We start from the raw sequence: 57,671 nt of genomic DNA on the forward strand, positions 1-57,671 counted from the left end.
AGCATCATGGCGACCTTTTGCTAGTGATTGTAAGGCTACAACATCACTGTCATATGTTTTGATGTTCTCTGTCACTTCTTCCGCATACGTGCTATAAGTAGAACCCTTAGAAATGGCGATTTCCATTCCTTCCAAGTCTTCTAATGTTTCTACATCACTGTCCGGACGTGTGAAAATTTGTGCCCCGGAATAATAGTAAGGAGTAGAAAAATCTACTTCCTGCTGTCTTTCTTCCGTAATGGTATGACTTGCAACCGCCGCATCAAAACGACCGGTCTTCACACCTTCTACGATACTCGCGAACTTCTGTTTTTGAGGATTCGGCTCCAAGCCCAACTCCTCAGCAATGGCATTCGCAACATCGATATCAAAACCTGTCATTTCCCCACTTGCGTCAGTCATACTAAATGGTCGGAATTCACCAGAAGCAGCAAACGTAAACTGACCATCTTCAACAAGGTCATAAGCTGTTTCTTCTGAGGAATCACCAGTATCCGTTTCATTCGAATCCCCTGAATTTCCTCCTTCATCCTCGCTTCCGCCACAGGCAGCAAGAGCAAAGATCATGAAGATGCTGAGGGTAATCATCAGTAAATATTTTCTCATAACCAAAATTCTCCCCTTCATCAATTTGTCATTTTTCTGTAATAATAGCAACACTTTAAATTATATCTATTTATCAAATAATTCCCAAAATTGTACATCGTCCAAAAAATACGAAATATTGCTGATGATGAGCCTGACCTTCGTAATACAATCCTTTCCTTATAAATGCATGAATTTGCTTTAATATAATAAATATTTGCATGAATATACATAGGACATAAAAAACGACTTCCCCAATTGGGGAAGTCGTTTTTTCTTATAAATTCAAGTGCGAAAGCATGGTTTTCCACGCAACATCCTTACCTTCGCCCGTTTCGGATGAGAAAGGAATTAACGCATCCTCCTCTTCCATTTCCAACACATCATAAATCATTTTAAGCTGTTTCTGTCGTTGGCCTTTTTTGATTTTATCAAGCTTTGTCGCGATGACCATAACAGGGTGCTCGAAGTGTTTCAAATAATTGTACATCAATTGATCATCTTCTGTTGGTTTATGACGGATGTCGATAATTAAAGCTGTCGCTTTCAATTGCTCACGCTCAGCAAAATATTCTTCCATCATTTCTCCCCACTTCGCGCGTTCCTTTTTAGAAACCTTTGCATACCCATATCCAGGTACATCGACGAAGTGAAATTTATCATTAATGATGTAGAAATTCAACGTTTGAGTTTTACCAGGCTTCGATGAAGTTCTAGCTAAGTTCTTTCGTTGAATCATACGATTGATAAATGATGATTTACCAACATTCGATCTTCCTGCCAGTGCAATCTCAGGAATCGGTGCTTTTGGGTACTGCTTTTTGCTCGCCGCACTGATGACGATGTCTGCCGTGTTAACTTTCATGTACTGCCTCCGTTAATGCTTGTTCTAATACTTCATCCAAATGCTTCACAGGGACAAAAGTTAAACCTTCCTTAATGCTGTCAGGAATATCTTCCAAGTCTTTTTCGTTCTGATCCGGGATGATAATTTTCGTTAATCCTGCACGGTGGGCACTCAAGGATTTTTCCTTTAATCCGCCAATAGGCAACACGCGTCCTCTTAATGTAATTTCACCTGTCATACCTACTTCTTTACGGACAGGGCGACCTGTCAGGGCCGATACGAGGGCAGTCGCCATCGTTATACCTGCTGATGGGCCGTCTTTAGGGGTCGCGCCCTCAGGTACGTGAATATGGATGTCGTTCTTTTCCACAAACTCAGGGTCGATGTTCAGTTCGTTCGCTCTTGAGCGGATATAGCTGAAAGCCGCTTGTGCGGATTCTTTCATCACATCTCCGAGTTTCCCTGTTAATGTAAGGTTACCTTTTCCAGGATATATGGAAACTTCAATGGATAAAGTATCTCCACCTGCAGTTGTGTATGCAAGACCGGTAGCAGCTCCAATTTGATCTTCCAGTTCAGCACGTCCATAACGGAATTTCGGACGGCCAAGAAGCTCCTCCAACTGCTTTTCAGTCACTACTACCCGTTGTTTATCACCAGAAACGATGATTTTAGCAGCTTTTCTGCATAAACTCGCCAATTCACGCTCCAAACCACGAACACCCGCTTCTCTTGTATACCGACGGATCAATTTCAAAAGCGCATCATCTCGTAATTGAAGCTGACCTTTCTTCAAACCATTTTCCTTGACTTGTTTAGGAAGCAGATGCTCTTTAGCAATATGAACTTTCTCAACTTCCGTATAACCGGCAATGGTTATAATCTCCATTCTGTCACGCAATGGGCCAGGGATGTTTGATATATTATTGGCTGTAGCGACAAACATAACCTTAGATAAATCGTAGTTCTCTTCAATGAAGTGGTCACTGAACGTACCGTTTTGTTCCGGGTCAAGGACTTCCAACATGGCTGAAGATGGATCCCCTCTGAAATCACTTGCCATTTTATCAATTTCATCAAGTAAAAATACAGGGTTCACGGTTTCTGCACGTTTCATCCCCTGAATAATACGTCCGGGCATAGCCCCGATATAAGTTCTACGATGACCACGGATTTCGGCTTCATCACGGATGCCACCTAAAGAGATTCTAACAAATTTTCGATTGATGGAACGAGCGATGGACTTGGCAAGAGACGTTTTTCCGACCCCTGGAGGTCCAGCCAGACACAAGATCGGTCCTTTGATCGTTTGAGTCAGCCTTTGAACGGCTAAGTATTCAAGTACGCGCTCCTTAACCTTCTCCAAACCATAATGATCTTCGTCCAAAATCTTCTCCGCACGATTCACATCCAGGTTATCTTCCGTCTCATTCGACCATGGCAGAGCCACAAGCCATTCAATATAATTACGGATTACAGAACTTTCTGCGGAGCTTTGTGGGACTTTTTCATATCTTCCAAGTTCTTTATAAGCGATTTCTTCTACTCGCTCAGGCATATCGGCCTGCTCTATTTTTTCTTTAAGTTGTGCGACCTCTCCTGATTTTCCATCCTTATCACCGAGTTCATTTTGGATCGCTTTCATTTGTTCACGCAAGTAATATTCCTTTTGCGTTTTTTCCATGGATTTCTTCACTCTTTTACCGATCTTTTGTTCAATTTGCAGGACTTCACGTTCATTGCCAATCATGTCGACAAGCTTTTGAAGCCGTTCTTTCACATTCGCTGTTTCAAGAATAGACTGCTTCTCTTTTAGTTTCACAGGCAAATGGGAAGCGATCATGTCTGCCATGTGACTCGGGTCATCAATATCGGATACGGTATTAAAGGTTTCCTGACTTACTTTTTTAGATACTTTTACGAATTTCTCAAATTGATCCATCAACGTTCGCATGAGGGCTTCTTCTTCATTTTCTCCTACATGCTCATCCTCAATTTTAGTGATATTCGCATAATAAAAGTCCTCATCATCGACCAATTGATCGACATGGGCTCTATATAAACCTTCTACAAGGACCCGATTGGTGCCATTAGGTAATTTAACCATCTGTTTTACCCGGGCTATCGTTCCAATCTCATAGAGGTCATCTTTTGAGGGTTCATCAATATTCACTTCTTTTTGTGACACAAGTAAAATTTCATTATCATCCATCATGGACTGTTCCAACGCTTGTACCGACTTTTCACGCCCCACATCCAGGTGAAGGACCATAGAAGGGTACACAAGCAGCCCTCTGAGAGGAAGTAGAGGTATCTTTTTTCTCTGTTTGTCCGTCATTTCTTGCACCTCCGATTATTGCAGCTACGTATTTTTATCATATAGAAATGTACTTGGAAAGTAAACGAAACGGCCCCAGTTGATTCCAACACCGAAATCCCCTAACCAACTACTGTCAAGGGGCTCACTCCTCTAATACTTTATTATGAACAGAAACCAGCCTTTCATGCTTATGTAGCTCTTTGTCGATTTCATAATACAGAAGCCGTGCTACATCATTTTCGTAGCACGGCTTCTTGGATTTTATTCCTTAAGGTTTACGCACTCTCTTTAGGAGATTGCTTATTCTCATCTTCAACAGTGCCATCTGTCAAGACCAGCTTAGGACGTCCATTTTTAGCAGTGACTGTCTCTTTGGTAATGATGCATTTCTCAATGTCATCACGGGAAGGAAGTTCGTACATGACGTCCAGCATGATTCCTTCAATGATCGAGCGCAATCCACGAGCACCTGTCTTACGTTCTATAGCTAGACGCGCGATTTCACGAAGCGCATCTTCTTCCATCTCCAACTCCACATGGTCGATTTGGAAGAGTTTTTGATACTGCTTCACAAGCGCATTTTTCGGTTTTGTAAGAATTTCAACAAGCGCATCTTCATCAAGCTGCTCTAGGCTGCCGATGACCGGTAGACGACCGATGAATTCCGGAATTAGACCATAGCTCAACAAATCCTCTGGAAGCACTTTTGTAAGCAATTCTTTCTTCTCTGCTTCATCAGCTGCTTGTTCAGAACCGAAGCCAATCACTTTACGTCCCAGACGACGTTTTATGATCTGATCAATACCGTCAAAAGCTCCTCCTACGATAAACAATACATTGGTTGTATCGATTTGGATGAACTCTTGATGAGGATGTTTACGTCCACCTTGTGGCGGTACACTCGCTTGAGTTCCCTCAAGTATTTTCAGTAACGCTTGCTGTACACCTTCACCAGAGACATCTCTCGTGATGGAAGGGTTTTCTGATTTACGGGCCACTTTATCGATTTCATCGATATAAATGATTCCTTTTTCCGCTTTCTCCACATCATAATCTGCTGCTTGAATCAACTTCAACAGAATGTTCTCAACATCTTCACCAACGTAACCTGCTTCTGTTAAGGAAGTAGCATCAGCAATGGCAAATGGAACGTTCAGAATACGTGCCAACGTTTGAGCGAGTAAGGTTTTACCGCTACCTGTAGGCCCAAGCATGAGGATGTTACTTTTCGCAAGTTCTACATCATCATTTTTCACACCTGCATTGATACGCTTATAATGGTTATAAACGGCTACAGACAGGTTCTTTTTAGCTTGATCCTGGCCAATGACGTAGTCGCTTAGAATTTCACGAATTTCTTGAGGTTTCGGTACCTCTTTGAATTCTACTTCTTCTTCATTACCTAGCTCTTCTTCAACGATTTCTGTACAAAGTTCAATACATTCATCACATATATATACGCCAGGTCCTGCTACGAGCTTACGGACTTGTTCCTGACTTTTACCGCAGAAAGAACATTTCAACTGTCCTTTTTCATCGTTAAATTTAAACATTCGTTTCACCCCTTATTATAATGACGCAATCGTTGCGACTGAAGTTTCATGATACGACGCTTACGTTCCCACTTCACTTCTTTTGCTCATCATATCAGATTAACTTCAAACAAAAAAGCAATACCTTTTCAGAGGTGTGCGCAACTTTTTCTGCACCATCCTCATTATGTAATTCAACTGCAGATAAGTCAAACGATGGAGCACCAGTACTATTGTATGTAAACAGCTGGAGAAGTATCAACTATCTTCCCCATTATTCTCTACCTCTATACTCTTTAATATAGAAATATATGAGAAGACAAGGTGCGATCATGCACCTTGTCTTCTTAGTTTATTATTCAGCTTTAGAATTTGCAACTAGAACGTCAATGGCTTTGCGGACTTTAAGATCTTCTTTGATCATGTCCGTATTACCACCAAGCATTTGCGTCAATTGAGCAACATCTGTCTGGTACATGGAAGCCATGTTCTCAAGTTCAGCGTTCACATCTTCTTCAGAAGCTGCGACATTTTCCGCCTCTGCGATCGCTTCAAGAGTTAGGTTCGTTTTCACGCGCTTCGCTGCATCTTCTTTCATCTGCTCACGAAGGGCATCTTCGTCTTGACCAGTGAATTGGAAGTACATGTCTTTTGTCATGCCTTGCATTTGCAGACGCTGTTCGAATTCCTGTACCATGCGGTCAAGCTCTGTATCCACCATAGCATCCGGAATTTCAACTTCAGCATTTTCAGAAGCTTGTGTTACAAGCGTGTCACGCTTGCTGTTTTCAGCGTCTGTTTTCTTCTGCTCTTCGAGACGCTCACGAGTTTTCTTCTTCAGTTCATCAAGAGACTCGACCTCTTCGTCGACATCTTTCGCAAACTCATCATCAAGCTCAGGAAGTTCTTTTCCTTTTACTTCATGAAGTTTAACTTTGAATGTCGCAGATTTACCAGCTAGATCTTCTGCGTGGTATTCTTCAGGGAAAGTTACTTCGACGTCTGTTTCTTCTCCTGCTTTCTTACCAACCAGCTGTTCTTCGAAACCTGGGATAAAGGAACCGGAGCCAACTTCTAGAGAGTAGTTGTCTGCCTGTCCACCTTCGAACGCTTCGCCATCAACGAAACCTTCGAAATCCATAACGACTGTGTCGCCATTTTCAACCGCAGCATCCTCTTTAACGACTAGCTCTGCTTGACGCTCCTGCATCTGCTTCAGTTCGTTTTCAACATCTTCATCTGATACTTCAGTATCCTGCTCTTCTACGACAAGTCCTTTGTAATCGCCCAGTTTCACTTCAGGCTTCACTGTAACCTCAGCAGTGAATACAAGATCCTGGCCTTTTTCAATTTGTTTAACGTCTACTTCCGGACGATCGACTGGCTCAATTCCAGTTTCTTCAACAGCTTCTGTGTAAGCTTGTGGAAGAACAATATCAAGGGCATCCTGATAAAGTGACTCCACTCCGAAACGCTGTTCGAAAAGTTTACGAGGTACTTTACCTTTACGGAATCCAGGTACTTGAACCTGTTGAACTACTTTTTTGAAGGCTTGATCAAGTGCTTTGTCGAACTCACTTGCAGGTACTTCTACTGTCAAAGTCCCCTGATTGCCTTCTTGCTTTTCCCATTTTGCTGACATAAAAAATTCCCTCCAACATCTATTCATTCATTTTCGTCCGAAGACGATGATCTGACGATTCTATGACTCTTTTTACATACGAATCTCGTTTGCAACCACTACATTATAACATAATCCTACAGCCTTTCAAGCCGTGAGCTGTTCATTTATTCACCTACGATCAACACGTAATGCTGTTCACATAGTTCGATTTCAGATTTGTATTTCTCCACGTTTTCCAATTCCTCATTCACAGACATTGGGAGCTGTAAATAATCATGTCCTAATTGTTTAAGGGCTTCGACTAGAATCGGGACTTCCTTTTCATTAGGAAATATTGGATAACGCACATAGCAATAATGATATAATAGACGATTGATCATTTCATACATGGTCGGGTTGTTTTGTTCAATTTGACCGAGTCTCATTTGTATCTGTTTAATGATGTAATCGGAATGAAGCTGTGTTAATTCCGAAGGGACGACGGTTGATGTCTGCCCGAATTTCTTAATGGTCAACTCCTCCGTCCAACCAGCATCCCGGAACCATTCTAAAATGGAGGATTTAATAATCGGGTGGACTGTCTCATTTATTAAAACCCGTTGAAACTCATCCGCAAAAAGTTCAGGAGACTGTTTTTTTAATTGGTCAACCGCTTGCCATTGCTTATGTATATCATCAGAATCCAGGGCGTATTTAAATTCATCAAAATACTTCGTACCTTCCTCTTTATGACGATCTTCGAGAAGTTTCCTGCTCACTTCAAACATCTGCCAAAGTTGCGTACGACTCTGATGGGGTATGTCTTCTGATTCGAACACTTCTTCCAAGAGATTTATGATTTCTTCATACTGGTTACTCTGAAATAAGATGGTGATATAGATATGTAAATAATGGTAGTACTGTTCATAGTCTTCCTTCATTTGTTTTTGACACAATTCTCCCGCTTCATCATACAACCCGAGTTCAATCCAACTCATCAGAAGTCCTGTAATCACATCCCCATTTGCAACACCATACTCCACAAGGGGCTCCAAAGCTTCTGAAGCATCTTTATATCTTTTTTCCTTTAACGCGTCCAGCCCTGTACGTTCCAGAGCGGTTTTCCATTTTGGGAACATCACTAAGTTCCCGTTTTTATTTTCCATAAGACACCCTTCCCTAAGAGTTTATACTTCCACATTCTATCCTTATCCTATGTTTTTCAAACCTCTATTCATTTAGCTTATTAGGATATACTAAAGTATATTCATAAGAAACACAAAGAATACACATCTCCATCTGAAATCCGTTTCCGATCCGTCACTATTCGTTAAGTAAATACAAAGAAAGACAAACGATTTCACTATTCAAAAACCTCAATTTAGTAAATTATCTGAAAATGTTTGATATTAGCAGAAAACAGGACTTTATACTCATGAAGATTCCGCTTTTTTTGCTAAAATAAGTGAATGTGAATAAAATTTCACCGAATTATAAAATTTAAGGGGATGTATCGTTTTGTCATTGCTAGATGATCAAACATTGCTGGAAACGTACATAGAATCCGTGAAACTTCAATTAGATGATGAATTCGTCCACTTATTGACGAAAGAAATTGATAAGCGATCTATGGAATTGCCTAAAGGAAATCTCCAACTTACATGAATCGACATCGAACGCTCTCCTTATCGAGAACGTTTCTATAGAGGAAATGAGAAAGGGTGTGCTAAGTAGCACACCCTTTCTTTTATTGATTAGAGGTTGGGTTGCTCTGACGTTGCCCTGACATTTTAGCAATGCTCGGGATAACGTTCTGCAACTGCCCTGCCTGACCAGTCATCATGCTGTAGGTGGCAGCACCGATTCCGATAGAAGCGACAATCGGCAACCACTGAACATTCTTCTTCTCCATCCTGATCACTCCTCAAATCGCTTGGCTTTTATAGCCATTCCTATTGTTACCGGGAGAAGGATCATGTATGTGAGTTAAAACCATCATCTGTACCCTTTATTTACCTTTAAGTAATACACCGATTAAGAATAGCGGCCAAAGAATGACCCACCCTAATAACACGAACATGTATATGGACTTCTCTTCTCTACTCTGGTTTTTTGGTTCTTGTTGCTGGAAGCAAAAAAACATACCAATCAGCACGTAAGTGAAGGCTATCAAACGAATCACTCCTCTACACCATAGCGTATGAAAAATACGTGATATGTGCCCCACCTTATGCAAACCTTTTTAAGAACGCCCTGATGTAAAACATGGTAAAATGATCGTAGAGGTGATGAAATATGGAACGAATTATTCTTTTTGACGGGGAATGCCATTTCTGCAATCAAAGTGTGCAATTCATTATAAAAAGAGATCCCGAAGGACATTTTAAATTCGCTTCTCAACAAAGCCAGGCTGGACAATCATTGATGAGACAGCATGAAATTCCTAAGGAAGTGGATAGTATTGTCCTTATTGATGGTTCAAAGTCTTACCTTCGTTCTTCAGCTGCGTTGAGAGTATGTAAGCATTTGAAGGGTGTTTGGAAGGTTGGTTTTGCCATGATTATTGTTCCTAAACGGATAAGGGATGGGGTGTACAACCTCTTGTCTAACAATCGATACAAATGGTTCGGTAGAGAGGAAGCCTGCCCACTTCCTTCACCAGAAATCAGGAGACGCTTTTTGTAAACTCCTTTACACAAAAAAGAAGCGTCTAATGATAGGACGCTTCTTTCGTTGCCTAAAAGACGATCACTTACGGATTTACAAAGGAAATACTTTTCAGTTGAACCTTTAATGCTTGTTTGCCAATGGAAAATATATCTTTTTTGAGCCTGCTTTTTGAAGTAGCATTATTAGTATAGTCTTCCCCACAGATTCTTACCGCCACCTTCTATTTTTTATTTCCTCACACCTAACACATGATAGTCATTACTTTCACGAAAAACTTGTTCATAGATTCAGTAGATACACATGAGTTTCTAAGATTGAATGAAGGCTTTCCTACTATGTTTACTTTATAGGTATAACTAAAGCATTTGTAGTGAGTGTAAGAAATATTTCTGATCGCCTTTTTTCCATCTAGTCCTTCCAAAATAAAAAATAATTTGATAATTATGACATTTTTTCAAAATAGTTTCAAATTTTCACTCTAAGTCAATTACATAAGGTAAAATATTGTAAAAAGGGGATTTATTATGGATTGCGAAAAATTAAAAAATGAAATTGAAGATAAAAGAAGGGAAATGTACCAAGCCTTTCTGATCGACCAAAATTACAACAACGCTCTTACTAAATCTCAGGAACTTGATGCTATGCTAAATAAATTCAGACGCTTGTGCCAAAAACCATTTATAATCGCTATGTCCATTTTAATGCTTTGAATGTGGAATGGGATGTACCCTTTCTCTTGAAAAATTGAGCTTGTTAAGCACAAAAAAACTGTTTCTTTTGTTTTTACAAAAGAAACAGTTTTTTATTTAGCGTCCCAGGAGAGATTCGAACTCCCGACCCACAGCTTAGAAGGCTGTTGCTCTATCCAGCTGAGCTACTGGGACATGTAAAAGTATGTAGTTGAAAGCGCAAACTTTTGTCGGCTGTCGTCCCGATTTCTTAGGTTAATTCGAGATGTTTTGAAATCGGTACGTTGTAGCATCACTTCGAAGCATATTCGATCATGCTCTATCCAGCTGAGCTACTAGGCCATACTCATTAAGTTTGAAATATGTAATGGAGCGGGTGAAGGGAATCGAACCCTCGTCATCAGCTTGGAAGGCTGAGGTTTTACCATTAAACTACACCCGCATCGTTAAGAGTTCATTGCTCTATATTCTAGTTGTCTCATAAATTAACTTGTTGTGAAAACATTTTTTGTTGCTGTCTTGTGAAGCGGACAAGAACTATTATATTAAGGATACGGAAAAATGTCAACAGGGTTGCAGCAAAGAATTTAATTCTTCGCTGCAATTGCTGTTGTCATTTGTAAATCAGGCATTGGAACCCCGTTCACATGGTAAAATTGCAAGTGGGCGTCACTTACATCAGTCCATTCTAAAATTGCATAAGTAGGCTCTTCTCGATCTCTCGGGAGCCTTGCACTTCCAGGATTGATGAAGAGTGTGTCCCCAACTTTTTCGGCTCCTGCAATATGGGAATGACCGAAACACGCGACTTGCGCTCCAACTTCTTCTGCACGGTACGAGAGGGGCATTAAGGTTGATTTGATTTGATGCAAATGACCATGAACGACCAAAAACATCACTTCTCCTACTTGGAGGGTTTGTTCTTCTTCCATTTCTGGTTCGAAATCACAATTCCCTTTTGCATAAGAGAAGCCTTCAAGCTCTTTTGATTCATAAGCGAGTTCCGAATCTCCACAATGAATCATGGCATCAACGTCATGGTGTCGATCTTTGATTTCCATCACTTCGTTTTTTAAACCGTGGGTATCACTTAGAATTAAAACTTTCGGCATACGACTCACCTCGATTAGCTTTGAGTTTTCAACCACTCTTCGATTTTTTGTATGGCGTGGTGACGGTGACTGATTGCGTTTTTCTCTTCAGAGGAGTGTTCAGCCATCGTACGTAAAGATCCTTCCGGTATGAATACAGGGTCATAACCGAAACCATTTGTACCTTGAGGTTCGTTAGCGATCGTGCCCTCACACGTTCCTCTTTTAACAAAAGTATTCTCACCAGGTCTTGCCACCGCTACAGCGCACACAAACCTTGCTGTACGTTTTTCTTCAGGTACATCATTGAGCTCATTTAAAAGTTTTTCTGTATTTTTCTCGTCATCTTTCTCTATTCCTGCATAGCGGGCGGAATAAACACCTGGTTCACCATTTAATGCATCCACTTCCAAACCTGAATCATCAGCCACGACAGGCACTCCGAAATGTTCAGCCATAGCTTCTGCTTTAATGGCTGCATTTTCTTCAAATGTCGATCCTGTTTCTTCTATGTCAATGGAACGATCAATATCTAACAAGGATTTCACAGAAATATTGTATTTGGAAAACATCTGTCGGAACTCATCCACTTTACCTGGGTTCTTCGTCGCCACTATTAGTTCCTTCATTTTACTTAGTCGCCTCCGCTTTTGTACGAATGACCTCTGACCATTCTCCAATGGCTTCTCCCTGGAGTTTGATTAGATCTGTAACGCCTTCCTCAGCGAGGGACAACATCTTTTGCAGCTGCTGCATAGAAAATGTTGCTTCTTCTCCAGTACCTTGCAATTCAACAAATTCACCTTTTCCAGTCATGATGACGTTCATATCCACCTGGGCCTTGCTGTCTTCTTCATAGCAAAGGTCCAGAACTTCATCCCCGCCAGGCATGACACCTACAGAAATAGCAGTCAAGAAATCTGTAATCGGCAGCTCTTTAATTGTTTTTTTATTCACTAATTTGCCTAGTGCAATGACGACAGCAACAAATGCCCCCGTAATGGAAGCTGTACGTGTTCCGCCATCAGCCTGGATGACATCACAATCGACCCAAATCGTGCGTTCGCCAATTTTATCTAAATCTACAACCGCACGAAGGGAACGCCCGATTAAACGTTGAATTTCCATCGTCCGCCCGGAAACTTTCCCTTTTGACGACTCACGGATATTCCTTTGTTCTGTCGCTCTAGGCAGCATCGCATATTCAGCTGTAATCCAGCCCTTTCCTTGTCCACGTAAAAAAGGAGGTACACGATCCTCTACGCTGGCATTACAAATGACTTTCGTATCTCCAAAACTAATCAGCACGGACCCTTCTGGATGCTTCACATAATCCGTTTCGATTGTTACTTTTCTTAGTTCGTTGACTTCCCGATGATCATTTCTCATCAGTAACGACCTCCTTTTACCTACACCATTATCCTTGCCCATCTTAACACAAATTACATGCGTGAGGTAGTTAAAGCTCAAATGGAAAAGCGCCTCAAAAGCTTTTCACTTTTGAAGCGCCTGGTTACTAGATTTTGGGACTACATGGCTTCTGCACCATTGATATCCTGCCGTGTCACAGGTTCAGCCAACGGCTCTCCGGCTTCGTTGAACACTTGTTCGGTTCCATCTACATGAACTTCTACTGACTCTATATCCGCTTGATCGGTAAGGCTCATGACAAGACTCGCTAAAGCAGCATCAGATAAGGAGGGTTGCTCGTTCACACTGGTCAATATATTTTCATTGAATGAAACCGTAAGGACACCATTTTCAAGTTTAGACTTGACCAATTCTGCTCCTTCATTGAAAGGGTTCATCAATGCACTTCCGAGTTCAGGCCCTTCCAGTAATGCCTGTACCATGGCGGTATATTCGTCACTTTCTTTAGCTACACGAGTGGTCACCGGAACTTGATAAACCTGTTCCCCATTTTGGGCAGGGAAATAAACCGTGACCGCTTCACTGTTCATAATGTCTGTGTTGTTCCCAACACTGTGGTTGATCCCGTCAGCACGGGAGACCCCTTTAGAGATCGGGGTCCCGTCGACAGGCATGACTTGCTGCTCGTGACCGTTGATCCACAGTTTAATTCGTTTCACATTTTCGAACTGAGTCAGAGTATAAGTCATGGCTTGTAAAATCTTCTCTTCATCTTCAGCCGCGTAATTTTTGAAGTCTTCCGATACGTCTACCACAAGCGTTCCATCTTCTTTGGCGTTCACTCCGAGAATTTCTGTTCCAGCAGGAAGGACCGCTTCAAAACCATTTGGCAGTAAGTTGGTTACAGGCCCGTCTTTCACCATATACTCCAGTGCCTGTGTCGCCACCTCTTCTGATGCGGGCAGCTCTAAGGTCTGCGGGGCAACCATGCCGTTCGCGTCCAATAAATATACCTCACGAGCGACTGTGGCTGAAGAAGACTCCTCTTTAGTTCCTTCTCCTTCTTCCCCTTCTGTATTTTCACCTTCTCCTTCAGGTTGAGGTTCATCACTACTCGGATCTGGCGTTGTTGTAACCGCCTCTTCTGGTGTATCCATTTTCTCTAATGATTGCTCTCCTTCAAAAAGGCAGCCTGATAGTAACCCTGCACTCAACAGTAATATAACCGCGAGTATGAAGGGTTTGTAGCCGTAATTCTTCATAGTTTTCCCTCCTGAGATAGATTGTACTACCATATATACGAGCCCCTTGAGGGATTAGACCAGAAGATTTTATGAATGAAAATGGGATTTTTATTTAAAAAGAGTGAATACGTCTACCTGATTTTTTAATTCATATACCGGTGCCTGCCACCGTGGTTCCCAAAACAGTGACAGGCACCAAACATTTCTGTCCGGTGCCAGGCTTTGTATCCTTTCACAGCATTAGTTATAAAAAAAAGCCCTGCTTTAGTAAGCAGAGCTCGGAACATGTTCAATTTGAACAGATTTAAGAATTTGTACAGGTTCGTCAAACCAGCTGTTTGCAACTAGTCGGAACTTTTCCATATCTCCCGTCGTATAAAATTCATGGGCTGGAGAGGCATTGTCTTTCTCTAACAACTTATGATAAGCAAGGATCAAACTAGCCTCCCTTGCTGTTTCTTCACCGGAACTAATGACTTGGATATGACTTCCCATCTCTTTTTGCACGAGATCTTTAATCAAGGGATAGTGAGTACATCCTAAGATCAGTGTGTCGATATGATTCATTTCTTTTAGAGGCTGCAGGGTGTTGGAAACGATCCTTTCAGCTCTCGGACCGGATAGAATCCCGTCTTCCACCATTGGTACAAAAGGTGGGCAGGCAAGACCATTGACACGGATGTTTTGATCGATAGCTACGAGTGCATTCGGATAAGCTTTACTTTCAATTGTTCCTTCCGTACCGATGACACCAATTCGTTTATTACGACTGAACTTAATTGCTGCACGTGCACCAGGTTCAATGACACCGATCACAGGAATATTCAATGTTTCCTGAAGTTCTGTAAGCGTATAAGCCGTGGCTGTATTACACGCGATTACTAACATTTTAATTTTTTTCTCTAATAAGAAATTAACCATCTGCCATGTGAATGCTCGAACTTCCTCCTCTGACCTAGGACCGTAAGGACACCTTTTTGTATCACCTAAATAGAGAAAAGTCTCTTTAGGTAATTGGCGCATCAACTCTCTTGCCACCGTCAAACCGCCCACGCCTGAATCTATAACTCCTATCGGTTGTTTCAATTCGCATCCCTCTTTTATATCTTAGTTGTCTGTTTCCTTGTCTGTCTCTTTCATGTTTTCATGGAGAACGTGGAGTAAGCGGTTGAGTGTTTCTACGTCCTCTTCCGGCACGCCCTTCAAAACTTCTTCGAGGTAATTCTGGCGTTTCTCAATCACCTCATGGATGATTTTTTCTCCCTTTTCCAAGACATGAATACGAACAACACGACGGTCTTTAGGATCACGAACTCTTTCTACAAGCTCGTTCTTTTCCATACGGTCTACAAGGTCTGTTGTGGTGCTGCAAGCAAGGTGAATATAATTGGAGAGCTCTCCAATCGTCATGTCTCCCTTTTCTAAAAGCCACTGGAGAGCAACGAATTGTGGAGCTGTAATTGGATAATGATTTAAGATAACTCGTCCTCTTTGTTTAATAATTCCGGCTATGTATCTCAATTCTTTTTCTACATCAGCCATCATGGACGTCTGTTGTGATTTAGTCACATTCAGCACTCCTAACGAAAATACTTTATAAATTCCATTCTCATGGTTTGAGCAGAAAAATTCAAGGTCTAACTTCTCTTTATAAGAAAAACCCTTTCAGGTATGGCTGCGTCAAACGCGACCTTACCTGAAAGGACCCCCTCCATCTCAAAAGCAATGGTTTGCTGTTCTATGGAGATCACAATTCCAGTTCCCCCATACGCAGCAGTTCTACCACTGCCTGGGAACGTCCTTTCACCCCTAGCTTTTGCATTGCGTTCGAGATGTGATTCCGCACAGTTTTCTCTGAAATGAAGAGCTCTTTTGCGATCTCACGTGTCGTCTTATCCTGTACTAGAAGCTCGAAAACTTCTCGCTCCCGCTTGGTAAGAATTTGTGTTGGCCGATAGCCGTCCTCCTTCACAAGCGTACCCCTCCTTGTTGTCCCTGAGCTTATATGAGGGGAATCATTTAGTCTCTGTATCGTATGAACAGGGAGGTCGCCCTGTGCTACGCTTTCACGATTTAGACACAAGCCCGAGTTCTTGCGCTTTGAAGAGCGCCTCGGTTCGCGATCTAACATTCAGTTTATTAAAGATACCGGTCAACGTGTACTCCACGCTTCTTTGCGACATGTGAAGGGTTTGTGCAATTTCTCTGTTTGTAAAACCAGATGCCACTTCCTGTAAGATGGACTGTTCTTTTTCATTCAAAGAAAAACTATTACCTTTTTCTGTTTCAGAAGAGGTGGTGACACATGCCTCCGACCTTCTCAGTTGTTTAAATAAGTGTATAGGAATGACGACCTCATCCCTGCATGCACAGCGAATCGCGGTTACCAACTGCTCACTGGTCGCGGTTTTGCTGACAAATCCATTAATGTCTGCTTCCACCAACATATTGAAGTGGGTGTTCAAATCAAAACCTGTATAAATAAGGAGCTTCAGATCAGGATAAGACTTTCGTATTTTCTTCGCCAACTCGATCCCGTTTATTCCAGGCATGTATAAATCCAATAGAACAATCTCATAATTCTTTTCGCTTAAGAGGGGCTCTACCTGTTCATTTTCATGAGTAACATCCACTTGCATGTCCCCTTCTTGCTCGAGCATCGATTTCGTACCTGCTCCTACCGCAGGATGATCATCCACAATTAGCACATTCATCATACTTGGACCTCCCTTTTTATTTCGATCGGAAACGTAATCATCGTCTTAAATCCTTCGCCTGGTGAGGTTTCTATTTCCAGATGTCCATTTAAACCATTGACTCGTTGTTCAATGCCTGATAAACCAATATGCGAAAACAAATCACGTTGAACGGAATAGTCCATGCCTTTCCCATTATCGGAATATAAAAGCATGACATGATTCTCCTGGCTGGATAATGATAATTTTACGATTTTGGCATCAGAGTGTTTCATGGCATTCGTCAATAGTTCCTGAACAACTCGGAAGATCGCTAAGATCCGCTCTTGATCCAATTCTGCATCAAAGCGCTCATCTGTAAAATAAACCGTAAAGTTCGAGCGCAGCTGATATTGATGAATTAAATTCTTTAAGGATTGAACAAGCCCCATCTCCTCAATGAATGCAGGACGCAGCTCATTACATGTCTCCCGAATCAAGTGAATACTGTCTAGGAGAGACTCTTTATAAACCATTAACTCTGCGTGGAGACTTGGAGTTAAATCATTCCTTTGTCTAATCAAATCATCCATCTTTCGATAAAGGTACAGTTGCTCTTGCAAGACAGTGTCATGCAAATCAATGGAAAGTTGTTTTCTTTGATTTTCAGCGATTGTAAACAACAACCTTGAAAGCCAGGTAGGATACTTTTGTGTTTGATCGCTTCTCAACTTACGGAGTTCTTTTAATAGATCTTCAATCGTGTTCATATTTTGAATGGCAATGTTTGCATTATGGGAGATGGTTTGCAAATAGGTCTTCTCATCACGGTTTAAATTTGTGTAGTCTTTTTTCCCTTCACACCACATCATGGTCAGCTTTTCTAACGAGTAGCCTACAATGACCCCAAACCCTTTCTCCGTTTCAATCACCGATCCGATATCATAATGGTAATTGTTTAGATGCTCATCAAAATGGTCGATGATGTCCTTCGGGATTTGGTCATACACACAATACATATTGCGTTTGTTATGCTTGGAATAAATATAAATATCCCGAACATTCAGTACATTTTTCACTTCATCACGCATGACCTTCATTAAGTCGACTGCGTTGGATTGGTCTTTCATGTCCTGAGCCATTCGGTGCATGCTCTCCTGATAACCATAGCGAGCGGAAAACAAATAACGCTGAAGTTTGAAATCCAACACTTCTTTTACTGATAAGAATATGACCAATGAAGATTGAAACAATAAAAACATTTGAATATAACTGACGGCGAATAGATCTTCTTCAACCAGCCATCCAATGGTAAACATAAGAGCTAGGCTAGGGATGACAGAGAGGATCATATAGTACCGCACACGTGTCATGACAAAGTCAATATCAATCAATCTTTCCCTTGTTACCAAATACATGAAAGTAATTGGTAAAGCAATAAGGAACATAGCTCCCACTTCAAGTGAAATCACTTTCACTCCAAAAGCAAGGGCAGGAATCAGATAAAGAAAAATATAAGGAAAGAACGCAATCGTCATTCCTACAGCCATATATTTAAAAATAGGTCCCACAGCTGCACCTTTGTGAATAAACAGCCCCCGGTATACGATATAAAAAGATACAATATACAAAACTAAAAGCAAGAAACCAGGGATCGGCTCAAAAACAGCTGGGTAAGATTCAGTGATAAGGAAGTAGCCTTCAAGTAACGAAACAGCCCCAACAGTAATGTATAACAGATAAACAATTTTTTTAGAGAACCAATAAATATTCAATTCCTGAAAGTAATTATATAAAAAATGAATTAAAATCACAGGTGCAAATAAAAACAAGCCTGTGTTTAAAAACAAGCCGTAGAGATTATCTCTTACTGCCCCACTGTTACTTAAGTACCCTGTAGCAATTGCCAGGAAGAACAAAATCAACTGTTCCGCTGAATACCTTTTCGGGACCCGTTTATGAACCAAATAGGATATACCGAGGATAACTAAAAAGAAAAGAACAGGCAGTACAATATATAACAACCAATGAATCGGACTTGAATTTTCAATATCCGTGTAGGCCGTTTCCTGACCATTGTGCTGTATGGAAAAGGAATAGGCTCCCTCTAATTCATTGAACATAGAAACGGAACGATGCTCTTCTGGAGGGGCATTATTGATCGAATTGATTTCTCCTCCGAGCGGAACACTATGACGATCTCCCCAACTTCCTGTATGAACAGAAGTTACTACCCATTCTCCTTGCCTTTCCTTCACATCAATACCAAGGTATGGTTGTGTAATGGATAAAACAATCATATAACAAGCGGATAGGACGAAAAAGGATAGGACCAGCCACTGTGACCATTTGAAATTAAGCATATAAATCCACCTTCGTACATTATTCAACCATGTCTATTATACTATGGAACTTACAGCCGACAACCCATAGTCTTCTCCTTAAAATGTTATTAAGCTAAATGGCAGGTTTCTTGAAGACTCAGTTTCGAGACTTGTGCTGAGTGGATGGGGGCTGCGGGGAATGACTCGCTTTCCGCGGGAGCGCGGTGAGCCTCCTCGGACTGCGTCCTGTGGGGTCTCACCTAGCACTCTTTTCCCGCAGGAGTCTCGCCATTCCCCTCCGCCCACTTACCAAGGAAGATTCTCGAAACCACTACTTAAAAAATCAGCTCGTATGGTTGTGAGAAGTGAATGATATAAACGCTATCCCATTGACGTTTAGCAAACGCAAATACTTGTTACAGCGCACTATATACCCGCCTAGGGGAAAAGATTTGGAACCTAACTTATGAATACAAGTGTTCTAATCATCCACTTCCTTCAACCATTCAAGCTGACCCTTTAGAAGTGGTTTCGAGACACTTATATGGTCAAGGGGCGGAGGGAAACGGTGAGACTCCTATGGGACGTGTGGGACAGGTGAGACCCCGGAAGGCGTAGCCTAAGGAGGCTCATCGCCCGCCCCATGGAAAGCGAATCTTTTCCCGGAGCTCCTAGAACCACACAATCGTCTCGAAACCGAGTCTTCAAGAAAAGGGAGCGTTTGTGAAAGAGGTGAGTATTAGAGGTTGGCGTAAAAAAAGAAGCCTCCATGAAAAATGGAGGCTTCTTTCGTATTCATTTTAGACACGTTGGTCGCTTCCAAAGAAGCTTTTGAAAGATTCAATAGCTGTGTCACGGTTAAGTGCAGCAATGGAAGTCGTTAAAGGAATTCCCTTTGGACAAGACTGCACACAGTTTTGTGCGTTTCCGCAGCCCATGAGTCCTTCTTCATCCATAATTGTCTGCAAACGTTCACTCTTGTTCATTTCCCCTGTAGGATGAGAGTTGAATAAACGAACTTGAGATAATGGAGCAGGTCCAATGAAGTCCGATTTGCTATTGACGTTCGGGCAAGCTTCCAAGCATACTCCACATGTCATACATTTGGATAGCTCATAAGCCCATTGACGCTTACTTTCAGGCATTTTAGGTCCTGGGCCAAGATCGTATGTTCCATCAATTGGAATCCAGGCTTTTACTTTCTTCAATGAATCAAACATACGGCTGCGGTCAACAGCGAGGTCACGGTTGACTGGGAATGTCGTCATCGGAGCCAAACGGATCGGCTGTTCGAGTTGATCAACGAGGGCTGTACAGGATTGACGAGGAGTCCCGTTAATCACCATGGAACATGCACCACATACTTCTTCCAGACAACCCATATCCCAATAAACAGGAGTCGTCGGCTCACCATCTGCATTGACAGGGTTACGACGAATTTCCATAAGCGCAGAGATGACGTTCATATTTTCACGATACGGTATCTCGAATTTCTCTTCATAAGATGATTCATCAGGGTGGTCTTGACGAGTAATGATCATCGTGATCGTTTTATTTTCGCTCATGATCGTTACCTCCTTTATTTACTTTTCGAGTAATCACGTTTACGAGGCTCGATTAAGGATGTATCGACTTCGTCATAACGGAATACCGGCTTATTGTTTTCCTTATCAAAGCTAGCCACCGTCGTCTTCAGCCATTCTTCATCATTACGTTCAGGGAATTCAGGCTTGTAGTGGGCGCCACGGCTTTCATTACGGTTGTATGCGCCTTGAGTAATTACGCGAGCCAGTTGAAGCATGTTCCAAAGTTGTCGTGTGAACATCGCTCCCTGGTTACTCCAGCGAGAAGTATCATTGATATTGATTCGCTTGTAACGGTCCATCAATTCAACGATTTTCTCATCGGTTTTCAGAAGCTTTTCATTTTCCCGAACAACTGTAACGTTGTCCGTCATCCATTCTCCGAGCTCTTTATGAATCTGGTAAGCATTCTCGTCACCATCCATATTCATAATCGCTTCGAATTTATCCTGTTCTTCTTTTACTTTCTCTTCAAATAGCTTGGCTGTCATGTCATCTGCCAGCGTTTCCAATCCATCAATATATTTAACGGCATTCGGCCCAGCTACCATTCCTCCAAAAATGGAAGAAAGCAGTGAGTTGGCCCCAAGTCTGTTTCCACCGTGTTGTGTGTAATCACATTCTCCGGCAGCGAAAATTCCCGGGATATTGGTCATTTGGTCATAGTCGACCCACATACCACCCATGGAATAGTGAACGGCAGGGAAAATCTTCATTGGTACTTTTTTCGGATCGTCCCCTACGAATTTTTCATAGATTTCAATAATTCCACCAAGCTTGACGTCTAATTCCTTCGGGTCTTTATGAGATAGATCAAGGTAAACCATGTTCTCCCCATTGATCCCTAGCTTTTGATTGACACAAACATCAAAGATTTCGCGTGTTGCAATATCACGCGGGACAAGGTTACCATAAGCCGGATATTTTTCTTCTAAGAAATACCAAGGCTCTCCATCTTTATATGTCCATACGCGCCCACCTTCACCTCGAGCTGATTCACTCATAAGGCGCAGTTTGTCATCGCCAGGAATCGCTGTCGGGTGAATTTGAATGAATTCACCGTTTGCATAGTTTACGCCTTGCTGATAAAGCGCACCTGCTGCGGAACCTGTGTTGATGACAGAGTTGGTGGACTTACCGAAGATGATTCCTGGTCCCCCTGTTGCCATGATTACAGCATCTGCCGGGAAGGCTTTGATTTCATGGTCGCTAAGATTCTGACCAATGATGCCTCGTCCTACACCATTATCATCAACGATTGCGGATAAGAACTCCCAATTTTCATATTTGGTTACCAGACCATTCACTTCGTGACGTCGCACCTGCTCATCCAAAGCGTATAGAAGCTGCTGTCCGGTAGTTGCTCCGGCAAAGGCTGTACGGTGGTGCTGAGTTCCACCAAAGCGACGGAAGTCGAGCAGCCCCTCTGGAGTACGGTTGAACATTACACCCATACGATCCAGTAAGTGAATAATTCCTGGTGCTGCATCACACATCGCTTTTACTGGAGGCTGGTTCGCTAAGAAATCTCCTCCATAAACTGTATCGTCAAAGTGTTCCCATGGGGAATCGCCTTCCCCTTTCGTATTAACTGCCCCGTTAATTCCGCCTTGGGCACATACAGAGTGAGAACGCTTAACAGGAACAATGGAAAGCAAGTCCACGTGAACCCCTTGTTCTGCTGCTTTAATTGTTGCCATTAGGCCGGCTAAACCACCACCGACAACAACAATATTACGGTTTGTCATGATTGAAGCTCACTCCCTTGAATACTAAAAATCTACCGTTTCATGATTGAAATTTTCATTAATTATATGCCATATGCGAATTGAATAAGTGTACGAACACCAACATAAGAAATCGCAAGGAAAATGATGATGCTTGCATAGGTCATAATCTTCTGTGAGCGAGGTGAAACTGTGATTCCCCAGCTGACAAAGAACGACCAAAGACCATTTGAGAAGTGGAAAGTCGTTGAAACGACCCCTACTATGTAGAACCAAAAGAAGAAAGGTTCAGTAAGGATGCCTTCCATCAACGAATAGTTCAATTCTGCCCAACCGAAACCAATAGCAATTCTCGTTTCCCATACATGCCATGCAATGAATATGAGTGTGATGATTCCAGTGATCCTTTGGAAGATGAACATCCAGTTCCTAAAATAACCGAAGTTAGATAAATTACTTTTTGCTGTGAAAGCAATATACACTCCGTAAATAGAGTGGAACAACAGTGGTAAAAAGATAATGAAAATCTCCAGTACATAACGATATGGCAAGCTCTCCATAAAATGAGCTGCAGCGTTAAATGCTTCTGGTCCACGTGTTGCAAAATAGTTCACAGTCAAGTGTTGGATCAAAAAGATCCCGATTGGGACGACGCCCAAAAGTGAATGCAGTCTTCGATTAACGTATCCGCGTGTTCCCGCCATATTTACCCCCCTCAAGATGATAACAGTGTGAATATGAACATTTTTCAGACAGTTAAGCGCTTTAATTTAGCGTTAAAAATAATAGGAAAAGCCCCTCTTCCCTTACTACTCGTCTGACCAATGTACAATTTGTGACATGTTTATTGTACTTCTATCCCGTATGAGCGTCAAGAAAGCACGTTCATTATTTGCTCAAAAATACACATTTATTTCCTTTCGGTCAAAAGGAACAATTTTTATTGCACCGAACCTCTTTTCGAGTGATAATAAGGAGAGAAAGGACTGAGCGTTTTGAAAGAATCTACGAAGCTAACAACAGGCAACATTTCATCGCTTGTAGGGACAGGCGCAGGTTTTGATCTGATGCGTTATTACACCCTCCCGGATTTCTTAGGGAAAGATGCCCCCTACCTCCTTTATTATATGGGGAAAAACATGGCTAGACAGACAGAGATCAGTACCCTGGATGAGCTCTATGAATTTTTCCAGTACATGGGCTGGGGGGAACTTATCTTAGTCAAAGAAAAAAGAAAAGAATTGATTTTCAACTTGAGCGGCCATATGATAGAAAAGCGGCTGAACCAGAAGATGTTCGAGGTCGACTTCCGCATGGAGTGTGGCTTCATGGCAGAAATCATCTGCCAAATTTATGATCATACATATGAGTGTTTTGAAGAGAAAAATCACAAAGAAAACTACGTCGAGATTACAGCGTTAAAAGGATAAATAAAGAAAAATAAAGAACCAGCTGTTATTCTTCAGCTGGTTCTTCTACGTTATCTTGATTAAGGTGGATAAGAATGGTGTTAGCTACAGGTTCCGGAACACCCAATTTGGTAATATCCTCAATATCTGCATTTTTTATCTCTGTCACAGATTTAAAGTGTCTAAGCAACAGCCGCCTACGTTTCTGTCCCACACCTGGAATACGATCCAGTTCAGATTGAATGGCACCCTTTCCACGAAGCTGACGGTGAAAGGAAATAGCGAATCTGTGTACTTCATCTTGTATCCTCTGGACTAGATAAAATTCTTGAGACTGACGATCAAGATCGATAGGTCTCGGAGGCTCTCCGTATAATAACTCACTGGTTTTGTGTTTATCGTCCTTAGCTAAACCGCATAGAGGAACATCCACACCCAGTTCATTTTCAAGTACATCAAGAGCGGCCGTCATTTGACCTTTCCCTCCATCAACGACGATTAAGTCTGGAAGGGGCAGGTCTTCTTTTAACACCCGCTTATACCTCCTTCGAATCACTTCTCTCATGGTTTCATAATCGTCAGGACCTTCTACATCCCTGATCTTATACTTTCTGTACTCTTTCTTCTGCGGTTTTCCATCAATGAAAACAACCATCGCAGAAACAGGGTCGGCCCCTTGAATATTGGAGTTATCAAAAGCTTCGATCCGATGTGGCGTTTCAATATGCAGATGCTCTCCTAATGATTCAACGGCTTTGATAGTCCGCTCTTCATCCCGTTCGATTAAGGCGAATTTTTCTTCCAGAGATATTTTGGCATTTTTCATGGCAAGCTCGACCAATTCTTTTTTTCTACCACGCATTGGGATAAGAACTTTTGTGTCTAAGGCTCCCTCCAAGACATCCACGTCGGTCGCGACAGGCACGAGAACCTGTTTAGGGTATGGATGGTTTTGATGCAGGTAGAAGCGTCCGATATAGCTGATGAAAGTTTCTTCTGGGTCGTCGAAAAATGGAAACAGCGTGACATCCCGTTCTATGAGTTTGCCCTGGCGGACGAAGAAGACCTGAACACACATCCATCCTTTATCATAAGAGTAACCAAAAATGTCTCTGTCCACTTGATCATTCATTGTCATCTTCTGCTGTTCCATGACAGATTCAATGTGTTCAATTTGATCTCTTAATTCTTTGGCACGTTCAAAATCAAGTTCTTCAGAGGCCTCAAGCATTCGCTTTTTCAAATCTTTTTTGATTTCTGTATGACCGCCATTTAGAAAAGACGTTATATTTTGAACAATATCTTCATTTGTTTTTTTGGAGACCTTATACTCGCATGGGCCCAGGCACTGATGCATGTGGTAATAAAGACAAACACGGTCGGGCATGGTATTACATTTTCTTAATGGATACAATCGATCCAGGAGCTTTTTCGTTTCTCTTGCAGCAATGACGTTGGGATAAGGACCAAAATACTTTCCTTTATCTTTTTTCACATTTCTTGTGACAATCAGCCTAGGGTGTCTTTCTGCTGTCACCTTTAGATAGGGGTACGTTTTATCGTCTTTTAATAAAACGTTGTATTTGGGATCATATTTTTTGATTAAATTCATTTCCAGAATTAGAGCTTCAATCTCTGAATTGGTCACAATATATTCAAAGTTGATGATTTCACGTACAAGTCTTTGCGTTTTACCGTCATGTGCTCCGGTAAAATAGGAGCGCACTCGATTTTTTAATACTTTAGACTTCCCTACGTAAATGACAGTATCATTTTTATCCTTCATAAGATAGCAACCGGGCTGGTCCGGTAGTACAGCCAGCTTTTCTTTAATCGTTGAGTTCATATAGGTTCACTCCATGACGTAGATTATATATTGAAAAAATACCACAACTATGGAACAAGTATGCAGGCTCAATGCGCACAAAACCAACTTAAGCAACGTCTCGATTTATTGAAAGTAAATATCAAGAAGCTGCTTAAGATCTTGAACCTGAGTATATCCTGAAAGATGATGAAAGCCGCGCTGCTTGGCAACGCGGCTTTCAAAGTAATTTCGTTCATTAGGAATGTTTTTGAATCAATTCAGCAAGGGCTTCTTTCGGTTGGAAGCCGATGACCTGATCCACGACTTGACCATCTTTGAAAAGAAGAAGTGTCGGGATACTCATAACACCGAACTTACCAGCTGTTTCTTGGTTTTCGTCAACATCCAGTTTGACGATTTTTACTTGATCGCTCATTTCCGCATCCAATTCCTCTAATACGGGTGCAATCATCTTACAAGGGCCACACCATGGTGCCCAGAAATCAGCTAGGACAAGACCCTGGCCTGTTTCTTCAGTAAAGTTTTGATCAGTTGCTTTTACAATTGCCATTGTATAATTCCTCCTCGACCTAATAGTCTGTTAAGAGTATATCACTATCTATTTTTAGTGACTAACAATTTGTTTATACCTTATTTAAACATGGAATAAAGCCGAAGCCAAATATTTGGCTTCGACTTTATGGTTAGGCGTTGACTTTCATTTCTTTAATTTCTTCAATTAATTTAGGAACGACATCGAACAAATCACCAACGATTCCGTAATCAGCAACATTGAAAATGTTCGCTTCCGGATCCTTGTTAATCGCCACAATGACTTTTGAGTTCGACATTCCGGCTAAGTGTTGAATCGCCCCGGATATACCACATGCAATATATAAGTCTGGCGTAACGACTTTACCAGTTTGACCGATTTGTAAAGAATAGTCACAGTAACCCGCATCACAGGCTCCGCGTGATGCACCGACGGTACCACCGAGAACCTCAGCGAGTTTCTCAAGTGGTTCGAAACCTTCCGCACTCTTCACACCACGACCACCGGCGACGATCACTTTCGCTTCTGAAAGGTCGATACCATCCGAAGACTTGCGCAGGACATCTTTTATAATTGTACGGATATTTGAAATCTGCACTTCTTTTTCGGATACGTTTCCAGCTAAGGAATCATCTCGTGTAAGGGGTGGAATGTTATTTGGACGAATCGTCGCAAACACGAGTCCCTCTGTAACCATTTTCTTTTCAAAAGCTTTTCCGGAATAGATGGGACGTGTGAAAACAATGTCTCCACCTTCCGCGACTACCTCAGTAGCGTCTGAAATAAGTCCGGATTCAAGCTTACTGGCAAGTTTAGGAGTCAAGTCCTTACCAATTGCCGTATGACCCATGATTATTCCTTCTGGTGATTCATCCTCGATCACTTGATAGACGGCTTGGCTGTATCCATCAGATGTATACGTTTTCAATTCTGGGTTTGAAACAGTGATGACTTTGGATGCTCCATAGTAAACCATTTCCTGGCCCATTTCTTTCAAGTCGCCATCTCCACATAGGACACCCACGACTTCTCCCCCGTCACTGACGATATTTGCTGCCGCAATGGCTTCAAATGTAACATTACGAAGAGATCCTTCTCTAGCTTCCCCGATCACCAACACTTTTTTACTCATAAAGATTCTCCTTTCCCTTGTCTATTTACAGTACTTTGGCTTCTGTTTTTAATAAAGATACAAGTTCTTTTACTTGATCGTCGACTTCTCCTTCGAGTACTTTCCCTGCTTCTTTTTCAGGTGGAAGGAAAATTTCAGTCGTCTTGGTTTTTGGCTCTACGTCGTCTTCATCCAAATCTAAATCATCAATTTCAAGTTCCTCAAGCGGCTTCTTCTTCGCTTTCATGATCCCAGGCAAAGAAGGGTACCTCGGCTCGTTCAAACCTTGTTGACATGTCACCAGGACAGGAAGTGTCGTTTCAACCTTTTCGACATCCCCTTCAACATCACGCTCAATATTTACGGTCGTACCATCAACTTTGATATCCGTGATTGTCGTCACACAAGCCATATCCAGACGTTCGGCAAGACGAGGACCTACTTGACCGCTTGCTTCATCAATGGCTACGTTTCCTCCTAGAATAATGTCGACTTCTTTATCTTCAAAGAACGCTTCAAGAATCTTAACCGTTGTAAATTGATCGCCTTCTTCAAGGTCATCTTCTGTATTAATCAGAACTGCTTTATCCGCTCCCATAGCAAGAGCTGTGCGAAGCTGTTTCTCTGCTTCTTCTTCTCCAATTGTCACGACTGTCACTTCTCCGCCGTGCTCGTCACGAAGGTTAATCGCTTCTTCCACCGCATACTCATCGTATGGGTTGATGATGTACTCTGCGCCATCATCAGCAATCACACCATTACTAACAGAGATTTTTTCCTCTGTGTCGAATGTTCTTTTCAACAAAACGTAAATATTCATGTCTATATACCTCCTGGACTATTGATTTTTAAATTCTGGTTTTCTTTTTTCAATAAAAGCTTGGATGCCTTCTTTAGCATCTTCATTCCCAAATACTTCTCCAAAGGCTTCTGCTTCTGCATTGTTACCCGCTTCAAACTGAGAAGTGTGAGCATAAGGGATCAACTTCATGACATGATGAATGGACGGCCCGCTTTTCTCTGAGATCGTTTGAGCCAAATTTTCGGCTTTCTCAAAAAGTTCCTCACTGGAAAAACTTTGATTAGCAAGACCTAACCGGGCAGCTTCTTCCCCAATAATTGGAACACCTGTGAGAATCATTTCATAAGCTTTTGCTGTACCAACGTACCTTGGTAACCGTTGGGTGCCTGCAAAGCCAGGGACTATCCCAAGATTCAATTCAGGCAATCCTAACTTTGCATCATCGGCTACGTACCGGATGTGACAGGACATGGCGAGTTCGAGTCCTCCACCAAGGGCCGCCCCATGAATAGCAGCAATTACGGGGATGTGGAAATTTTCAATCCTGCTGAATAATTGCTGCCCCTTAGCTGCCAATCCTTTGTAATCATCTTCTCCTTGGAGAGATGTAAATTCTTTGATATCTGCTCCTGCAGAGAAGAAACGTCCTTCCCCTTTAAGAAGGATAGCTTTTATGGAAGGGTCGCTTTCGATTTGATCCAGTTCCTTGGAAAGGTCTTGAAGAATGGAACTGGACAGAGCATTTGCTGGCGGACTCTGAATTGTAATTTCTGCTACATTGCCTTTCACTTGTGAAGTTAAAGTCGACAAATCATCATCACCTTTCTCACTTATCATGACGGGCTAATCCATTCACAATTAAGCTATGGACTTCTTCAGCCTGTTCTTCTATGTTATATCGCTGCTCGTTCATGACCCAGTTTGTCACCGTCTCATCCATCGTCCCAAAAATCATTTGACGTACAAGACGGCGATCCAGGCCACTGCGGAACAACTCCTCTTCGACACCTTCTTCGACAATTTGATCAATGACGTTCAAATAGCGCTTCAATACATAGTTGATTTTTTGCCTCAACTCTTTATTCGACTGGCGCAATTCCAACTGTGTCACAATTGCCAGATGGTGATCGGCAGCCAGCTGTTCAAAATGTGTTTGGATTAATGTCAGAAGTTTTTGCTCCGCTGACTGCTTTGAGGTTGTTTCCTGCTCAATCTTTTCTATGAATTGCCCCATTTTTTCTTGAAACAATGATACAAGGATATCTTCCTTGTTTTTAAAATAAAGATAGATGGTTCCATCTGCCACTCCTGCTTTCTTTGCAATCTTAGAAACTTGAGAAGAGTGGTAGCCATTTTCAGCAATGACTTCGACAGCTGCATCAATGATTTGCTTGAATTTCGGTTTATTTTTCTTCAATGGTATATCTCCTTGCTATTGCGAACTGAAAAATGAATGAATCATCATTCACTTATTATTCTACAAGCAAAGAAATATTCTGTCAACTTTCTTTTTGGAGTTTATTGAATACTCTCGGATTCCTCATACTTACGCTTTTCTTCATCGATTAAAGTCCTCCTTAAAATTTTACCAACCGCTGTTTTCGGTAGCTCGCTTCTGAATTCATACAATCTTGGAACTTTGTAAGAAGCGATGTTTTTACGGCAGTATTCATTTAGTTCGTCTTCTGTAATTTCGCTGCCCTGTTTTTTAACAATGAAGGCTTTTACGGTTTCCCCACGGTACGGATCAGGAACTCCTACAACAACAGCTTCCTGAATTTCAGAATGCTCATAAAGGACTTCTTCCACTTCACGAGGGTAGATGTTATACCCACCTGCGATTATCATATCTTTTTTCCGATCGACAATATAGAAGTAACCGGCATCATCCATATACCCCATATCTCCAGTACGGAACCAGCCATCTTCACTGAGTACTTGGGCCGTTTCTTCGGGTTTGTTCCAATAACCTCTCATCACTTGAGGACCTTTCACGACAATTTCTCCGATTTCCCCGTTCTCAGCCTCTTCATCAGCATCCATCTTGTAGATCTTCGCGTCTGTATCCGGCCATGGCACTCCGATACTTCCACTCATACGCTGCCCCCATACAAGGTTGGAGTGGGTAACTGGAGAGGTTTCGGTCAACCCATATCCTTCAACAAGACGTCCACCAGTTACAGCTTCAAAGCGTTCTTGTACCTCAACAGGTAATGGTGCTGAACCACTGATACAGGCTTCAATGGAAGAAAGGTCATATTTTTTTAAATTCGGATGGTTCAATAATGCGATATAAATTGTCGGGGCTCCAGGGAATAACGTTGGTTTTTGTTTATCGATCACTTTTAAAACATCTTCAGGCTCAAACTTTGGCATAAGTATCATTTTGTTCCCCATCATGACAGACAGGTTCATAACCGAGGTCATTCCGTAAACATGGAAGAACGGCAAAATGGCGAGAACAGTTTCTTCACCGTCCTTGCATTTGTACAACCATTTCTTAGACATTTGTGTGTTAACAATCAAGTTATAATGAGTAAGCATGACACCTTTCGGAAATCCGGTCGTTCCTCCGGTGTATTGCAATAATGCCAGGTCCTCCTTAGGATCAATCTCTACCTCTTCTACATGTCCACTTGCGTTTTTTAAGATATGAGACCACAGATGGGTGTCAGTAGATTGCTCCGGTTTAACAAGCACTTGGTACTGACGTTTTTGGATGTAAGGGTATATTTTGTTTTTTGGGAAAGGAAGGTAATCTTTAATACCTGTCACGATGATGTGTTCAAGAGGGGTATCAGGCTTGATATTGGCAGCCTTTGGATAAAGGACATCAAGACAAATAATCATCTTGGCGCCGGAATCCTTCATTTGATACTCCAATTCCCTTTCCATATAGAGAGGGTTCGTCTGAACAACGATTCCTCCAGCCATCAAAACCCCATAATAGGAAATGACGGATTGAGGACAGTTCGGCAGCATGATGGAAACACGATCGCCTTTTTCCAACCCTAGGTCTTGCAAATAGCTCGCTAATGCCTGGGCCTGTTCATAGATTTCTTTATAATCCAACTCCTTCCCCATAAAATAAAGCGCTTTCTTTTCTCCGTACGTTTCAGCACTTTCCTTAAGGTAATCATGGAGTGGTTGTTCTTTGTAATCAATGGTGACAGGGACTTCTGGTGGATACAACTTGTGCCATGGACGTTGAAAATCACTCATTTTGACAGACCTCCCTAATAATTGTCTTCTCTCCTATTATAACGACTAAAGGCTCATATTTGAATTATTATTTAAAAAATTGAAAATATTACCCTTCAAATCAATCACCTTCTTACACATAAGCACCTATACTTGAGGACTCAGTTTCGAGATGTTCGTGGGATTCTAGGGCTCCGGGAAAAGGTTCGTCTTGCTTCATCGTCCAGACACTCGCGTCATAAGCAGAACAGCAAAGGAATGAAAAACACATTCCTTTGCTGTTCTGCTTATGCCAGTCGTGTCTACCAGGACGATTCCGCATTTGAAAGCTTTCCATGGGGCGGGCGGCGAGCCTCCTCAGGCTACGCCTTCCGGGGTCTCACCTGTCCCACACGTCCTTTTGGTTATCCGGTTCCGGCGCCTAGCGGCTAGTGAGACTTCCCTCACTTCTGTACGATAAGTCAACATCGAATCGCTACGCTCTCCGTGTTTCCTTTATCTCCGCCAGCTCAGTCCAGTCCATACGCCGCTGATCGAGGCGCCTCCACACTTAAAGTAGGAGGCTCACCGTTTCCCTCCGCCCCTTTACCTTATAAGTGTCTCGAAACCACTTCTAAAAGGGTCAGCTTGTATGGTTGAGGGAAGTGGATGATCAGAGCACCTGTATTCACAAGTAAGGTGCCAATCCTTCTCCCCTAGGTGGGCGTATAGTGTGTTGTATCAAGCATTACGTTTGCTAAACGTCAATGGGGTAGAGTTTACATCGTTCACTTCTCATAACCATACAAGCTGATTTTTCCAGTAGTGATTTCGAGACTCTGATATAGCAAAAGGGCGGAGGGGAATGGTGAGACTCCTGCGGGAAAAAACTCCTTGGTGAGACCCCACAGGACGCAGTCCGAGGAGGCTCACTGCGCTCCCGCGGAAAGCGAGCTATTCCCCGCAGCCCCCATACACTCAACATAAGTCTCGAAACTGAGTCTTCAACAATCCTGCCATATACTTTAATAACTACTATTAAATGAACAAAAAACAAGAAGCCCGTTTAGTTGGGGGCTTCTTGTTGGATGATAATTTCTATTTATATGATAAAAAACAGGATGCCGACGATGAGAAATACTGCGGCAACGACCATTAATATTTTGGCTAAGGTTTCCACTGTCTCTCTCCTTAAATGATATTCGCTCCAATTACATACGAAAGCCCGATGGAAATGACTAAGGATATGAATCCTACGGCGCGGTTGTCATTTGCAATTTCCTCATCAATCTTAAAAGATGGGGTTAAGAATTCAAAGATGAAATAACCGCAAAGGAGAAGAGCAAATCCATACAGGCCCCAGCCCATCGTTTGAGTGAGCGAGTCATTATGTTCAATTGAAAAACGAAAAATGTTTGCGATTCCAAATAGTTTACCCCCGGTTGCCATCGCTACAGCAATGTTGCCCCTTTTGATTTCTTCCCAGTTATTATAAGAAGTTACGATCTCAAAAATCGCCATAAAAAGAACTAAACACAAGACCACAACACTGTAACGAGCGGCGGTTTCCACTAACGTGTATTCCCAAAAATTACTCATTCCTCCGCTCCCTTTTTAACGAATTATCGAAACTCTAATACGGTCACTCCACTTCCACCTTCATTCATGCCTCCTGACCGATGACTGGAGATGCTGCGGTGGTTCTTTGCAAAGTTCTGCACGGCCGTGCGAAGAGCCCCCGTTCCTTTACCATGAATAATGGATACTCGTGGGTAACCTGCTAAAAGAGCGTCATCAATATACTTTTCTAGCCGATTCAACGCATCTTCATAACGCTCGCCCCGTAAATCAAGTTCTGTTTTCACATGAAAGTTCTTGCCTTTAACTGTCGCCATTGGCTTTTCCTTATAGGGTTGCTTTGCCTTCACAAATTCGAGTTCTTTTCGTTTAGCTTTTACTTTCATTACACCAACCTGAACCTGGTATTCGTTCTTACCTGTCTGTTCCACAATGGTTCCTTGCTGGTTGAGAGTCAGTAGCTTCACTTCATCTCCAGGATTCAATTCTCTCGACTCTTTCTTAGGTGCAGGAGCTGCTTTCGGTTTCTTCTTTGCAAGTTCAGGCTGCGCTTCATCAAACATCTTGCGCGCTTCAATCCATTCGTGCTCTTTCATTTGTGCCTGTGATTTCATGTTCCGTATTTCGCCAACAATCGATTCCGCTTCTTCTCTAGCCTGGCGAATGGCTTTTTCTGCTTTTTGCTCCGCTTTCTCATACAACTTTTCACGCTGATCTTCGAATTGGTCCCATTTATGTTTCAATTCATTTCGGAGTTCTTCCGCTTCTGCAAGCAATCGTTCAGCTTCTTCATAATCCTGCTCTGCCCCGCGCTTAGATTCTTCCAGGGAAGCAATCATATTTTCAACACTCTGAGAATCCACACCGACATGACCCTTGGCGGACTCGATCACTGATTCTCTTAAGCCGAGACGCCTGGAAATTTCAAAAGCATTACTCCGACCTGGAACGCCAATCAACAGGCGGTAGGTAGGTTTAAGTGTTTGAATATCAAATTCGACAGAAGCGTTGATCACGTCTGGGCGATTATAACCATAAGCTTTCAATTCCGGATAGTGCGTCGTCGCGATGACACGGGCTTTCCGGTTGACTACCTCATCTAAGATCGACATCGCAAGAGCTGCTCCTTCTTGCGGGTCCGTGCCTGCACCTAGTTCATCAAATAAAACAAGGGACTGTTCATCGACTTTGTCCAAAATGTCTACAATATTGGTCATGTGAGAAGAAAAAGTGGATAAACTTTGCTCGATGGACTGTTCATCACCAATGTCTGCATAAACTTCTTTGAATACAGCCATCTCACATCCATCCAAAGCAGGTACCTGTAACCCGGACTGTGCCATCAGTGTGCACAAGCCTACAAGTTTGAGAGTAACTGTTTTTCCTCCAGTGTTAGGTCCAGTAATAACAATCGATGTATAATCCGTACCTATTTCGATGTCATTCGGAACGACTTCATCCTCAGAAATAAGTGGATGTCTTGCTTGTTTCATATCGATACGGCCTTCATCATTCATCTTAGGCATGGCTGCTCGCATCTGCTTACCTAACTTAGCTCTGGCAAACATGAAATCCATATGACCCAACAGTTGAACATTTTCATATAAAGGTTCATGATTTTCCGCAATCGCCTCAGAAAGTTCTTTTAAGATTTTTTCAATCTCATTTTTTTCTTGAACACGAGCTTCTTGCAGCTGGTTATTCAAGTCTACGACTGTTTGCGGTTCTATGAACAATGTCGCACCAGAGGATGATTGGTCATGGACAATGCCGCCTATGGACCCACGATATTCCTGCTTTACAGGAAGAACATAACGTTCATTTCGTATGGTAACAATCGCATCGGAAAGCATTTTTGACTTAGATTTTGTGAAAGACTCCATTTTGTCCCTTACACGGCTCTCATAAGTCCGGATCTTCGAACGGATGGATCGCAATTTCTCTGACGCTCCATCCATGACCCCTCCATGATCATCGATACAGTTTCTGATATCGCTCTCGAGTTCCCTTAATGGGGCGATTGAAGATACCATTTCTCTCAAAATAGGCATCTCGGGTTCTTCCATATCTTCAATAAAACGTTTGAGTTGTCTACCTCCATATATGGTACTGGCGACATCCAGGCATTCTAATGCACTGAGCGTGCCGCCGATGGTAGTCCGCTTCAAGCTTGGCTTGATATCAAATATACCACCAAGTGGGACATGACCTTTCAGACGCAGGACTTGGCCAGCCTCATCCGTTTCCAATTGTAAGTGGCGGACCTCTTCTAGATCAGAAGATGGTTTTAAGGCGGCTGTTTTTTCTTTCCCCAAGGAAGACGCCGCTTGTTCGTTCAATTGTTCTATGATTTTTTTAAATTCTAGTACATGAAGGATGCGTTGATTCATGTGTAACCGTCTCCTTTATTACTCCTTATGGCTGTTGAACTTATCCATCAACTGTTGTTTCGTCCACGTATTGATGACTGTATCTTTTCTAAGCCACCCTTTTCGCGCTGCACCAATTCCTATTTCCATATGCTCCAACATAGGATAACTGTGAGCATCTGTATTAACAGCAATGTTCAAGCCCTCTTCCTGGGCTCTCATTAACCATTCCCAACTCAAATCTAACCGGTTAGGATTCGCGTTAAGTTCAAGAATTGTTCCTGTTCTCTTCGCCCCTTCAATCAATGCTTCAAGGTTCACGTCGTAGCCTTCGCGACGACCTATTAAACGTCCTGTCGGATGAGCAATCATATGAACATGAGGGTTTTCTAGAGCGTTGGTCAACCTTTCCATGATTTGATCCTGGGATTGCTGAAAACTTGAGTGGATGGATGCGATGACAAAATCCATTTCTTTCAGGAACTCATCATCAAAATCCATGGTTCCATCTGGAAGAATGTCCATTTCAATGCCGGCAAAGATATGGAAATCTTCCATTTCAGCATTCACCTTTTCAATCTCTTTCCTTTGCAAGCGTAAACGTTCTTCATTCAATCCATTTGCTACACGCAAATATTTCGAGTGATCGGTGATTGCGATGTACTCATACCCTTTCGCTTTTGCTCTCTCAGCCATCTCTTTGATGGACTGTGCTCCATCGCTCCAAGTCGAGTGCATATGAAGATCCCCGCGAATATTCTCCAATTCCACGAGTTCGATAGGTTCCTTGAATTTCTCAACTTCCCCATAATTTTCTCTTACTTCAGGGGGAATGAAATGAAGACCAAAGTGTTGGAAGAATTCTTCTTCCGTTTCAAACGTTTGGACTTCTCCCGTTTCCACTTTTTCAATACCATACTCACTTATTTTTTCATCGTTTTCTTTTGCCAGCTGTCTCATTGCGACATTATGATCTTTGGACCCTGTGAAATGGTGTAAGGTCGTAGCAAACTCTTCTGGTGCAACAATACGGAAATCAATACCTATATCATAACCCTCGTTAACGACCACAGAAACTTTCGTCTCACCTGAGGCGATCACTTCTTTTATATCTGGATACGCCAGTAGTTCATCTCGAGTTTCAACAGCATTTTCAGAAGCAATGATAAAATCAATATCTTTAATCGTTTCACGCATTCTCCTTAAACTTCCCGCTCTTGAGAACCGGGTGAAAGTTTTTCCCTGTTCAAGAAAATGCTCGATTTTTTCTGCTAGTGGAAGCATGAGAGCAATCGGCAGGCGTTCTGGACGTGCTCCCGCTTCTTCAATCGCCTTCAACATCTTTTCGGCAGACTTTTTCCCGAAACCGTCCAATTCTTCCACTTTCCCAGCTTCCAGAGCTTCTTTCAATGTTTCTGCATCGGTCACACCTAATTGTTGGTAAAGCTTCGCCAATTTCTTACCGCCGAGACCTGGAAGGTCAAGCAATGGGACTAGACCGGCAGGAACTTCTGCCTGTAATTGTTTTAATGTATCTGATTCTTCGTTTTCTAAGTATTCATCAATGACCGTTGCCGTTCCTTTACCGATTCCTTTCATTTTAGTGAAATCATCAATCTCACTTAAAGATCTGTCATCACGCTCTAAAGCTTGCGCAGCCTTACGGTAAGCAGAAATTTTAAAAGGGTTTTCCCCTTTCAACTCTAGGTAAACAGCGATTTTTTCCAATAGTTTAATGACTTGTTTCTTATCGATAGTCATGTTTATCGACTCCTTCACGTTTTATCCTGTTTTCAAGATGAAAAAGAGCCGCCATGATCATAATCATAGCGGCTCTCCCTGTACTTTCATCCTAACGCCTTACTCAGCCGGCTACATGTTCAATCCACAGCGTTTTCAATTGTTCTGAAAAGACTGGTGTGTGTTCGATGATCAGCTGTGCAAGTATCGATCCGTCCAAAGCACTTTGCACCCCAGCCAGAGGTACAAGCGCCGCTATGTACAGCACCACGAATAAGATGACATAATTTTCAATAAAGCCTAAAATTCCACCTAACAACGTATTCAAAGAATGCAGGATCGGCAATTCTGAAACAAAGTCCAACATGGACGCAATAATATGTAAGATGATTTTGGCTCCAAAAAAGATAATCGCAAAAGCAACAGCGTTATAAAAGGCTTGTTCCAAAGGCAGATTTTCTAAGAAGATCGCCCAGGAAGAATCTTGTGGCAGTTCAGGATAGGGTACCCATAACGTCAGTTTCGGCGCGAGGTCATCATAGTAGATAACAGCGAGTACAAAAGCTACAATAAATCCAATGAGATGGAAAAGCTGAAGGATAAAACCTCTTTTCAACCCCGTTATTACACCAATAAACAAAATAAACAACAACAATAAATCAATCATTTTACCCTCTATCCTCTTTCTCTTTCTTTTCAATATAATTCATAAGTTCTGTACATTCTTCCTTTAATTTCATATATTCATTCATCGTATTCACAGCGGTCAAAACGGCGAGCTTTGCCGTATCCAGACTAGGATTCGCTTCATGGATCTCTCGCATTTTTTGATCCACCAGACTGGATACCATACGGATATGATGGGGCTCTTCATGACCAACTATAGTGTAAGATCGTTTGTTGATCTCCACTGTAATTCTTTTTTTCTCTTGGTCTGACTGCGACACATTCATACCCCCTAGTTTCTCTCAATCCTAAACTTTATATTAACACGAAGCTTGACAAATAGGAAACCAATATGGATGTTTTTCGCAAATGTTCTCTTTTGTCATCCATTTTGCTATACTAATCCTATCATTTTAGACAGAAAGGAATCCATTATGCCCCAAGTTGTATTGAAATTACCTGCGTCAACACTAGAGAACATGAAGAAATATTACACCTCAAGTCTGAAAAACAGTCCGCCGGCAGCGATATTCGCAGCTAAAACACCCAACTGCACCATTACAGCCTACAAATCAGGCAAAGTGCTCTTTCAAGGTCAGAAACCAGAGACAGAAGCTGAAAAATGGGGAACCGTTCCTTCTACAACCTCAGGAGATGGAAAGACACGTAAGAACAACCGTCATGCCTTTCATCCTGATGACCAGCTTTTCGTAAGCTCCCATATTGGATCCGATGAAGCAGGGACAGGGGACTATTTCGGCCCCATCACCGTCGCAGCTGCTTTTGTCACAAAAGAACAAATCTCTCAATTGAAGGCAATCGGTGTAAAAGATTCAAAAAATCTTTCGGATGCACAAATTACCAACCTGGCGAAAGACATAGTCGCTATGAAAATCCCATATAGTCTGCTCAGACTGCCGAATAAAAAATATAACCAGTGGCAGCGAAAAGGGTGGAGCCAGGGGAAAATGAAAACTATGCTCCACCATCAAGCCTTGAATCGTCTCCTTGAGAAGATTGCTCCTGAAAAACCAGATGGCATCTTAATCGACCAGTTTTCAGAACCACATGTTTACGAAAAACACCTGAGAAGTGAGAATCAGCAGCTTCAAGAACATGTTTACTTTATGACAAAAGCAGAAAGTTATTCGATCGCTGTCGCAACAGCTTCCATCATTGCAAGATCAGCTTTTGTAAAGGCGATGAATCAGATGGAATTCGATACAGGCCTTCCGATACCTAAAGGGGCTTCAGGAAAAGTTGATCGTGCTGCTGCAGCTATCATTGAAGCCTACGGCGAAGAAAAACTGGAGGAATTAGCCAAAGTACACTTTGCCACTACGGAAAAAGCGAAAAAATTCGTTAAATAATGCTGCTAATACAAAAAAGCTCAGAGTTAAGAAAAACTCTGAGCTTTTTGTTTATCATTTGATTTATCCACGAAGTTCAGCCTGATGCTGACTTTTCACCGCTTCCAGGATCGCGTTGTGCGTCTCTTCCACTTCTTGATCCTTCAAAGTACGAAGGGGGTCTAAATAAAGCAGACGGAAAGCGAGGGATTTCTTCCCATCATCCAAATGTTCCCCCTGATAAAGGTCGAATACTTGAACATCCTTCACTAGCGGACTTCCTGCCTCACCAATCGTCGCCTCAATCGATCCTGCAGTTACATGCTCATCTACGACAAGTGCAATGTCACGAGAAACGGAAGGGTGACGAGGGATGGTCTGGAATTTCTCTTCTTTCTTATAATCCTCAATGAGAACTTCCAAGTTTACATCAAAGACATAGGTTTCTTTCAGTCCAAGCTGCTTTTGAAGCTTCGGATGTACCTGCCCGACGAAACCGATGACTTTTCCATTGACCCACACCGTCGCCGTACGTCCTGGATGCATATGATCCAACTTCGTTTTTTCATAAGTGAAAGGAAGATCCAGCTGTTCGCTCAGCCCTTCCAATATACCTTTTGCAACGAAAAAGTCGACCGATTTTTTCTCCTGCTGCCATGGGTGTGAGAGCCACTCCCCTGTCAATGCACCTGATGCACGCAGCATCTCTTCCGGCTGTTTCGTTACTTTTTCTTCTTCACTGATAAACACAGTACCCACTTCATAGAAAGCAAGGTTTTCCTGTTTACGTGCCACATTATAGGATAGGGATTCCAACAACTCAGGTACCATGCTTAACCGAAGTGTGCCATGATCTTCACTCATTGGCATAGCTAAAGCGACAGGGCTTACGGATCTTTCCTTCACTTCAGGACTAACAAGCATTTGAGCTTTATCCTTATGAGTAAGAGAATAAGTGATGGTTTCATGAAGTCCTGCACCTTCAAAGTAGGCTTTCACTTTACGTTTCAACAGTTGCTCAAGTGTCAGGCCTCCTGCTTGTGATGCTCCTTGTGGAAGAGTATAAGGAAGATTATCGTACCCATAAATGCGCGCCACTTCTTCAAGCATATCCTCAAAGATGGTAATGTCCCCACGACGTGTCGGAACAGACACATGGAACTCATCCCCGTTTTGATCATAGTTGAATTGAAGACGACGGAAAATGTCGGCGATATCTTCATTGTTAATTTCAGTACCAAGTCGTTCGTTAATGGTGTTTGTGTTTACTGTAACTTGCTTTTCAGATCGATCGAGTTCGTCATGGGCCACAACTCCATCTAAAACCGTCCCTCCTGCATACTCTGCAAGAAGTTCGCAGGCTCTAAGGCCGGCCCGTTCTACGCGGTTTGGATCGACACCTTTTTCAAAACGTGTGCTTGACTCACTGCGAAGCCCATGATCTTTGGAAGCTTCACGTACAACAGATGGATGGAAAAATGCTGCTTCTAAAATGATCGTCGTCGTATCATCTTGCACTTCAGACTCAGCCCCACCCATAACACCAGCAATGGCATGAGCTTTTTCCCCATTCGTAATGACGAGATGATCGCTTTTCAGCGTACGCTCTTGGTCATCAAGGGTCGTCATTTTCTCTCCATCTTTTGCACGACGTGTAACAATGGTATTTGAACCAAAACGGTCAAAATCGAAAGCATGAAGCGGCTGTCCATATTCCATAAGTACATAGTTTGTAATATCCACGACATTATTAATTGGACGGATGCCTGCTGCAGTCAAACGGTTTCGCATCCATAGTGGAGATGGTCCGACTTGAATATCCTTAATTATGAAAGCTCCATAATAAGGGTTCGCTTCCGAATCTTCCACGACTACAGAAACGTGATCTTCTGTTTTCTCATCAGAAGTTTGGACATTTTCATCAGCCAATTCATACGCGCCATCAATCGCCGCTGCAACTTCATAAGCTACGCCAGCCATGCTTAGAGCATCCGAACGGTTTGGTGTCAATCCAAGCTCAATGATCAAATCATCAAGGTTCAACAAGGATATGGCATTTGCCCCGACTTCCACGTCTTCAGGAAATACAAAAATACCATCAGCGAATTCTTTCGGGACCTCTTTTTCATCAACACCAAGCTCTTGAAGAGAACAAATCATACCGTTCGATTCTTCTCCACGCAGTTTGGTTTTTTTTATTTTGAAGTTCCCAGGAAGGACCGCCCCAGGTGTAGCGACAGGAACTTTTTGACCTTCTGCAACGTTCGGTGCTCCACAGACGATCTGGAGCGTTTCTCCACCAACGTCCACCTGACAGAGGTTCAATTTATCGGCGTTCGGATGCTGTTCGCAAGATTGGACGTACCCAACGACAACGCCTGTGACCTCTTCTGCTACAGGTTCTACACTTTCCACTTCAATTCCGGTCTTCGTAATGATTTCTGCCAGCTCTTCTGGCGAATAACGACTGACATCAATATATTCTTGCAACCAATTCAATGATACAAGCATGGTTTCATTCCTCCTTTAAGCCTTGTGATACTGTTCTAAGAATCGAATATCATTGGTGTAGAAGTGACGGATATCATCTACTCCATACTTCAACATCGCGATTCGCTCTGGTCCCATACCGAATGCAAATCCGGAGTATTCTTTCGGGTCATATCCCGCCATCTCAAGGACGTTAGGATGAACCATTCCACCTCCAAGAATTTCGATCCAACCCGTTCCTTTACATACCGAACAGCCTTTTCCTCCACATACTTTACAGGATATATCCATTTCAACGGATGGTTCTGTAAAGGGGAAGAAGCTTGGACGCAAACGTATTTCACGGTCCGCTCCGAACATTTGCTTTGCGAATGCATTCAAGACGCCTTTCAAATCACTCATTCGCACGTTCTTATCAACTAATAATCCTTCAATTTGAGTGAACTGATGAGAGTGGGTCGCATCATCTGTGTCGCGTCGATATACCTTACCCGGACAAATCATCTTAACGGGTTCACTGCCATTTTTAGCTCCCATAGTCCTTGCTTGTACGGGGGAAGTATGGGTACGCATCAAAAGCTCTTCCGTAACGTAGAACGAATCCTGCATATCCCGCGCCGGGTGGCCTTTCGGTAAATTCAGTGCTTCAAAGTTGTAATAATCCGTTTCCACTTCAGGACCTTCTTTAATTTCAAAGCCCATCCCAATGAAGAGATCTTCGATTTCTTCTACGATACTCGTCAATAAATGAGGGCCTCCAATTTTTACAGGGCGGGCAGGAAGAGTGACATCAATGCTTTCTTCTTCCAGCTGCTTTTCTAAGGCTTCATCCTCAAGTGAGGTTTGCTTCTTCTCAATCGCTTGGGCAATATTTTCCCGCACATCATTAGCTAATTGTCCAATGACCGGACGCTCTTCCTTGGACAATTTGCCCATCCCTCTCAGAACTTCCGTAATCGGGCCCTTTTTTCCTAAGTACTCGACTCTTACATCCTTCAAGCCTTGAACAGAATTCGCCTGTTCGACTTTCGCAAGGGCTTCCTGTTGCAGCTCTTCTAAACGTTCCTTCATGCTTATTCCTCCTTTAAAATCGTTTCGACTCATTTTCCATTTACGTTTCAGAACTTTTCGGGTTGAAAAACGGCTGAAAAATAAAAAAAGCCTCATCCCTGAAAAGGGACGAGACTTGTATGGTCGTTTCGCGGTACCACCCTTGTTGACACATTGACATGTGCCCACTTTGATGAGAATAACGGATATTATCCGGGCCTAATGGCCAGCTCCAGAGTGAAATTTCGATACATGCCACGTTAGAAGCACTTCCAGTCCAAGGTGCTTCCTCCCTAAAACGATTCACATTCATCTACTTTGCTCTTTCTAAGCTTTTGATTGTTTAATTTTTATCAACTGAATATATTATAGTCAAAGAAGGCTGTGTATGCAACCTCATCCCTTTAAATGATACATTAGAACAGCACCTGCAATTCCTACATTCAAGGACTCTGCCTGTCCATAAATCGGGATATAGACCCGTTGATCCGCTTGATTCAAAAGGTTCTCCTGAATACCCTGTCCCTCATTCCCTACAATAAGAGCAGCTTTAGAAGGGGCCTGTAGTTCTTGAAAAGGGGCAGCATCTTTCAGAGCAGAAGCCCAAATCTGTACGCCTTCTTCTTTCAGTGATTCAACAAAGTCCTCAAGCTCTCCCGTGATGACAGGAATATGGAAGATCGACCCTTGGGTAGCCCGAATGACTTTATCATTATAAGCATCTACTGTACCTGAACCTAAAATAACCTGGTCAAATCCTGCTGCATCCGCGGTCCGGATCAGTGTACCTACATTCCCAGGGTCCTGAACGGAGTCCAGCATTAAGGTTAAGGCCGCTTGATTTACAGATGTCTCCTTCTGTTTGACAATTGCCGCAATACCTTGAGGAGATTCCGTTTCTGCTATTGTCCGAAACACGGAATGATTGACCATTACCGTAGGAATATCTTCAGGGATTGTAAAGTCCGTTCCTTCACGCACAATCATTTCAACGATCTCCCAATTGCTTTTAAGCACCTCTTCCACGAGATGAAACCCTTCTACGATAAAAGTGCCTGTTTGATTTCTATATTTACGTTTATGTAGTTTTTTCCATTCCTTCACCTTTGTATTTTGTAAGGAAGTCAACATAGTAGTCCCTCATTTGCGTGTTTATTTCTCATTCATCATACATAGCAGGACCATGGTTGGTCAAACTAAAGAAGAATATTCTCGAAGTTCTGTACAAAAGGAGGTTGAATGAACAATGAATTTGAATTTAAGAGCAGCCATTCTTTCTAACGTCAGCGGACATAATGCCGAACAATTGGAAGCGACCATCGATGATGCCTTGCAAAAAGGAGAAGAAAAAATGCTTCCTGGCCTTGGTGTCTTTTTTGAAATGTTATGGAAAGAATCTGATGAACAAGAAAGACAAGAAATCCTGGATACTTTAGAACAGGGATTGAAGCAAAATCAGTAATAAAAAAGCCAACCTGAATAAGGTTGGCTTTTTAAGTCATTGAACTTAATTAAATGTTATTTCCTGAACTTTATCTGCATCAAGACCTTTAATAACTTCAACAATCAAACGTACCGCATTTTCAAAGTCATCACGATGAAGCATCGCTGCATGAGAGTGGATGTAGCGTGTTGCAATCGTAATGGATAGCGCAGGAACTCCATCATGACTTAAGTGAATCGCCCCTGAATCCGTTCCGCCTCCTGCAAGAGAATCGAATTGGTACGGAATCGCATGGGCATCCGCGGTGTCTGTAACGAAATCACGAAGACCTTTATGTGAAATCATAGAAGCGTCATAGAGAATGATTTGTGGACCTTCACCCATTTTGCTTGAAGCATCTTTATCAGATACCCCAGGTGTATCGCCAGCGATTCCAACGTCAACACCAAAAGCGATATCCGGGTTGATCACATTGGCAGACGTACGAGCACCTCGAAGGCCTACTTCTTCCTGGACGGTTCCAACACCATAAACGATATTCGGGTGTTTTTCACCTTTCAACTGTTTCAATACTTCAATAGCAATCGCACATCCAATACGGTTGTCCCAGGCTTTTGCAAGAAGCATCTTCTCATTTTTCATTTGGGTGAATTCGAAATATGGAACGACAGAGTCTCCCGGTTTCACACCGAATTCCATCGCTTCTTCTTTACTTGAAGCACCGATATCAATAAACATATCCTTAATGTCTACTGCTTTTTTACGTTGCTCCGGAGGCAGGATATGAGGTGGTTTGGATCCAATCACACCTGTCAAATCTCCTTGACGAGTCATGATGGTCACACGCTGAGCAAGCATCACTTGGCTCCACCAGCCGCCGACAGTTTGGAAATAAATATATCCATTGTCATCAATACGGGTAACCATGAAGCCTACCTCATCCAGGTGACCAGCTACCATAACACTTGGTCCTTTTTTATTTCCTACCTTTTTCGCGATCAAGCTTCCCAGATTATCTGTAAAAACTTCATCTGCGTAGGGAGCGATATATTGCTTCATCACATCACGAGCTTCTCGCTCGTTACCAGGAACGCCTTTAGCGTCCGTCAGATCTTTCAACATTTGTAATGTTTCATCTTTTTTAGCCATATGTAACAATTCCTCCTTTTCCTATCCAATGGATATTATAAACCTTTTGAAGCGATTTCACAAAAAATTCAGTTTCCTGCTGCATCAATATCCTTCATTTTGACGCTCGAAGTTGATGGCATTTTTCCTTTCGTACGCTTCAATCAATTCTTTCTCCGTAATCCCGAGAGTCAGTCCCAGTACTAAATAATCATAAAAAGCTTTTACATAGGATTGTTCATCTTTTTCTTTTTTCATATGTTGTATCGACGAATAGACAGCAAGAAAAGCTGCTGTTTGTGAACCGGATTCCTTAAGGGAAGTGGATGTATAACGATAACCTAAATCCAAACCTAAAGAAAGAAGGAAGTGGACACCATCGACATATTCTTCCAGTATGACAGCTTTCTCACTAGGTCCTTTTGTACTCCAAAATTTAAAGCATCGCGTTTCATTAGCAAGCTCTCCTAACTCAACAAGCATAGCTAATATTTTTTCATCAACCATCTGTCCCTTTTCAATTTCGTGCTGTTCTTCTATATAATGATCTAATTTCCGCTGCATGTCATACAAGCTCTTCCAATCCATACTGAATATCTCCTTCATCTTTTGTTTAGTCAGCTCAACGTGATGATTTTATATAAGCTCTCTATACTTCATGACATTATTACGAGACGTCTTTTTCCCGAAATCGAGTCTATTTCCTGTCTAGCATATATTTTAATAGCCACATCAGTTTCCAACCAAGCTCTCTTTAAAAAATTTCTCATTTAATGTATCATTTTTTGAAACAAAAGGATACGTTCATACGTATGGAAGCAAAAGAACAGTTTACAGGGAGATGAAAGAAATGATCATCTTATTATTCCGGTTGCTTTTACTGATTGCCATAGCCTTCATTATTTATACCGCCTATAAATTCATTGTCAATCCCAGAAGAAAATTAGAACTTGCAAGAGACAAGAAAGAATTTTACTTTCATGATAACAAGGAAAATACAAAAGAAAACTTTTTGATGACTTTAAAAGGACATGTTTTTGAAGGGGAGAAATACTTAGGGACCACAGAGGATTCGTTTGAAGTTATTAACATTAGTGTGAGTGTGCACAATCCAGAAAAGTTACAAGGACTGGACAGAGAAGACCTTTACTTTATGGAAAAAGAAATATTGATTCGCTATCCTTATGCTTCCATCGAGTGGAAATACCCGATGAACCGCTTAATCATTCATCCCTTAAAGAATTACGATGAAAAGAAGCCCCACTCTTTCGAGTGAGGCTTTCCTTTATGAAGTCGTCTGGAAAAAATCCTTCCAAAGAAAAACTTCGTATTTTTTCCGTATCAAGAAGGACACACCAATTAAAGCTCCAGAAAAGAGAATCATCATGGGAATGGAAAACAAGGAAATCCATTGTCCGACAGACGTATAAACCACGGCCAAAGGTAAATTGGCAAATAATGATGACTTCGCATATTCTTTAAAATCTGCACTGATTTCCAATAAGCAATAGGAAAGTAAATGAAAATGAATAAAGGGTACAAGTCTTAAGACAGCGACCTGCTTCACCGTCAAATGAGAATTTCTCTTTAACCATTTTTCTTTTAACGACCCCAATTTTTTCAAGCCGGAAGGTACGAGCCGGATGGTGCGATAGAATAATAAACTCGAGAGCATTGTTCCCACCACCGAATATGCACTCCCAGCAATAGGACCAAATAAAACCCCACCCGTGATACAAACAAGCATAACGGGTAAAAACAAAAAAGGTCGTAACAAATGAATAGCAATGAATAAGAGCGGTGCCCAGGCTTCTTGATGTTCTAACCATGCAAAAATGGTACTTGTTGTTTCGCCCATCTCATCCCCCTCCCTGTCTACATAATATGACAGGAGAGTTAGAGATAGAACTGATACACCAGGTAGGCTGCTCCAGCGATATAAAAGAGGCTTAAGATTGGGAAACCAAATTTGAATGAGGTGTGTTTTGTCTTATGCCTGAATACACTCATTCCAAACCATCCCCCAAGGACTCCTCCTGCTAAAGCTATTCCCCATAATTTCTTTTCTTCAATACGCCAAGATCCTTTTTTAGAACGACGTTTATCCACGCCCATCATAATGAAAAGGACCAGATTGATGACAATTCCATATATACCCACAAGGATAACAACATCCATAAAATCTCTCCCTCCTCCAAACCATTCACAGAAAAAAATCCCAATGAATGTATAACTACTATGTAAATTCCTAAGTAAACGAGTATAAAAAAAAGCCATTTCCTACCGATCGGAAATGGCTCTTTATCTTTGTCATTTTATTACTTAAGAGCAGATTTAGCTTGCTCTGCTAGGCTTGCGAAACCTTGCTCATCGTTGACAGCAAGATCAGCTAGCATCTTACGGTTAACTTCAACACCTGCAAGCTTCAAACCGTGCATTAGACGGCTGTAAGAAATGTCGTTCAAACGCGCTGCAGCGTTGATACGAGCGATCCATAGCTTACGGAAGTCGCGTTTTTTCTGACGACGGTCACGGTAAGCATACTGACCTGATTTCATTACTTGTTGTTTTGCAGTTTTGAATAGTGCATGTTTTGAACCATAATAACCTTTTGCTAGTTTAAGGACACGGTTACGACGTTGGCGTGTCACTGTTCCACCTTTTACTCGTGGCATGGTAATCCCTCCTATTTATGTCGTTCTATATTAGTCTTTTGGAAGCATGTGCTTGATGCGGCGGTAGTCTCCAGCAGAAACTAGTGCATCTTTACGCAACTTACGCTTTTGTTTTGTAGATTTGTTCGCGAACAAGTGGCTTGTGAATGCGTGGGAACGTTTCACTTTACCTGTTCCAGTCTTTTTGAAGCGTTTTTGAGAACCTTTATGGGTTTTCATTTTTGGCATGTGAATTTCCTCCTTTTACTTGATACAGTGACTTACTTCTCGTTAAGAGGAGCAAGCATTAAGAACATACTACGACCTTCCATTTTAGGCTTGGTCTCTACTTGGGCAATATCTTTGCACTCATCCGCCATGCGTTCAAGTACTTTTTGTCCAAGTTCTTTGTGAGTGATTGCACGACCGCGGAAACGGACAGATGCTTTCACTTTGTCACCTTTCTCCAGGAACTTACGCGCATTACGTAACTTCGTGTTGAAGTCATGGTCTTCAATCCCAGGGCTGAGACGAACTTCCTTGACTTTGATGACCGTTTGTTTCTTACGAGCTTCTTTTTCTTTCTTCTGCTGCTCGAAACGATATTTACCGTAGTCCATCACTCGGCAAACCGGAGGCTTCGCATTTGGTGCCACCATAACGAGGTCAAGATTTGCATTCGCTGCAATATCAAGAGCTTCGTTACGTGATTTAACTCCAAGTTGCTCACCATTCACGTCGATCAGACGAACTTCACGGGCACGGATTTTTTCATTAACGTTCATGTTATCCTTGCTAATATCGAGCCACCTCCAACAAATTTTAGAAAACTTATATGAGATCTGTCATCGACAAGATTTCCTGATGCAAATAAAAAAAGTGTCGGTACACATACTGCACCCACACGACTCCTAGTAATCAAAGGAATAAGTGACCTGCCAACTGCGCTGTGCGTCGATCAGGTGAGAAGCGGGTGCTCCTACTTGTCTCTAGATCCGTTCATTCAGTTACCTAAATTATAATAGCATGCCTTATGATGCATGTCAACAACTAAACCCCGCCGACATGACTACTTAAACTAGGATAAGCCATGCACCCGCAAAAATCAAGGCTTTTTTAGCCAGTCACCACAATCCACCTTCTTCAACTAAAGCTCCCTTTAGTTGAAGACTCAGTTTTGAGATGTTTCCAGGGTTCGTTGCCTGGTTAAGTGTTAGGGATGGCTGGGAAGCAACTCGCTTTCCTGTGGGGGAGCGCCGAGCTTCCTCGGACTGCGTCCTGCGGGATCTCGCCTATCTCCTTCTCCCACAGGAGTCTCGCAGCTTCCCAACCACCCCTTTTGTGGAGAAGTGGAACGAACCCCTATACCGAGAGTGAGTGTCTCTTATTCCTCTATCCTAAGTAGGCATAAAACGCTCTATATCAAGCCTTAAGTTCTGGCAGCCCGCAGTAGAAAATTTTATATGATTCATTTCGTTTCATTATTCAAGTTGATCTTTTAGAAGTGGTTTCGAGAATCAACATAGGTAAAGGGCGGAGGGGAATGGCGAGACTCCTGCGGGAAAAAAGTGCAGGGTGAGACCCCACAGGACGCAGTCCGAGGAGGCTCACTGCGCACCCGCGGAAAGCGAGCTATTCCCCGCAGCCCCCATCCACTCAGCATAAGTCTCGAAACTGAGTCTTCAAGAAACCTGCCATTTAGCGAAATAAAAACCCGAAAGTCTTGTGAAAGATTTTCGGGTTTTCTTCTTTTACTTGCGTAGAAGCTTTTGATCGATTTCGTTGCGAATTTCCTGTTTGAATGTGTCCAGTGGTTTTGTTGCGGAATCTTGTTCTCCGTAACGACGGACGTTGACCGCATGATCTTCGATTTCTTTGTCACCAACCACAAGCTGGAACGGAATTTTTTGCATTTGAGCTTCACGGATCTTATAGCCGATCTTCTCATTACGCTCATCCACTTCGACACGAACACCAGCTTCACGTAACTCATCTTCAAGTTTCTTCGCATAATCCAGGTGCACGTCTGCGGAGACAGGGATGATTTTCGCCTGGACAGGAGCAAGCCAAGTCGGGAATACACCTTTATACTCTTCAATAAGGAAGGCAACAAAGCGTTCCATTGTAGACACGACTCCACGGTGGATAACAACTGGACGGTGATCTTCTCCATCTTCTCCAACGTATGTCAGATCGAAGCGCTCTGGTAAGTGGAAGTCAAGCTGAACCGTAGACAATGTTTCATCCTTGCCAAGAGCTGTCTTCACTTGAACATCGAGTTTTGGACCGTAAAAGGCCGCTTCCCCTTCTGCTTCTACATATTCAAGCTTCATATCTTCCATTGTTTCTTTCAACATTGCCTGTGCTTTATCCCACATCGCGTCATTGTCGACATACTTCTCTTTGTCTTCAGGGTCTCTGTAGGAAAGACGGAAGTAGTAATCATTGATACCAAAGTCACGATACACTTCCTGCACAAGACGAACCACTCGCTTGAATTCATCTTTCAATTGATCCGGGCGAGCGAAGATGTGGGCGTCATTCAATGTCATCGCGCGTACACGCTGCAATCCTGCTAGTGCGCCGGACATTTCGTAACGGTGCATCATACCGAGCTCGGCGATACGCACAGGAAGGTTACGGTAACTGTGCAATTGATTTTTGTAGATCATCATATGGTGCGGGCAATTCATTGGACGAAGGACAAGATCTTCGTTATCCATTTCCATTGTTGGGAACATATCATCCTGGTAGTGATCCCAGTGTCCACTTGTTTTATACAAATCTACACTTCCAAGAACAGGTGTGTACACGTGGTCATATCCAAGACGTTCCTCTGTATCTACAATATACCGTTCGATTGTACGACGGATGGTCGCTCCTTTTGGAAGCCACATCGGCAATCCTTGACCAACCTTTTGGTTGACTGTGAAAATGTCGAGTTCTTTTCCTAACTTACGATGATCTCTTTCTTTTGCTTCTTCAAGCATTTGCAGGTACTCATCGAGATGGGCTTTCTTTTCAAAAGCTGTACCATAAATACGCTGCAACATCTGATTATCGCTGTCTCCACGCCAGTAGGCACCAGAAATGCTCAAAAGCTTGAAAACTTTGATTTTACTTGTCTGCGGAACATGAACCCCACGGCAAAGATCAAAAAATTCTCCCTGCTGATAAATGGTCACTTGTTCTCCTTCAGGGATGGCTTCAATGAGCTCAAGTTTTAAATCGTCGCCGATCTCTTTGTACTTTTCAATCGCTTCTTCACGAGAAAGCTCGATGCGTTCGATCTCTAGATTCTCATCGACAATGCGCTGCATTTCTTTTTCAATCTTCGGAAGGTCCTCTGGAGTAAGGGATTCTTCCATGTCGATATCATAATAAAATCCGTTTTCAATGACAGGGCCAACACCAAGTTTCACGTTGCCATAAAGTCGTTTGACCGCCTGAGCCATCAAGTGAGCGGAAGAGTGACGCACCACTTCCAAACCTTCAGGATTTTTATATGTCAAGATTTCAACAGCTCCGTCTTGTTCAATCGGCCTTCTCAAATCATAAGGTTCGCCATCCAATTTGATGGCCAAGGCTTGTTTCTTTAAGCCAGGGGAAATCGATTGTGCGATTTCTTCACCTGTCGTACCTCTTTCAAACTCCTTAATGTTACCGTCTGGAAATTTGATTTGAATCGCATTCGACATGTTTAACACTCCTTTATCTAAAATAAATATAAAAAACGCCCGTCCCTCAGCATTTAAGCTAAGGGACGAGCGTTATCACTCGTGGTTCCACCCAAATTCCCGCAAAGTAAGACCATGCGGCTTCGTTCTCCTTAACGCGGATCAGACGCTGTCTATTACTAATCGTATGTTCACAGACAGAGCTCCAAGGTGGTAAACAATAAAGCCGTCAACAAGGAGCTTCCAGCCGATGGCCCCTCTCTCTGGTCTTGCGTCACTTTATGTTCGTGTCCTTTTCCAAGCCGTTGTTTAGATATGTACGTTATTATATCCATTTAGGAAAAGGAAATCAACCCATTTTGAAAGGAAATTGTGATTTGGGCCTCCAAGAAGCTTTTTCTTCAAAAATATTCATTAATAACTCTAAGTTTGAATGGCCCGTTTCATCTGAATAGATGATCAACTCATCAGGTGCATGAGCAAGCGCAGCTGTGACCGGCCATTCAATCGGAAGGTGAGCAATACATTCATCCGGGTATTGCTTCATGTACAATTTGGTTTCTGATTCACTGATGGGGTTCCCTTCATCATGGTAGTAGGTTAATCGACCATCATCAAGCAGATGAAGCAACTGCACGCCTGTGTCTTTATGATGGACACGGTGACGCCAGGAATCCACCATCAATTGATAGGACTCTTCCTGCTTATATTCATCAATGATCTTTCCTGTGTATTCAATAAGCGATTCATGAACGGACTGCAGGCAGGCAGCACTGAGTTCGTCAAACTCCACAAGACTTCTGGCGACCAGATAATCCTGGATGAAAGCGCGTAAATAGTGGTAGATCGGTGGAAGTTGAAGTCCTGCGGGTGGCTTATCTTCGAAGTCTTGTCCAATTTCAAGCATCCGCTGAATTTCTTGTTCATCCTCGTAATAGTACCGGTGTTTCAATACGCCTTCCATCCACCCAAGCAATTTCCTTTTGCGGATTAATTGCAAAAAGGCACGGATCGCCTCCACATAAGCTGTTCCACTCAATGAAGCATTCATCAACTTCACATCAAAACCATCGGTATGTTCCTTGAAAATCCAAAGTTTTTGTTCTGAAACAATCGCGTTATAGAATAGGATCGCTTCCGCACGATTAGAAAAGTGAATGCAAAACACCAAAATTCCCCCTCGTCCCGACTTCATTCAACTTCTATGTTCTATGGAAGACCCCAGGACAGCTCCCTGAGGATCCGCCATTAAAAGATGGCGCACATATGACATAAAGTTGGCTATTCCCTGTTATATTTATGTGAGAGGAGAGGGAATCATGCTATTGTCTTCCGTTTTGTAATCGTTATCCTCGTCTGTTCCGTCCATTGACGTGGACCCCTTCACTCAGTTGACGGATCCGCTCTGTAATTCTTTTTGCTTTTACTTGTTCTACATCTCCCCGGTTACTCGTCATCAACACTTTCTCTAACTCGTTCAAGTTGTAATTAGAGGTAAAGAAAACCGGAAGTCTTTCCATCATACGATAGTGAAGAATACTGCCGAGTACTTCATCTCTAAACCACGCGGATTGAGATTCCGCCCCAATATCATCAAGCATCAGTACAGGAATTTCTTTAAAAGCTTCAATCTTTTCATTCATGGAGTCATCCTTAATTGAAGCTTTAATCTCCCTCACAAATTCCGGCATGTAAATAACCATGGAAGGGATATTTTTTAAGCTCAGTTCGTTGGCGATAGCCCCAAGGAAATAAGTTTTCCCCACACCAAAAGGTCCATGAAAGTAAAGCCCTTTACTTGGCAGTTCGTCACCCAGACCTTCAATATATTGCACGGTTCGTTCTACAGCAGCTCCGCGATCAGGATCTTGAAGATCCATCCGTTCTAGAGATGCCTCAAGAATTTCCCGCGGCATGTGGAGACTTCTTACTAGGGACTTCTGCTCCTCCTGCTGTTCATGTTTCCGTTGACGGCGACATTTATCATAAATCAACTTTACATCAGAACCTTCTACTTCTACTCGTGGGACATAACCAGGAAGGATGTTGATACACTCTTCACGTGTCGGACATTTCTCACAGTTTTTTGATTGAGTGCGGTATTCATAGAGTTTAATCAACTGTTTCTCAATCGCTTCCTCTGTTAATTCCTCATGCTCCTGCATCAATTTCTTCACTTCCGTGGATTCCATAACTTCCGCCTTCATGTGGTTCATTCGCTTTTGAAACTGTTCATTGTTACGCATCCACTTTTTTAATGATTGTTGAATAGGTTCCATTGGTCTATCCCCCCTTTTAGTTGCCTTTGCTCGTCAATTTCTTAATCCTTGCTGCTATGTCATCCGTATTGACTTGTACGGCTTCTTTCTTCTCATGCGGCTTTCCTTCTTCTTGTTTGAACCAGGCTGGGATCACTTCTTCTTTTTGGTTTTTACGCTTCTGAGACTTCTGCTTTCCCCATTGCTGGTATTTCTGATGTTCAGCTTTGGCAAGGTTCATCGCTTGTCTTACAGTCGTTACATTTTTTCTCGCCCAGTGACTGGCAATTTTCTCAAGGTAAGCCTTTGACAATTTCATATCGGTTTTTAACAAGACATAATGAACGAGTACATTCATGACCCCTGGCTCAATTCCTTGTTCTGTCATCACGTCACGAATCATTTTCAGGTCTTGTTCAGACGCACGATTACCATTGGAGACGTCTTCAAGTAATTCCCTTGGGGATATTTCTTCAAGCATCTGTATGAATTGATCCTCTTTTGACCCCTGAGTTGTTGTGTTTTCTACTTTCATTTTCTCTCTGCGATCTAGAGCCGAATCTGTTTGTTTGTCATTTTTTTGCTCTTTCATAAAATCATGACAAGCTGCCTTCAACTCTTCTTCTACTAAATAATGATTTTCATCAATGGCCCAGGTGACGGCTTTTTCAAGCTCTGTGTTGGAAAGGTCATATAACGTAGCCAATTGGACAATCAACTTCTTGTTTCGCCCCGTTAATATTTGTTCCGATGGATACATTCGCTTCTTCAATGCATGGTTCAACCAATGAAAGTCCACTCGGTCCATCGATGCTACCGGCCCTCTGGTTTCCTGCTGATGCTTTTGCTGCTTTGAAATGGTTTCCGTTTCTCTTTGGACCGTTTCGATCATTTTATTATGGAATACTTCATCAAAAGTCGCAGTTACTTCAGTAAATCCCTCAAGTGTTTGCCCAGTATTCAATAACCGGCTTTTTAAGCGCTCATACTTTTCCTTTCCCAACTCATGATGAAGAAGCAAGGAAAGCATATCATCAAGGAAGAACTCTTCCGGAGAAAAAGGAGGGTGCACAGAGTAAAGGTATACAGCTTGCTGATCTTCATCAATCGAACGGAACGTCCGTAGTAATCCGATGGCCTCCAATTTCCCCCTCGCCTCATATATTTTATCCAAGGGAGCAGAAAGGTAAGACATCAATGTATGGTGAGACTGTACCTGTTCCCCTTCAATCATATCCGATTCCGATATAAGAACATGATAAAGAGAAACCGCCAACCTCCCAACAATCGGCTGGTATAAATGTGACAAGGAACGATGAAAACTTCGAGGCAGCTCTCCATTTCGTATGATTTTAAAACCGTCCACTGGGAGAAGTTTGCCAATAGAGTAACTCACCGCCTCCACCTCCTTCAATCATTAAAGCTTATTCATTCTATTTCAATCAGAAAAAGACCATTCATTTCAAAACTGAAACCAAAAGGCCTTCAAAATGTAGGGTCCTAGAAAAAGAAAATGAGCCGGAACAGGCTCATTCATTGTCTTCATGTTTAATTAATTCTTTTAATTCGTCGATGAAAACATTGATGTCCTTGAACTGTCGATATACGGAAGCAAAACGAACATAAGCAACTTCATCAATGCCAGACAGACGCTCCATCACCATTTCACCGATATCCTCACTCATGACTTCAGAAACGCCACGGTTCCTTAATTCCTTTTCGATATCCATAGTCACTCGTTCCAGTTCCTCTGCGGCCACAGGTCTCTTTTCACAAGCTCGAATCAGTCCACGCATCAGTTTTTCACGACTGAACTCTTCTCTTGTGCCTTCTTTTTTCACGACAATCAGAGGAACTTCTTCAATCCGTTCAAAAGTTGTGAACCTGAATTGGCATTGTTCACACTCTCTGCGTCGTCTGATCGCCTGTCCTTCTTCGATGGGCCTGGAATCAAGGACTTTTGTACTTTTATAGTGGCAATTCGGGCACTTCACGTAAGATCAACTCCACATCATCATCTTTTCGGCAGTACTCAGGAAGGATCCACCGCTGTGAACTGACTGTCCAATTTTTTATAAAGCTGAACGATTAGATTCCGGCTGTGACCAAAATCAACGGGACCTCCTGAGTCCGTAGTGACAGAAAAGTCAACGGCTGTTCGAAAAGGGCGGACCATGATGACCGTCGCCACTATAAACGCGCGTCTATTCCCTTTATATTTGACGGTCAATTCGCCACGTTCTTTAGAACTTGCTACAATTTCTGAAGGTGCTGAAAACAATCCTTCAACAGCACGGAAAAGATCATCATGCTTAGCTTTATAATAGTGTGTGACAAGCGCAGAATCCTTATGCTCTTCACTCGTTTCGGAATGGTTGCTGAAATACCTGGAAATAAATGCTTTCACTTACCTAACCCCTTCAATTCCATTCGACATAATCTCCCTTTATTTTAACATGACTTATGAAAATAAGAAACGATTATTGAAACCTAAGGTTCGTTGATAAATTCAAGAGAGCTCATGACGGTACTAGATGCACTCTTTCTGAGAGCCCTTTTAAAAAAGGATTTTCCAACCACCATCCTCATTTATATCGCTCTATAAATAGAAAAGGAAGCCACGCAGGTTGATCCTGCGTGGCTTCCTTTTCTATTATAGCGCGCGAGACTGCTGTACTTCTACAGGTCCCATTCCTCTTGGTACTTCTACTGTTTCATTTTTACCTGCTTCCAGTGCATCGACGATGTACTGAGCAGCGACATTAGGATCAATACGATCTCCGCAAGTATAAACATCAATACTTGCATACCCATGCTCTGGAAAGCTATGAATCGTCAAGTGTGATTCGGAAATGATAACCACTCCGCTAACTCCATGAGGCGCGAATTTGTGAAAAGCAACCTCACGCACTTCTGCTCCAGCTTTAAGGGCTGCATCTACAAAAACTTGTTCTATATACGACATATCGTTCAATTTTTCTTCATTACAATTCCATAGTTCAGCAATTACGTGTCTTCCCATTGTATCCATATCAAGGATCCCCCTTTGTACATTCACTTCAATACCTCTGAAATAACCGCCATGAACTACCACGGGGGAAAGTTAGTCCTGAGAGGTCCTAACCCTTTGAGTAGACATGAATTTATATGAAATTCAGAAGTTCAAGAGAAAGTATATATGGTTTACCCTTAATTTGCAAGAAATATTTTACTGGCTATTGTACAATTCTTCTTGCTGCTTCCAGGGGGACTTAGATTCAAAAAGATTCGGGTTAATTATGAAACTCGGGCTTCCTTTTCTTGTTTCATCATATTGCCCACAAACTTAGCAAGATCCACCACACGGCAGGAATATCCCCACTCATTATCATACCAGGCTAGTACTTTAACTTTACGGTCATCGATGACTTGTGTGGATAACCCATCGATAATTGCCGAAGATGAAGAAGTCGTATAATCAACGGAAACCAGTGGCTCTTCACTGTATTCCAAGATGCCTTTCATTTCCCCCTTAGCCATTCTTTCAAAGGTTTCATTCACTTCGTCTGCTGTAACTTCCCTTTTTAAATCGACGACTAGATCAACAAGAGATACATTTGGAGTCGGTACACGCAAAGCCATACCATTTAACTTTCCTTGAAGGGAAGGGATTACTTCTCCTAAAGCTTTTGCTGCGCCTGTGGATGTTGGGATGATCGACTGCGTACATCCTCGGGCCCTCCGTAAATCTTTATGTGGATTATCTAAATTCTTCTGGTCATTAGTGAATGCATGCACCGTTGTCATCAAACCATTTTCAATGCCAAATTCATCCTCCAACACTTTTACTACAGGGGCAAGACAGTTGGTTGTGCAGGAAGCATTTGAAATGACATCGTGACTGCCCGGCATATAAGTCTCTTCATTCACACCCATTACAATCGTTGCATCCACTTGTTTTCCTGGTGCTGTAATGATGACTTTTTTTGCTCCAGAATCCAAGTGAAGACCTGCTTCTTCTTTCGTTTTAAACTTACCTGTTGCCTCAATAACAATATCAATATCCAGTTCATCCCATGGCAGTTCCAATGGGTTCCTTGTTGAACACAGCTTCACTTTTTTCCGATTGACGACTAAGTCTCCGTCAACGACATTGACCTCTCCTT

Annotated in this window: 57 protein-coding genes, 2 tRNA genes and 2 other annotated features (2 of these 61 cut by a window edge); of the genes, 7 read left to right on the forward strand and 52 right to left on the reverse strand. The window is 42.3% G+C overall.

Annotation, left to right across the window (positions count from 1 at the left end):
• The 6 genes from GLW00_RS15325 to GLW00_RS15350 form a co-directional block, all read right to left on the reverse strand.
• A protein-coding gene (locus tag GLW00_RS15325; protein WP_160915498.1) for a transporter substrate-binding domain-containing protein crosses the window boundary here: on the reverse strand, positions 1–606 show its 5' portion. 225 nt of this gene lie to the left of the window's left edge; the window shows 606 of its 831 coding nt (coding positions 1–606); the start codon lies at positions 604–606; the stop codon falls past the left edge of the window.
• Positions 607–862: 256 nt separating this feature from the next.
• Complete coding sequence (gene yihA, locus GLW00_RS15330; protein ID WP_160915500.1) at positions 863–1,450, reverse strand: ribosome biogenesis GTP-binding protein YihA/YsxC; 588 nt, start codon at positions 1,448–1,450, stop codon at positions 863–865.
• A complete protein-coding gene (gene lon, locus GLW00_RS15335; RefSeq protein ID WP_160915502.1) occupies positions 1,440–3,770 on the reverse strand; it encodes an endopeptidase La in 2,331 nt (776 codons plus the stop codon). The genes yihA and lon overlap by 11 nt, the downstream gene beginning before the upstream one ends.
• 257 nt (positions 3,771–4,027) lie before the next feature.
• Positions 4,028–5,305, reverse strand: a complete 1,278-nt coding sequence (gene clpX, locus GLW00_RS15340; protein ID WP_089652698.1) for an ATP-dependent protease ATP-binding subunit ClpX — start codon at positions 5,303–5,305, stop codon at positions 4,028–4,030.
• Between the two features lie 334 nt (positions 5,306–5,639).
• Positions 5,640–6,926: a trigger factor gene (gene tig / locus GLW00_RS15345; protein ID WP_160915504.1), complete on the reverse strand. Its 1,287-nt coding sequence runs from the start codon at positions 6,924–6,926 to the stop codon at positions 5,640–5,642.
• A 146-nt stretch (positions 6,927–7,072) separates the two neighbouring features.
• On the reverse strand, positions 7,073–8,053 hold the full coding sequence (locus GLW00_RS15350; protein WP_160915506.1) for a tetratricopeptide repeat protein: 981 nt from the start codon (positions 8,051–8,053) through the stop codon (positions 7,073–7,075).
• 352 nt (positions 8,054–8,405) lie between these two features.
• Here GLW00_RS15350 and sda point away from each other — a divergent pair, with 352 nt between their 5' ends.
• Positions 8,406–8,552 (forward strand): sporulation histidine kinase inhibitor Sda, encoded by a 147-nt coding sequence (sda, locus tag GLW00_RS15355; protein WP_202412530.1) that lies wholly within the window; start codon positions 8,406–8,408, stop codon positions 8,550–8,552.
• Positions 8,553–8,634: 82 nt separating this feature from the next.
• Here the strand turns inward: sda and GLW00_RS20555 are convergent, their stop codons facing one another.
• A complete protein-coding gene (locus tag GLW00_RS20555) occupies positions 8,635–8,799 on the reverse strand; it encodes a hypothetical protein (RefSeq protein ID WP_167356075.1) in 165 nt (54 codons plus the stop codon).
• A gap of 96 nt (positions 8,800–8,895) precedes the next feature.
• Positions 8,896–9,060 (reverse strand): hypothetical protein, encoded by a 165-nt coding sequence (locus tag GLW00_RS15360; RefSeq protein WP_160915508.1) that lies wholly within the window; start codon positions 9,058–9,060, stop codon positions 8,896–8,898.
• A gap of 122 nt (positions 9,061–9,182) precedes the next feature.
• On the opposite strand from GLW00_RS15360, the gene GLW00_RS15365 reads away from it, so the two are divergent.
• Together GLW00_RS15365 and GLW00_RS15370 are read left to right on the forward strand one after the other, a co-directional pair.
• On the forward strand, positions 9,183–9,572 hold the full coding sequence (locus tag GLW00_RS15365; protein ID WP_160915510.1) for a thiol-disulfide oxidoreductase DCC family protein: 390 nt from the start codon (positions 9,183–9,185) through the stop codon (positions 9,570–9,572).
• Between the two features lie 509 nt (positions 9,573–10,081).
• Entirely contained in the window at positions 10,082–10,267 is a 186-nt protein-coding gene (locus GLW00_RS15370; protein WP_160915512.1) for an aspartyl-phosphate phosphatase Spo0E family protein, read from the forward strand.
• Between the two features lie 100 nt (positions 10,268–10,367).
• Here the strand turns inward: GLW00_RS15370 and GLW00_RS15375 are convergent.
• The 14 genes from GLW00_RS15375 to GLW00_RS15440 all read right to left on the reverse strand — a co-directional run bounded on the left by GLW00_RS15375 (position 10,368) and on the right by GLW00_RS15440 (position 22,965).
• A tRNA-Arg gene (locus tag GLW00_RS15375) sits at positions 10,368–10,441 on the reverse strand.
• Between the two features lie 173 nt (positions 10,442–10,614).
• A tRNA-Gly gene (locus tag GLW00_RS15380) sits at positions 10,615–10,688 on the reverse strand.
• 145 nt (positions 10,689–10,833) lie between these two features.
• A complete protein-coding gene (locus GLW00_RS15385; protein ID WP_160915514.1) occupies positions 10,834–11,358 on the reverse strand; it encodes a YfcE family phosphodiesterase in 525 nt (174 codons plus the stop codon).
• Between the two features lie 14 nt (positions 11,359–11,372).
• Complete coding sequence (locus GLW00_RS15390) at positions 11,373–11,966, reverse strand: XTP/dITP diphosphatase (RefSeq protein WP_160915516.1); 594 nt, start codon at positions 11,964–11,966, stop codon at positions 11,373–11,375.
• A 1-nt stretch (position 11,967) separates the two neighbouring features.
• Positions 11,968–12,726 carry a ribonuclease PH gene (gene rph / locus GLW00_RS15395; protein WP_160915518.1) on the reverse strand — a complete coding sequence of 253 codons (759 nt, stop codon included), beginning with the start codon at positions 12,724–12,726 and terminating at the stop codon, positions 11,968–11,970.
• A gap of 140 nt (positions 12,727–12,866) precedes the next feature.
• Positions 12,867–13,970: a GerMN domain-containing protein gene (locus GLW00_RS15400; RefSeq protein ID WP_160915520.1), complete on the reverse strand. Its 1,104-nt coding sequence runs from the start codon at positions 13,968–13,970 to the stop codon at positions 12,867–12,869.
• A 246-nt stretch (positions 13,971–14,216) separates the two neighbouring features.
• A complete protein-coding gene (gene racE / locus GLW00_RS15405) occupies positions 14,217–15,038 on the reverse strand; it encodes a glutamate racemase (RefSeq protein ID WP_160915522.1) in 822 nt (273 codons plus the stop codon).
• A 21-nt stretch (positions 15,039–15,059) separates the two neighbouring features.
• Complete coding sequence (locus GLW00_RS15410; protein ID WP_089652722.1) at positions 15,060–15,497, reverse strand: MarR family winged helix-turn-helix transcriptional regulator; 438 nt, start codon at positions 15,495–15,497, stop codon at positions 15,060–15,062.
• A 202-nt stretch (positions 15,498–15,699) separates the two neighbouring features.
• Positions 15,700–15,924 (reverse strand): helix-turn-helix domain-containing protein, encoded by a 225-nt coding sequence (locus GLW00_RS20750; RefSeq protein ID WP_008635211.1) that lies wholly within the window; start codon positions 15,922–15,924, stop codon positions 15,700–15,702.
• A 94-nt stretch (positions 15,925–16,018) separates the two neighbouring features.
• Positions 16,019–16,669, reverse strand: a complete 651-nt coding sequence (locus GLW00_RS15420) for a response regulator transcription factor (RefSeq protein WP_160915524.1) — start codon at positions 16,667–16,669, stop codon at positions 16,019–16,021.
• A complete protein-coding gene (locus tag GLW00_RS15425) occupies positions 16,666–18,990 on the reverse strand; it encodes a sensor histidine kinase (RefSeq protein ID WP_160915526.1) in 2,325 nt (774 codons plus the stop codon). Before GLW00_RS15425 ends, GLW00_RS15420 begins: the two co-directional genes overlap by 4 nt.
• Positions 18,991–19,751: 761 nt before the next feature.
• Complete coding sequence (gene sdhB / locus GLW00_RS15430; protein ID WP_160915528.1) at positions 19,752–20,516, reverse strand: succinate dehydrogenase iron-sulfur subunit; 765 nt, start codon at positions 20,514–20,516, stop codon at positions 19,752–19,754.
• 14 nt (positions 20,517–20,530) lie between these two features.
• Positions 20,531–22,282: a succinate dehydrogenase flavoprotein subunit gene (sdhA, locus tag GLW00_RS15435; RefSeq protein ID WP_160915530.1), complete on the reverse strand. Its 1,752-nt coding sequence runs from the start codon at positions 22,280–22,282 to the stop codon at positions 20,531–20,533.
• A gap of 62 nt (positions 22,283–22,344) precedes the next feature.
• The gene (locus GLW00_RS15440; RefSeq protein WP_160915532.1) at positions 22,345–22,965 is read right to left on the reverse strand and encodes a succinate dehydrogenase cytochrome b558 subunit; all 621 of its coding nucleotides are present in this window, start codon (positions 22,963–22,965) and stop codon (positions 22,345–22,347) included.
• A 291-nt stretch (positions 22,966–23,256) separates the two neighbouring features.
• On the opposite strand from GLW00_RS15440, the gene GLW00_RS15445 reads away from it, so the two are divergent.
• Positions 23,257–23,691, forward strand: a complete 435-nt coding sequence (locus GLW00_RS15445; protein WP_237417539.1) for a YslB family protein — start codon at positions 23,257–23,259, stop codon at positions 23,689–23,691.
• A 25-nt stretch (positions 23,692–23,716) separates the two neighbouring features.
• On the opposite strand, the gene uvrC is transcribed toward GLW00_RS15445, so the two are convergent.
• The 12 genes from uvrC to zapA all read right to left on the reverse strand — a co-directional run bounded on the left by uvrC (position 23,717) and on the right by zapA (position 37,763).
• The gene (gene uvrC, locus GLW00_RS15450) at positions 23,717–25,516 is read right to left on the reverse strand and encodes an excinuclease ABC subunit UvrC (protein WP_160915534.1); all 1,800 of its coding nucleotides are present in this window, start codon (positions 25,514–25,516) and stop codon (positions 23,717–23,719) included.
• Positions 25,517–25,733: 217 nt separating this feature from the next.
• Positions 25,734–26,048, reverse strand: coding sequence for a thioredoxin (gene trxA, locus GLW00_RS15455; protein WP_160915536.1), 315 nt, complete (start codon positions 26,046–26,048; stop codon positions 25,734–25,736).
• Between the two features lie 133 nt (positions 26,049–26,181).
• Entirely contained in the window at positions 26,182–27,162 is a 981-nt protein-coding gene (locus GLW00_RS15460; RefSeq protein ID WP_160915538.1) for an electron transfer flavoprotein subunit alpha/FixB family protein, read from the reverse strand.
• Positions 27,163–27,187: 25 nt separating this feature from the next.
• Positions 27,188–27,961: an electron transfer flavoprotein subunit beta/FixA family protein gene (locus GLW00_RS15465; RefSeq protein WP_160915540.1), complete on the reverse strand. Its 774-nt coding sequence runs from the start codon at positions 27,959–27,961 to the stop codon at positions 27,188–27,190.
• Between the two features lie 18 nt (positions 27,962–27,979).
• Positions 27,980–28,753, reverse strand: coding sequence for an enoyl-CoA hydratase (locus GLW00_RS15470; protein ID WP_160915616.1), 774 nt, complete (start codon positions 28,751–28,753; stop codon positions 27,980–27,982).
• A gap of 16 nt (positions 28,754–28,769) precedes the next feature.
• The gene (gene fadR / locus GLW00_RS15475) at positions 28,770–29,360 is read right to left on the reverse strand and encodes a fatty acid metabolism transcriptional regulator FadR (RefSeq protein WP_160915542.1); all 591 of its coding nucleotides are present in this window, start codon (positions 29,358–29,360) and stop codon (positions 28,770–28,772) included.
• Positions 29,361–29,461: 101 nt separating this feature from the next.
• Complete coding sequence (locus tag GLW00_RS15480; RefSeq protein ID WP_160915544.1) at positions 29,462–31,165, reverse strand: long-chain-fatty-acid--CoA ligase; 1,704 nt, start codon at positions 31,163–31,165, stop codon at positions 29,462–29,464.
• Positions 31,166–32,314: 1,149 nt separating this feature from the next.
• Positions 32,315–32,722, reverse strand: a complete 408-nt coding sequence (locus GLW00_RS15485) for a DUF350 domain-containing protein (RefSeq protein WP_160915545.1) — start codon at positions 32,720–32,722, stop codon at positions 32,315–32,317.
• Between the two features lie 23 nt (positions 32,723–32,745).
• Positions 32,746–35,091 carry an endonuclease MutS2 gene (locus GLW00_RS15490; protein WP_160915547.1) on the reverse strand — a complete coding sequence of 782 codons (2,346 nt, stop codon included), beginning with the start codon at positions 35,089–35,091 and terminating at the stop codon, positions 32,746–32,748.
• Positions 35,092–35,109: 18 nt separating this feature from the next.
• On the reverse strand, positions 35,110–36,831 hold the full coding sequence (gene polX / locus GLW00_RS15495; RefSeq protein WP_160915549.1) for a DNA polymerase/3'-5' exonuclease PolX: 1,722 nt from the start codon (positions 36,829–36,831) through the stop codon (positions 35,110–35,112).
• A 103-nt stretch (positions 36,832–36,934) separates the two neighbouring features.
• On the reverse strand, positions 36,935–37,477 hold the full coding sequence (locus tag GLW00_RS15500) for a CvpA family protein (protein ID WP_146812625.1): 543 nt from the start codon (positions 37,475–37,477) through the stop codon (positions 36,935–36,937).
• 1 nt (position 37,478) lies between these two features.
• Complete coding sequence (gene zapA / locus GLW00_RS15505) at positions 37,479–37,763, reverse strand: cell division protein ZapA (RefSeq protein WP_089650576.1); 285 nt, start codon at positions 37,761–37,763, stop codon at positions 37,479–37,481.
• 147 nt (positions 37,764–37,910) lie between these two features.
• Between zapA and rnhC the strand changes: the two genes are divergently transcribed.
• Positions 37,911–38,846, forward strand: a complete 936-nt coding sequence (rnhC, locus tag GLW00_RS15510) for a ribonuclease HIII (RefSeq protein WP_160915551.1) — start codon at positions 37,911–37,913, stop codon at positions 38,844–38,846.
• Between the two features lie 63 nt (positions 38,847–38,909).
• On the opposite strand, the gene pheT is transcribed toward rnhC, so the two are convergent.
• The 3 genes from pheT to GLW00_RS15525 all read right to left on the reverse strand — a co-directional run bounded on the left by pheT (position 38,910) and on the right by GLW00_RS15525 (position 43,496).
• Positions 38,910–41,336 carry a phenylalanine--tRNA ligase subunit beta gene (gene pheT, locus GLW00_RS15515; RefSeq protein WP_160915553.1) on the reverse strand — a complete coding sequence of 809 codons (2,427 nt, stop codon included), beginning with the start codon at positions 41,334–41,336 and terminating at the stop codon, positions 38,910–38,912.
• Between the two features lie 15 nt (positions 41,337–41,351).
• Positions 41,352–42,386: a phenylalanine--tRNA ligase subunit alpha gene (gene pheS / locus GLW00_RS15520; protein ID WP_160915555.1), complete on the reverse strand. Its 1,035-nt coding sequence runs from the start codon at positions 42,384–42,386 to the stop codon at positions 41,352–41,354.
• 101 nt (positions 42,387–42,487) lie between these two features.
• Positions 42,488–42,704, reverse strand: a binding site (T-box leader).
• Between the two features lie 57 nt (positions 42,705–42,761).
• Complete coding sequence (locus GLW00_RS15525) at positions 42,762–43,496, reverse strand: TrmH family RNA methyltransferase (protein ID WP_160915557.1); 735 nt, start codon at positions 43,494–43,496, stop codon at positions 42,762–42,764.
• Positions 43,497–43,611: 115 nt separating this feature from the next.
• Between GLW00_RS15525 and sspI the strand changes: the two genes are divergently transcribed.
• Positions 43,612–43,827, forward strand: a complete 216-nt coding sequence (gene sspI / locus GLW00_RS15530) for a small acid-soluble spore protein SspI (protein ID WP_035509556.1) — start codon at positions 43,612–43,614, stop codon at positions 43,825–43,827.
• Between the two features lie 45 nt (positions 43,828–43,872).
• Here the strand turns inward: sspI and GLW00_RS15535 are convergent, their stop codons facing one another.
• The gene (locus tag GLW00_RS15535) at positions 43,873–44,958 is read right to left on the reverse strand and encodes a M42 family metallopeptidase (RefSeq protein WP_160915559.1); all 1,086 of its coding nucleotides are present in this window, start codon (positions 44,956–44,958) and stop codon (positions 43,873–43,875) included.
• 84 nt (positions 44,959–45,042) lie between these two features.
• Positions 45,043–45,525 (reverse strand): dUTP diphosphatase, encoded by a 483-nt coding sequence (locus GLW00_RS15540; protein ID WP_160915561.1) that lies wholly within the window; start codon positions 45,523–45,525, stop codon positions 45,043–45,045.
• A 262-nt stretch (positions 45,526–45,787) separates the two neighbouring features.
• Here GLW00_RS15540 and GLW00_RS15545 point away from each other — a divergent pair, with 262 nt between their 5' ends.
• On the forward strand, positions 45,788–46,213 hold the full coding sequence (locus GLW00_RS15545; protein ID WP_160915563.1) for a sigma-w pathway protein ysdB: 426 nt from the start codon (positions 45,788–45,790) through the stop codon (positions 46,211–46,213).
• A gap of 9 nt (positions 46,214–46,222) precedes the next feature.
• Here the strand turns inward: GLW00_RS15545 and GLW00_RS15550 are convergent, their stop codons facing one another.
• From GLW00_RS15550 to GLW00_RS15610, 13 genes are all read right to left on the reverse strand, one after another.
• The gene (locus tag GLW00_RS15550; protein ID WP_160915565.1) at positions 46,223–46,795 is read right to left on the reverse strand and encodes a TVP38/TMEM64 family protein; all 573 of its coding nucleotides are present in this window, start codon (positions 46,793–46,795) and stop codon (positions 46,223–46,225) included.
• 38 nt (positions 46,796–46,833) lie between these two features.
• Positions 46,834–47,115, reverse strand: a complete 282-nt coding sequence (locus GLW00_RS15555) for a DUF1294 domain-containing protein (protein WP_160915567.1) — start codon at positions 47,113–47,115, stop codon at positions 46,834–46,836.
• 140 nt (positions 47,116–47,255) lie between these two features.
• The gene (gene rplT / locus GLW00_RS15560; RefSeq protein ID WP_089650567.1) at positions 47,256–47,612 is read right to left on the reverse strand and encodes a 50S ribosomal protein L20; all 357 of its coding nucleotides are present in this window, start codon (positions 47,610–47,612) and stop codon (positions 47,256–47,258) included.
• Between the two features lie 30 nt (positions 47,613–47,642).
• Entirely contained in the window at positions 47,643–47,840 is a 198-nt protein-coding gene (gene rpmI / locus GLW00_RS15565; RefSeq protein ID WP_035509568.1) for a 50S ribosomal protein L35, read from the reverse strand.
• 32 nt (positions 47,841–47,872) lie between these two features.
• The gene (gene infC / locus GLW00_RS15570; protein ID WP_160915569.1) at positions 47,873–48,376 is read right to left on the reverse strand and encodes a translation initiation factor IF-3; all 504 of its coding nucleotides are present in this window, start codon (positions 48,374–48,376) and stop codon (positions 47,873–47,875) included.
• 82 nt (positions 48,377–48,458) lie between these two features.
• Positions 48,459–48,582: a sequence feature (ribosomal protein L20 leader region), on the reverse strand.
• A gap of 760 nt (positions 48,583–49,342) precedes the next feature.
• Positions 49,343–51,289 carry a threonine--tRNA ligase gene (gene thrS / locus GLW00_RS15575; protein WP_160915571.1) on the reverse strand — a complete coding sequence of 649 codons (1,947 nt, stop codon included), beginning with the start codon at positions 51,287–51,289 and terminating at the stop codon, positions 49,343–49,345.
• Between the two features lie 328 nt (positions 51,290–51,617).
• Positions 51,618–52,436 (reverse strand): sporulation protein YtxC, encoded by an 819-nt coding sequence (gene ytxC, locus GLW00_RS15580; RefSeq protein ID WP_160915573.1) that lies wholly within the window; start codon positions 52,434–52,436, stop codon positions 51,618–51,620.
• Between the two features lie 178 nt (positions 52,437–52,614).
• A complete protein-coding gene (gene dnaI, locus GLW00_RS15585; RefSeq protein ID WP_160915575.1) occupies positions 52,615–53,547 on the reverse strand; it encodes a primosomal protein DnaI in 933 nt (310 codons plus the stop codon).
• 16 nt (positions 53,548–53,563) lie between these two features.
• Positions 53,564–54,922: a replication initiation and membrane attachment family protein gene (locus tag GLW00_RS15590; RefSeq protein ID WP_160915577.1), complete on the reverse strand. Its 1,359-nt coding sequence runs from the start codon at positions 54,920–54,922 to the stop codon at positions 53,564–53,566.
• 133 nt (positions 54,923–55,055) lie between these two features.
• Positions 55,056–55,520: a transcriptional regulator NrdR gene (gene nrdR / locus GLW00_RS15595; protein ID WP_160915579.1), complete on the reverse strand. Its 465-nt coding sequence runs from the start codon at positions 55,518–55,520 to the stop codon at positions 55,056–55,058.
• Between the two features lie 38 nt (positions 55,521–55,558).
• Positions 55,559–55,933, reverse strand: coding sequence for a cytosolic protein (locus tag GLW00_RS15600; RefSeq protein ID WP_160915581.1), 375 nt, complete (start codon positions 55,931–55,933; stop codon positions 55,559–55,561).
• Positions 55,934–56,179: 246 nt separating this feature from the next.
• A complete protein-coding gene (speD, locus tag GLW00_RS15605) occupies positions 56,180–56,557 on the reverse strand; it encodes an adenosylmethionine decarboxylase (RefSeq protein ID WP_115824217.1) in 378 nt (125 codons plus the stop codon).
• A gap of 245 nt (positions 56,558–56,802) precedes the next feature.
• Positions 56,803–57,671 carry the 3' portion of a glyceraldehyde-3-phosphate dehydrogenase gene (locus GLW00_RS15610; RefSeq protein ID WP_160915583.1) on the reverse strand. It continues 166 nt past the right edge of the window, so 869 of the gene's 1,035 nt are visible here — the last part of the coding sequence; its start codon lies beyond the right edge, outside the window; it ends in the stop codon at positions 56,803–56,805.

The organism is Halobacillus litoralis, from assembly GCF_009856445.1.
Classification (GTDB): domain Bacteria; phylum Bacillota; class Bacilli; order Bacillales; family Halobacillaceae; genus Halobacillus; species Halobacillus litoralis.

Excerpts from the sequence above, each read along its gene's own strand:
- GLW00_RS15485 (WP_160915545.1), bottom strand. The coding sequence starts at position 32,722 with ATGAGTAATTTTTGGGAATACACGTTAGTGGAAACCGCCGCTCGTTAC.
- trxA (WP_160915536.1), bottom strand. The coding sequence starts at position 26,048 with ATGGCAATTGTAAAAGCAACTGATCAAAACTTTACTGAAGAAACAGGC.
- GLW00_RS15500 (WP_146812625.1), bottom strand. The coding sequence starts at position 37,477 with ATGATTGATTTATTGTTGTTGTTTATTTTGTTTATTGGTGTAATAACG.
- GLW00_RS15480 (WP_160915544.1), bottom strand. The coding sequence starts at position 31,165 with ATGAGTGATTTTCAACGTCCATGGCACAAGTTGTATCCACCAGAAGTC.
- GLW00_RS15390 (WP_160915516.1), bottom strand. The coding sequence starts at position 11,966 with ATGAAGGAACTAATAGTGGCGACGAAGAACCCAGGTAAAGTGGATGAG.
- infC (WP_160915569.1), bottom strand. The coding sequence starts at position 48,376 with ATGAACGTTAATGAAAAAATCCGTGCCCGTGAAGTTCGTCTGATCGAC.
- sspI (WP_035509556.1), top strand. The coding sequence starts at position 43,612 with ATGAATTTGAATTTAAGAGCAGCCATTCTTTCTAACGTCAGCGGACAT.
- pheT (WP_160915553.1), bottom strand. The coding sequence starts at position 41,336 with ATGCTTGTATCATTGAATTGGTTGCAAGAATATATTGATGTCAGTCGT.
- rnhC (WP_160915551.1), top strand. The coding sequence starts at position 37,911 with ATGCCCCAAGTTGTATTGAAATTACCTGCGTCAACACTAGAGAACATG.
- GLW00_RS15460 (WP_160915538.1), bottom strand. The coding sequence starts at position 27,162 with ATGAGTAAAAAAGTGTTGGTGATCGGGGAAGCTAGAGAAGGATCTCTT.
- pheS (WP_160915555.1), bottom strand. The coding sequence starts at position 42,386 with ATGAAGGAACGTTTAGAAGAGCTGCAACAGGAAGCCCTTGCGAAAGTC.
- GLW00_RS15550 (WP_160915565.1), bottom strand. The coding sequence starts at position 46,795 with ATGGGCGAAACAACAAGTACCATTTTTGCATGGTTAGAACATCAAGAA.
- rplT (WP_089650567.1), bottom strand. The coding sequence starts at position 47,612 with ATGCCACGAGTAAAAGGTGGAACAGTGACACGCCAACGTCGTAACCGT.
- yihA (WP_160915500.1), bottom strand. The coding sequence starts at position 1,450 with ATGAAAGTTAACACGGCAGACATCGTCATCAGTGCGGCGAGCAAAAAG.
- GLW00_RS15365 (WP_160915510.1), top strand. The coding sequence starts at position 9,183 with ATGGAACGAATTATTCTTTTTGACGGGGAATGCCATTTCTGCAATCAA.
- sdhB (WP_160915528.1), bottom strand. The coding sequence starts at position 20,516 with ATGAGCGAAAATAAAACGATCACGATGATCATTACTCGTCAAGACCAC.
- GLW00_RS15490 (WP_160915547.1), bottom strand. The coding sequence starts at position 35,091 with ATGAATCAACGCATCCTTCATGTACTAGAATTTAAAAAAATCATAGAA.
- GLW00_RS15555 (WP_160915567.1), bottom strand. The coding sequence starts at position 47,115 with ATGGATGTTGTTATCCTTGTGGGTATATATGGAATTGTCATCAATCTG.
- sdhA (WP_160915530.1), bottom strand. The coding sequence starts at position 22,282 with ATGACAAACCGTAATATTGTTGTTGTCGGTGGTGGTTTAGCCGGCCTA.
- GLW00_RS15385 (WP_160915514.1), bottom strand. The coding sequence starts at position 11,358 with ATGCCGAAAGTTTTAATTCTAAGTGATACCCACGGTTTAAAAAACGAA.
- GLW00_RS15535 (WP_160915559.1), bottom strand. The coding sequence starts at position 44,958 with ATGGCTAAAAAAGATGAAACATTACAAATGTTGAAAGATCTGACGGAC.
- GLW00_RS15465 (WP_160915540.1), bottom strand. The coding sequence starts at position 27,961 with ATGAATATTTACGTTTTGTTGAAAAGAACATTCGACACAGAGGAAAAA.
- GLW00_RS15420 (WP_160915524.1), bottom strand. The coding sequence starts at position 16,669 with ATGATGAATGTGCTAATTGTGGATGATCATCCTGCGGTAGGAGCAGGT.
- dnaI (WP_160915575.1), bottom strand. The coding sequence starts at position 53,547 with ATGGAACCTATTCAACAATCATTAAAAAAGTGGATGCGTAACAATGAA.
- GLW00_RS15440 (WP_160915532.1), bottom strand. The coding sequence starts at position 22,965 with ATGGCGGGAACACGCGGATACGTTAATCGAAGACTGCATTCACTTTTG.
- GLW00_RS15545 (WP_160915563.1), top strand. The coding sequence starts at position 45,788 with ATGATCATCTTATTATTCCGGTTGCTTTTACTGATTGCCATAGCCTTC.
- GLW00_RS15525 (WP_160915557.1), bottom strand. The coding sequence starts at position 43,496 with ATGTTGACTTCCTTACAAAATACAAAGGTGAAGGAATGGAAAAAACTA.
- thrS (WP_160915571.1), bottom strand. The coding sequence starts at position 51,289 with ATGTCGAATGCGATTCAAATCAAATTTCCAGACGGTAACATTAAGGAG.
- uvrC (WP_160915534.1), bottom strand. The coding sequence starts at position 25,516 with ATGAACTCAACGATTAAAGAAAAGCTGGCTGTACTACCGGACCAGCCC.
- speD (WP_115824217.1), bottom strand. The coding sequence starts at position 56,557 with ATGGATACAATGGGAAGACACGTAATTGCTGAACTATGGAATTGTAAT.
- GLW00_RS15350 (WP_160915506.1), bottom strand. The coding sequence starts at position 8,053 with ATGGAAAATAAAAACGGGAACTTAGTGATGTTCCCAAAATGGAAAACC.
- rpmI (WP_035509568.1), bottom strand. The coding sequence starts at position 47,840 with ATGCCAAAAATGAAAACCCATAAAGGTTCTCAAAAACGCTTCAAAAAG.
- rph (WP_160915518.1), bottom strand. The coding sequence starts at position 12,726 with ATGAGAAATGATCATCGGGAAGTCAACGAACTAAGAAAAGTAACAATC.
- GLW00_RS15370 (WP_160915512.1), top strand. The coding sequence starts at position 10,082 with ATGGATTGCGAAAAATTAAAAAATGAAATTGAAGATAAAAGAAGGGAA.
- GLW00_RS15425 (WP_160915526.1), bottom strand. The coding sequence starts at position 18,990 with ATGCTTAATTTCAAATGGTCACAGTGGCTGGTCCTATCCTTTTTCGTC.
- zapA (WP_089650576.1), bottom strand. The coding sequence starts at position 37,763 with ATGAATGTGTCGCAGTCAGACCAAGAGAAAAAAAGAATTACAGTGGAG.
- polX (WP_160915549.1), bottom strand. The coding sequence starts at position 36,831 with ATGACTATCGATAAGAAACAAGTCATTAAACTATTGGAAAAAATCGCT.
- GLW00_RS15410 (WP_089652722.1), bottom strand. The coding sequence starts at position 15,497 with ATGATGGCTGATGTAGAAAAAGAATTGAGATACATAGCCGGAATTATT.
- lon (WP_160915502.1), bottom strand. The coding sequence starts at position 3,770 with ATGACGGACAAACAGAGAAAAAAGATACCTCTACTTCCTCTCAGAGGG.
- GLW00_RS20555 (WP_167356075.1), bottom strand. The coding sequence starts at position 8,799 with ATGGAGAAGAAGAATGTTCAGTGGTTGCCGATTGTCGCTTCTATCGGA.
- clpX (WP_089652698.1), bottom strand. The coding sequence starts at position 5,305 with ATGTTTAAATTTAACGATGAAAAAGGACAGTTGAAATGTTCTTTCTGC.
- GLW00_RS15400 (WP_160915520.1), bottom strand. The coding sequence starts at position 13,970 with ATGAAGAATTACGGCTACAAACCCTTCATACTCGCGGTTATATTACTG.
- GLW00_RS15540 (WP_160915561.1), bottom strand. The coding sequence starts at position 45,525 with ATGGATTGGAAGAGCTTGTATGACATGCAGCGGAAATTAGATCATTAT.
- tig (WP_160915504.1), bottom strand. The coding sequence starts at position 6,926 with ATGTCAGCAAAATGGGAAAAGCAAGAAGGCAATCAGGGGACTTTGACA.